The 41,493-nt window shown below is 60.7% G+C and carries 48 protein-coding genes and 5 pseudogenes; 24 read left to right on the top strand and 29 right to left on the bottom strand.

Annotated features, from left to right (window positions below; translation table 11 throughout):
* Positions 1–173 precede the first annotated feature (173 nt).
* Entirely contained in the window at positions 174–728 is a 555-nt protein-coding gene (locus tag CP49_RS00730) for a hypothetical protein (RefSeq protein WP_057848382.1), read from the top strand.
* A gap of 65 nt (positions 729–793) precedes the next feature.
* Here the strand turns inward: CP49_RS00730 and CP49_RS00725 are convergent, their stop codons facing one another.
* Both CP49_RS00725 and CP49_RS44215 read right to left on the bottom strand, forming a co-directional pair.
* Positions 794–1,276: a hypothetical protein gene (locus CP49_RS00725; RefSeq protein ID WP_057848381.1), complete on the bottom strand. Its 483-nt coding sequence runs from the start codon at positions 1,274–1,276 to the stop codon at positions 794–796.
* Between the two features lie 71 nt (positions 1,277–1,347).
* Positions 1,348–1,506, bottom strand: a complete 159-nt coding sequence (locus CP49_RS44215; protein ID WP_156437920.1) for a hypothetical protein — start codon at positions 1,504–1,506, stop codon at positions 1,348–1,350.
* Positions 1,507–1,715: 209 nt separating this feature from the next.
* Here CP49_RS44215 and CP49_RS00720 point away from each other — a divergent pair, with 209 nt between their 5' ends.
* The 7 genes and pseudogenes from CP49_RS00720 (at position 1,716) to CP49_RS00700 (ending at position 5,445) form a co-directional block, all read left to right on the top strand.
* On the top strand, positions 1,716–2,747 hold the full coding sequence (locus CP49_RS00720; protein WP_057848380.1) for a DUF2806 domain-containing protein: 1,032 nt from the start codon (positions 1,716–1,718) through the stop codon (positions 2,745–2,747).
* A gap of 88 nt (positions 2,748–2,835) precedes the next feature.
* Entirely contained in the window at positions 2,836–3,258 is a 423-nt protein-coding gene (locus tag CP49_RS00715; RefSeq protein WP_057848379.1) for a hypothetical protein, read from the top strand.
* Between the two features lie 8 nt (positions 3,259–3,266).
* A pseudogene (locus CP49_RS00710) lies at positions 3,267–3,490 on the top strand (SOS response-associated peptidase); the annotation flags it as partial.
* 241 nt (positions 3,491–3,731) lie between these two features.
* Positions 3,732–3,905 carry a hypothetical protein gene (locus CP49_RS45695; protein WP_197422987.1) on the top strand — a complete coding sequence of 58 codons (174 nt, stop codon included), beginning with the start codon at positions 3,732–3,734 and terminating at the stop codon, positions 3,903–3,905.
* Positions 3,906–4,125: 220 nt separating this feature from the next.
* Entirely contained in the window at positions 4,126–4,296 is a 171-nt protein-coding gene (locus CP49_RS44210) for a hypothetical protein (protein ID WP_156437918.1), read from the top strand.
* A pseudogene (locus CP49_RS00705) lies at positions 4,296–4,505 on the top strand (SOS response-associated peptidase); the annotation flags it as partial. The gene CP49_RS44210 and the pseudogene CP49_RS00705, both read left to right, overlap by 1 nt.
* A gap of 379 nt (positions 4,506–4,884) precedes the next feature.
* Positions 4,885–5,445: a hypothetical protein gene (locus tag CP49_RS00700; protein WP_057848377.1), complete on the top strand. Its 561-nt coding sequence runs from the start codon at positions 4,885–4,887 to the stop codon at positions 5,443–5,445.
* Between the two features lie 115 nt (positions 5,446–5,560).
* Here CP49_RS00700 and ftsZ read toward each other — a convergent pair whose 3' ends face one another.
* The 12 genes and pseudogenes from ftsZ to CP49_RS49115 all read right to left on the bottom strand — a co-directional run bounded on the left by ftsZ (position 5,561) and on the right by CP49_RS49115 (position 15,450).
* The gene (gene ftsZ / locus CP49_RS00695) at positions 5,561–6,718 is read right to left on the bottom strand and encodes a cell division protein FtsZ (protein WP_057848376.1); all 1,158 of its coding nucleotides are present in this window, start codon (positions 6,716–6,718) and stop codon (positions 5,561–5,563) included.
* A gap of 234 nt (positions 6,719–6,952) precedes the next feature.
* Positions 6,953–7,246, bottom strand: coding sequence for a hypothetical protein (locus CP49_RS46850; protein ID WP_245310425.1), 294 nt, complete (start codon positions 7,244–7,246; stop codon positions 6,953–6,955).
* 577 nt (positions 7,247–7,823) lie between these two features.
* Positions 7,824–8,309, bottom strand: coding sequence for a hypothetical protein (locus tag CP49_RS00690; RefSeq protein ID WP_338060319.1), 486 nt, complete (start codon positions 8,307–8,309; stop codon positions 7,824–7,826).
* Between the two features lie 99 nt (positions 8,310–8,408).
* Positions 8,409–9,074, bottom strand: a pseudogene (locus CP49_RS00685) (nitroreductase).
* A gap of 82 nt (positions 9,075–9,156) precedes the next feature.
* A complete protein-coding gene (locus tag CP49_RS00680) occupies positions 9,157–10,074 on the bottom strand; it encodes an MBL fold metallo-hydrolase (RefSeq protein ID WP_057848374.1) in 918 nt (305 codons plus the stop codon).
* 85 nt (positions 10,075–10,159) lie between these two features.
* The gene (locus CP49_RS00675; protein ID WP_057848373.1) at positions 10,160–10,549 is read right to left on the bottom strand and encodes a cupin domain-containing protein; all 390 of its coding nucleotides are present in this window, start codon (positions 10,547–10,549) and stop codon (positions 10,160–10,162) included.
* 65 nt (positions 10,550–10,614) lie between these two features.
* A complete protein-coding gene (locus tag CP49_RS00670; protein WP_057848372.1) occupies positions 10,615–11,367 on the bottom strand; it encodes an SDR family oxidoreductase in 753 nt (250 codons plus the stop codon).
* 100 nt (positions 11,368–11,467) lie between these two features.
* Positions 11,468–12,310, bottom strand: a complete 843-nt coding sequence (locus CP49_RS00665) for an alpha/beta fold hydrolase (RefSeq protein ID WP_057848371.1) — start codon at positions 12,308–12,310, stop codon at positions 11,468–11,470.
* A gap of 1,467 nt (positions 12,311–13,777) precedes the next feature.
* Positions 13,778–14,014 carry a hypothetical protein gene (locus tag CP49_RS00655; RefSeq protein ID WP_156437917.1) on the bottom strand — a complete coding sequence of 79 codons (237 nt, stop codon included), beginning with the start codon at positions 14,012–14,014 and terminating at the stop codon, positions 13,778–13,780.
* A 3-nt stretch (positions 14,015–14,017) separates the two neighbouring features.
* Positions 14,018–14,614 (bottom strand): response regulator transcription factor, encoded by a 597-nt coding sequence (locus CP49_RS42150; protein ID WP_082645812.1) that lies wholly within the window; start codon positions 14,612–14,614, stop codon positions 14,018–14,020.
* Positions 14,615–14,915: 301 nt separating this feature from the next.
* Entirely contained in the window at positions 14,916–15,101 is a 186-nt protein-coding gene (locus CP49_RS00645) for a hypothetical protein (RefSeq protein ID WP_057848368.1), read from the bottom strand.
* On the bottom strand, positions 15,061–15,450 hold the full coding sequence (locus CP49_RS49115; protein WP_420807580.1) for a nuclear transport factor 2 family protein: 390 nt from the start codon (positions 15,448–15,450) through the stop codon (positions 15,061–15,063). Before CP49_RS49115 ends, CP49_RS00645 begins: the two co-directional genes overlap by 41 nt.
* An 831-nt stretch (positions 15,451–16,281) precedes the next feature.
* Here CP49_RS49115 and CP49_RS00630 point away from each other — a divergent pair.
* Complete coding sequence (locus tag CP49_RS00630; protein ID WP_057848385.1) at positions 16,282–16,626, top strand: response regulator; 345 nt, start codon at positions 16,282–16,284, stop codon at positions 16,624–16,626.
* A 54-nt stretch (positions 16,627–16,680) separates the two neighbouring features.
* Here the strand turns inward: CP49_RS00630 and CP49_RS42145 are convergent, their stop codons facing one another.
* Entirely contained in the window at positions 16,681–16,854 is a 174-nt protein-coding gene (locus tag CP49_RS42145) for a DUF3606 domain-containing protein (protein ID WP_082645811.1), read from the bottom strand.
* A gap of 1,162 nt (positions 16,855–18,016) precedes the next feature.
* Between CP49_RS42145 and CP49_RS00625 the strand changes: the two genes are divergently transcribed.
* Both CP49_RS00625 and CP49_RS00620 read left to right on the top strand, forming a co-directional pair.
* Positions 18,017–18,673 carry a response regulator transcription factor gene (locus tag CP49_RS00625; RefSeq protein WP_057848384.1) on the top strand — a complete coding sequence of 219 codons (657 nt, stop codon included), beginning with the start codon at positions 18,017–18,019 and terminating at the stop codon, positions 18,671–18,673.
* Positions 18,674–18,762: 89 nt separating this feature from the next.
* Positions 18,763–19,506, top strand: coding sequence for a Crp/Fnr family transcriptional regulator (locus CP49_RS00620; RefSeq protein WP_057848365.1), 744 nt, complete (start codon positions 18,763–18,765; stop codon positions 19,504–19,506).
* A 450-nt stretch (positions 19,507–19,956) separates the two neighbouring features.
* Here CP49_RS00620 and CP49_RS00615 read toward each other — a convergent pair whose 3' ends face one another.
* Positions 19,957–20,232, bottom strand: coding sequence for a hypothetical protein (locus CP49_RS00615; RefSeq protein ID WP_057848364.1), 276 nt, complete (start codon positions 20,230–20,232; stop codon positions 19,957–19,959).
* Positions 20,233–20,675: 443 nt separating this feature from the next.
* Here CP49_RS00615 and CP49_RS00610 point away from each other — a divergent pair, with 443 nt between their 5' ends.
* Positions 20,676–20,951, top strand: a complete 276-nt coding sequence (locus tag CP49_RS00610) for a site-specific integrase (RefSeq protein WP_057848363.1) — start codon at positions 20,676–20,678, stop codon at positions 20,949–20,951.
* Between the two features lie 127 nt (positions 20,952–21,078).
* On the opposite strand, the gene CP49_RS46630 is transcribed toward CP49_RS00610, so the two are convergent.
* On the bottom strand, positions 21,079–21,276 hold the full coding sequence (locus CP49_RS46630) for a hypothetical protein (protein WP_057848362.1): 198 nt from the start codon (positions 21,274–21,276) through the stop codon (positions 21,079–21,081).
* Between the two features lie 645 nt (positions 21,277–21,921).
* Here CP49_RS46630 and CP49_RS00600 point away from each other — a divergent pair.
* A complete protein-coding gene (locus CP49_RS00600; RefSeq protein ID WP_057848361.1) occupies positions 21,922–22,215 on the top strand; it encodes an ABC transporter substrate binding protein in 294 nt (97 codons plus the stop codon).
* Positions 22,216–22,227: 12 nt separating this feature from the next.
* Here CP49_RS00600 and CP49_RS00595 read toward each other — a convergent pair whose 3' ends face one another.
* Together CP49_RS00595 and CP49_RS00590 are read right to left on the bottom strand one after the other, a co-directional pair.
* Positions 22,228–22,536 carry a hypothetical protein gene (locus CP49_RS00595; RefSeq protein ID WP_057848360.1) on the bottom strand — a complete coding sequence of 103 codons (309 nt, stop codon included), beginning with the start codon at positions 22,534–22,536 and terminating at the stop codon, positions 22,228–22,230.
* Positions 22,537–22,614: 78 nt separating this feature from the next.
* Positions 22,615–22,800 (bottom strand): annotated as a pseudogene (locus CP49_RS00590) (amidohydrolase family protein); the annotation flags it as partial.
* 400 nt (positions 22,801–23,200) lie between these two features.
* Here CP49_RS00590 and CP49_RS00585 point away from each other — a divergent pair.
* Positions 23,201–24,532 (top strand): S41 family peptidase, encoded by a 1,332-nt coding sequence (locus CP49_RS00585; protein ID WP_057848358.1) that lies wholly within the window; start codon positions 23,201–23,203, stop codon positions 24,530–24,532.
* Positions 24,533–25,040: 508 nt separating this feature from the next.
* Here CP49_RS00585 and CP49_RS49110 read toward each other — a convergent pair.
* A complete protein-coding gene (locus tag CP49_RS49110) occupies positions 25,041–25,514 on the bottom strand; it encodes a helix-turn-helix domain-containing protein (RefSeq protein ID WP_420807579.1) in 474 nt (157 codons plus the stop codon).
* Positions 25,515–25,531: 17 nt separating this feature from the next.
* On the opposite strand from CP49_RS49110, the gene CP49_RS00580 reads away from it, so the two are divergent.
* The 5 genes from CP49_RS00580 (at position 25,532) to CP49_RS00570 (ending at position 27,886) form a co-directional block, all read left to right on the top strand.
* Positions 25,532–25,783, top strand: a complete 252-nt coding sequence (locus CP49_RS00580) for a hypothetical protein (RefSeq protein WP_057848357.1) — start codon at positions 25,532–25,534, stop codon at positions 25,781–25,783.
* 813 nt (positions 25,784–26,596) lie between these two features.
* Entirely contained in the window at positions 26,597–26,827 is a 231-nt protein-coding gene (locus CP49_RS49105) for a recombinase family protein (RefSeq protein WP_082645809.1), read from the top strand.
* Positions 26,828–27,210: 383 nt separating this feature from the next.
* Positions 27,211–27,372, top strand: coding sequence for a hypothetical protein (locus CP49_RS44205; RefSeq protein WP_156437915.1), 162 nt, complete (start codon positions 27,211–27,213; stop codon positions 27,370–27,372).
* Positions 27,369–27,593 (top strand): hypothetical protein, encoded by a 225-nt coding sequence (locus CP49_RS44200; RefSeq protein ID WP_156437913.1) that lies wholly within the window; start codon positions 27,369–27,371, stop codon positions 27,591–27,593. The genes CP49_RS44205 and CP49_RS44200 overlap by 4 nt, the downstream gene beginning before the upstream one ends.
* A 74-nt stretch (positions 27,594–27,667) precedes the next feature.
* Entirely contained in the window at positions 27,668–27,886 is a 219-nt protein-coding gene (locus CP49_RS00570; protein WP_057848355.1) for a helix-turn-helix domain-containing protein, read from the top strand.
* 27 nt (positions 27,887–27,913) lie between these two features.
* Here CP49_RS00570 and CP49_RS00565 read toward each other — a convergent pair whose 3' ends face one another.
* Positions 27,914–28,594 carry a response regulator transcription factor gene (locus CP49_RS00565; RefSeq protein ID WP_057848354.1) on the bottom strand — a complete coding sequence of 227 codons (681 nt, stop codon included), beginning with the start codon at positions 28,592–28,594 and terminating at the stop codon, positions 27,914–27,916.
* A gap of 274 nt (positions 28,595–28,868) precedes the next feature.
* Positions 28,869–30,464, bottom strand: coding sequence for a Do family serine endopeptidase (locus CP49_RS00560; protein ID WP_057848353.1), 1,596 nt, complete (start codon positions 30,462–30,464; stop codon positions 28,869–28,871).
* Positions 30,465–30,835: 371 nt separating this feature from the next.
* On the opposite strand from CP49_RS00560, the gene CP49_RS00555 reads away from it, so the two are divergent.
* On the top strand, positions 30,836–31,549 hold the full coding sequence (locus CP49_RS00555; protein WP_156437911.1) for a hypothetical protein: 714 nt from the start codon (positions 30,836–30,838) through the stop codon (positions 31,547–31,549).
* A gap of 22 nt (positions 31,550–31,571) precedes the next feature.
* Here CP49_RS00555 and CP49_RS48535 read toward each other — a convergent pair whose 3' ends face one another.
* From CP49_RS48535 to ccmI, 6 genes and pseudogenes are all read right to left on the bottom strand, one after another.
* A complete protein-coding gene (locus tag CP49_RS48535) occupies positions 31,572–31,883 on the bottom strand; it encodes a DUF1993 family protein (protein WP_276326827.1) in 312 nt (103 codons plus the stop codon).
* 82 nt (positions 31,884–31,965) lie between these two features.
* A pseudogene (locus CP49_RS49100) lies at positions 31,966–32,094 on the bottom strand (hypothetical protein); the annotation flags it as partial.
* A gap of 79 nt (positions 32,095–32,173) precedes the next feature.
* Entirely contained in the window at positions 32,174–32,671 is a 498-nt protein-coding gene (locus CP49_RS00545) for a cytochrome c-type biogenesis protein (protein WP_057848351.1), read from the bottom strand.
* A gap of 4 nt (positions 32,672–32,675) precedes the next feature.
* A complete protein-coding gene (locus CP49_RS00540; RefSeq protein ID WP_057848350.1) occupies positions 32,676–34,658 on the bottom strand; it encodes a heme lyase CcmF/NrfE family subunit in 1,983 nt (660 codons plus the stop codon).
* Positions 34,655–35,146, bottom strand: coding sequence for a cytochrome c maturation protein CcmE (ccmE, locus tag CP49_RS00535; RefSeq protein WP_057848349.1), 492 nt, complete (start codon positions 35,144–35,146; stop codon positions 34,655–34,657). Before ccmE ends, CP49_RS00540 begins: the two co-directional genes overlap by 4 nt.
* Before the next feature lie 41 nt (positions 35,147–35,187).
* Complete coding sequence (gene ccmI / locus CP49_RS00530; RefSeq protein WP_057848348.1) at positions 35,188–36,291, bottom strand: c-type cytochrome biogenesis protein CcmI; 1,104 nt, start codon at positions 36,289–36,291, stop codon at positions 35,188–35,190.
* Positions 36,292–36,704: 413 nt separating this feature from the next.
* On the opposite strand from ccmI, the gene exbB reads away from it, so the two are divergent.
* Genes exbB through CP49_RS00515 form a run of 3 tightly spaced genes read left to right on the top strand, consistent with a single transcriptional unit; the run spans position 36,705 to position 38,580 of the window.
* Entirely contained in the window at positions 36,705–37,400 is a 696-nt protein-coding gene (exbB, locus tag CP49_RS00525) for a tonB-system energizer ExbB (protein WP_057848383.1), read from the top strand.
* Between the two features lie 5 nt (positions 37,401–37,405).
* Entirely contained in the window at positions 37,406–37,831 is a 426-nt protein-coding gene (gene exbD / locus CP49_RS00520) for a TonB system transport protein ExbD (RefSeq protein ID WP_057848347.1), read from the top strand.
* A complete protein-coding gene (locus CP49_RS00515; protein ID WP_057848346.1) occupies positions 37,828–38,580 on the top strand; it encodes an energy transducer TonB in 753 nt (250 codons plus the stop codon). Before exbD ends, CP49_RS00515 begins: the two co-directional genes overlap by 4 nt.
* 40 nt (positions 38,581–38,620) lie before the next feature.
* On the opposite strand, the gene CP49_RS00510 is transcribed toward CP49_RS00515, so the two are convergent.
* A complete protein-coding gene (locus CP49_RS00510) occupies positions 38,621–41,383 on the bottom strand; it encodes a TonB-dependent receptor domain-containing protein (protein ID WP_057901985.1) in 2,763 nt (920 codons plus the stop codon).
* Here CP49_RS00510 and CP49_RS46835 point away from each other — a divergent pair.
* Positions 41,280–41,493: hypothetical protein (locus CP49_RS46835; protein ID WP_245310428.1), on the top strand; the 214-nt coding region annotated here is incomplete at its 3' end. The genes CP49_RS00510 and CP49_RS46835 overlap by 104 nt on opposite strands.

Genomic DNA, 41,493 nt, shown 5'->3' with positions numbered 1-41,493 from the left:
GATCATAGGATGCGTGGCATCTAGTTCGCCGCGGCTCCCGACATCTGGGATTTCGCTCATCGAATGCTATGGAACTCTTCTATTTATTCAGATATTTGCAGCTGGCCCGTGATAGTAAATACCATCTAGGCCTAACGGCGCTCGCCGAGTCTGGCGCAACTCCACACGAGATCATGGCGATTAGCAGCGCGAGCGTGTCCTGCATCGACTTCCGGCTCGACCACGGCATCGCACGCAAGTCGGTGTCGCCCTCGCTGAAGCTGCTCGACCATCTCGGCCTGATCGAGATCGAGCCGGGACCGCGCCTCGTCAACGTGTTCAGGTTCAGTAACCGCTGGCGCACGGTTGATGAGGTCGAGGCCAAGCGGTTGGCGGCACTGGCGCGGGAACTGAAGCCGCATCGGACCTTTGAGCGGCGGCGGGAACATCTCGTGAAATCACGAGATCTGGAGCCGAAGCCGCGCAATGGAGCGAAGGTTCGCTCCAGCCCGCCGAAGCCCATGACGCTCGCACGATCCGTGCGACCTTCCATGCAACGCCGGGTGCCGTCACTGCCGACGATGCCGTGGCAGGACCGGGCGGTGATGCTGCATTCACCAAACGGAGTACATGACGATGGCGACCGCAGCGAGGCTGAGAACCACAGTCGCGATCCCGGCCATGTCGATGATGGAAATCCGACCATATGCCATGCGCCATCGTCGGCGGCAGTCGGACGACGGCCTTGATCCACGTCAAATGTCAGTGCCAATGACCCTGTCGTCGCATGAGAACGCCGAAGCGCATGTCCGGCTTACTTGCTCCGCTGCTTTAGCGCCCAAAGCCTGTAGGCTTCCTCGACGTACAGGTCGGGTTCGGTCGGCTCCGGCACGAGCTTCGCACCTTCCTTGCGGAAATGGTCGAGGCCACGGCCCAGCTTGCGACCGGCCAGTGTGTGCTGGTCGTTGGCCCAGTCCGGTATCGTCGGTGCAAAGCCCTCCAGCAGCGACCGAAGCCCGACAGCCGCAGCGAAGTGATCGCCCTCACGGCTCTTTCTGGCGCGACACATGAGCCGGATCGCATTGCCGATCGCCAGCCGCGATGTGCCCAACTTCTCCTGGTCATACCATCGCATCGCCTGCGCGACGGCGGTGGCGACGAACGGCACGATCCACGGCTGCGCCATTGCATCGATGTCCTCGTGAGAGATGATCTCAAGGCGTTTGCAGACCATCGAATGGAATGCTTTGGACGTGCGGATGAGTTCAACGGCGAACTCCATCGCCTCGCGCTCCATGCCTCGACGGATGCACTTCTGCATCGCAGAGACGCAGGCCATGGCGGGAAGGCCGTTGCGGGTATCGGGGATCATCGCAGCGAACCCTTGCGCGGCGCGACGATGAGAACGCCGGTCGTGTCGGCGAGGCGGGCTGCGACCAGTGTGCGGGCCTGCCGCGCGCTGTAGGCGTGAATGACGAATAAGAAGGTGCCGTTCTGGATGACGACGAAGGAGCGCAGGTTGCGCATGGCTTGCTCCGGGGTTGTGGGCGGCGGTGCCGTCCTTGTGTGTCCCGGTTCAGCCACCAGTAGCCGGTGCAGTAAAATCATGTTTTCGGTCGGGAAATCATTATCCCCGCCACTGGCGGAGGTCACTGACGAAAGCCGCGACGCTCGCAATGGTTGCACAGAGCGTAAAAGTCGATCATGCTGCGATCTGATGATCTGGGATTGCTTTAATGACAGACGACGTTCTCGATAAAGAAACCTCAGTTTCGGTTGAGTTGACTGAAAGTGGTGTAAAGGCGAAAGCAAAAAGTCGCACGGTTGCTGCTCTTGACCGCCTCGGAGGCAACCTGTCCGAACTTCTGAACGTGCGAATGGAGAGGCACGTAACGCGGGAGCGCGCGATAATCACTGGAGAGAAGAAGATGATCGAGGCGGCTGTCGAGTATGGTATTGATCGCCTGAAGAAAGATCCCGATTTCGCAGAGCGTGTAGCCGAAAAGCATCTTCGCAAGATATTCCATCGGCAAGACAACAAGGACGCTGTGCTTGTTGAAGCAATTGAAGACCTGCGGCACGATCCGCTGACTGACGCCGAAGCTGAGGCCGGCCCGGCAGAACTAAATCCTGAATTTATGGATCGGTTTGAACGGTACGCAGAAGATGCCTCGACGGAAGAGCTTCGACAGAAATGGGGACGTGTTCTTTCCGCGGAGATTAGGAAGCCCGGTACTTTCTCGCGAAAAGCGTTACGCGTTGTTGAGGAGTTAGACGCGCAGACGGCGCAGCTCTTCGAAAGATTGTGCCGATCACGGCTCGAAAATGTTTTTCCGAAATCCTTGGTCGGAGAGCTTTCGTTTGCTGAGGCAGCATCGCTGGTGACCGCTGACCTTATGGTCGACCCGGGAGCGGCAGGTCAAATTCGTCAATCTGTTTTGATGAAGGCAAGTGACGAAAGAGAATTGTGGTTCGTACCCTTAGGGGAGTACGCCATAGCATTTCAAAAGGACATAAACCTCGGCCAGCCCGGTGCGGCAGGAACTGGGCCAGCAGCCGTTCTACGGAGCAACAAAGACAACAATCCGGTACTTCCGGTTTATGTGTTGACTAGCACTGGACAGGCCGTGGCGGAAATTCTGCCTAACCATCGGCGAGAAGCATTATTGGCCTTGCTGGGCAAATTGAGGAAGTATTGGCCTCACGAAGACATTCTGGCGCTGGAATGGATGCCGTCAGTTAGCTCATATCAAGTCAGCGAAATGTAGCGGTTGTGCGAGCCGATGAATGTCGGGCTGCAGTAATCACTGCAGCCGATACGCTCGCACGAGACTTCTAGTCCCGTGACGCTATTGGATGGACGCGGACGACATGAATTTTGTCACGGATTTTTTCTCGGCTCTTTTCGGCTTTAGGAAGTCTAGCATCCTAGCGCCCGGGCGGGGGTGGATTGTTCCTGTCGTCGGCGAAGTCGCCTATCAGGAGGTACTTCGATATTTGTATCGTGAGAAGGGCGGCAACGGGCATGATCTAAAGGTGGTCGCGGTCGTCACTCCGGAAGATGGCAATGAATTCGATGTAAACGCGGTGCGCATCGATATCGATGGCCGGACTGTAGGATACTTTTCGAGGGAAATGGCAGTGGAATATCGTGCAGTGTTGGGAGCGGACGCCGGGCAATGCAGCGCGAAAATAGTCGGCGGCTTTGAACTGGAAGATGGCAACATAGCAAACTTCGGCGTGAAGCTAAATCTAGCATGGCCACCCCGGATGAAATGATCTTGGACCCTAGACCCCATCAGGTCTATGGGTTCCTCACGATCTCGCCGAAGCCATCGTCGAGCCGATCCATCCTAAGGCGATGCCGGTGATCCTGTTGACCGATGAAGAGCGCGACCTCTGGATGCGTGCGTCGTGGGATGAGGCCAAGGCATTGCAAAGGCCATTGCCGGATGAGGCACTAAAGATCGTAGCGCGCGGCGCAGACAAGGAAGATAAGGCAGCGGCGTAACGGCATCCTCCAAGCGCAAACCAATCTACCGTAATAATACGGAAGTCGTACAACGGCCGCTTGGAATACCCCAATCAGTAAGGTTGAGCAGTTAGCTTAACGCGCAACATGCGTTGCTCTATCGAGAAGTTGAGCTATCGATAGAACCGCCGGGCAATTGCCCTCGTCCGGTCCCCAAGCAAAGCCGTCAGCGAACATACTCCGCTCGGCGGCTTTGTCTTTTATAAGGAGCACTTCACCGATGGCTGGCAAGTCTTGGTCTTTTGCAGATGATCGTCGCGTTATCGAACTTGCCAAAGCGTCGAAGTCTTTAGAGGAAGCCGCTCGTATCAGGAAGCGCACTCCTGAGCGCATTCGCAAAGTTGCAATGCGGTTGGGCGTCTCATTCAAATCCGAAAGAAAGACAAAACGCTGAGACACTTGGAAACTGCGTCCATCCGAGTGCAAACTCGTGGCCGAGCGGGCGTCTTGCTCATGTCATCCAGATTTGGCATAAACGTTGCATAATATTCGCCGCCGGAGCTTTTTGGCTCCAGCCGCCAACACCACTGAGCGAACATATTCCGCTTTAGCCGGTGTTGTGTACTTAACTCTCAAGGCAAAAGGGGAATTGTTGCTGCTGAAGGGTAAGTGTAATGATTGATGATCAACAATTGGCTCGCTTGCGAGCGCATCGTAGTAATATTCAACGCTATCGAAACCTATTGCAAACCAGCCTAACAGAGCTTGAACGCCAGTTTGTCGAAAGGCGGCTGACCGAAGAGCAATCAAATCTGGAGAGCTTGGCAACTTCTACTCGTATCTAGTCTATGGCTTTCTCACCACGACGCCGAACGCAGTCGTCGAGCCGATCCATCCCAAGGCGATGCCGGTCATCCTGATGACGGATGAGGAGCGCGACGTGTGGATGCGCGCGCCGCGGGAGGAGGCCAAGGCGCTGCAAAGACCGTTGTCGGATGATGCGCTCAGGATAGTCATGCGCGGGGCGGACAAGGAAGACGAGGTCGCAGCGTGATCAGAGTATCAAGAGCCGGTAGCATGCGGTCGCCGGTCATCGTGATTGGATGGCTTGCCTTCAAGTTCGCGCGTGACGCTCGCGGACGCGCGAGTAATCTTTACGAAGCGAAACTATACCGCGGCGTGGACGAGAGCCGTCGCGCGCTGTTGTGTCCGGTCGTCTGGGCATCACGCAGGGGGGCATTGCTGATTATACGGGCCGCCGAACCGCTGACCGAAATGATGACTGAAGAAGAATATTGGGAGGCATTTGAAACCTGGGACTATATGCCCGGAGAGGATAGCTGCCCGTTTGAACCGAAGGCGTGCGACTGGGGATGGTTCGAGGGCCGGAAGGTTGCCCTCGATTACTCGAGTCGTTTGAGCATTTCGCGAGCATGGCCGACCCCATGCTCGCAGCGGCGCTGCTGCAAACGGCTACCGACGAGTACCGCAATGCCGGATTGAAGGGGGAGCGTGACCGCACCCGCATCTTGATGCAGCAGAAGATGGGTGCGGCGGGCGAGAACCTTAAATCATTCGAGCGGAAGATCGAAATACCTCGTGACGATATGGAGAAGTTTCTCGACCTGATCGTGGTCGACGACCTAGCCACGACTTTCGTGCGCATCGCGCGAGAATTCTTGTTGAACGCCACTACGGAGGTCCGTGATCGATTTCGGATGAAACGATATGGTCCGCATGTCCGCTTGGGAGCCTCAAGCGTGAGCACCATTGCCATCACTGCGGGGCGCAAATGCCCCACCTTCATCATGATTTGTGCGTACATCCGGCCGCGCCTGGGCAGGGCCACGCCAATGACAGCTCAGTTCCATGAGACAACAGAAGCGGAGTTCGAGGTGCAGGTTCGCAACCTCGCGCGCCTCGTGTCAGCCTGCACCTTGGGGCTTTGGTCCTTTTCTGCGGGCCTGCTGATCGGGAGCTTTTTTCTGTTTTGAACTGTGTCCTGTTGGACTTGCTCGGCGAAAACGACATCGAACTTCCGGTGCTGTTTTCTGGGACGTGATTGCTCCGGCCCGCTTTTAAGCGAGCCGATTTATTTCCTACGAGAATTCAGTTAGCCTTGCGGCCCAGGAAGGCCGGGATATCGCAAACAACTTGCTCGATCGAATTGCGCACAGCGGAAAAGCGGCTGTATAATTCCGGCCGCGGTGCACTACTCTCGATCCGCTCGGCGCTGCGATGATTTTCCTTGCGCAGCCTGCTAGCGAGTTCCGTAAGGGAGCCCGTTGGTTGCCTCTGGCGCATCTCACCAAGATTATCGATGCCGGTCGCTACCACCGACACGCGGACAATACCTTGCAGGCTTTCATCGAAAGTGGCGCCGACGATGACGTTGGCGTCCTTATCGACCTCTTCGCGAATGCGGGTCGCGGCTTCGTCTACCTCGAACAGCATAAGGTCCTTGCCGCCGGTGATGGAGATTATGAGGCCACTGGCGCGCTTGATCGACGGGTCATCGATCAATGGATTGGAAATTGCGGCCACAGCTGCATTGAGCACGCGCTTCGTACCGGAAGCCTCGCCCCTGCCCATCATGGCTTTGCCCTTCTCGCGCATTACGGTGAGAACGTCGGCAAAATCGAGATTGATCAGGCCTTCCTTGACTACAAGGTCGCTAATGCAGGCCACACCGGAATAAAGCACTTGATCGGCCAGCACGAAGGCATCGGCGAAGGTGGTCTTCTCGTTGGCCACCCGGAAAAGGTTCTGGTTTGGGATGACCAGCAGAGTGTCCACCGCCCTGAGCAGTTCCGCGATGCCTGCTTCGGCAAAGCGCATGCGGCGCTGGCCCTCGAAGTGGAACGGCTTGGTGACTACACCGATGGTCAGAATGCCAAGCTCACGGGCGGTCTTGGCTATAACCGGCGCTGCCCCAGTGCCGGTACCGCCGCCCATGCCGGCAGTAACGAACACCATGTGTGCGCCGGTTAAATGATCGCGGATCGAATTGATTGCCTCTTCGGCCGCCGTGCGCCCCACTTCGGGCTGCGAGCCGGCACCAAGGCCTTGGGTGACTTGGGCGCCTATCTGGATGATCCGGTTGGCCTTTGACATGGCGAGCGCCTGTGCGTCGGTATTAGCGACGATAAATTCGACGCCTTGCAGCTCAGACGCGATCATGTTGTTGACGGCATTGCCGCCAGCGCCGCCGACCCCAAACACGATAATGCGCGCCTTCATCTCGCTGATATCGGCAATGCTGGTCATTTTTCTCTCCCGATTGCTCCGCTACGCCGGGGACACGCATGCTTACCCACGAGCAGCCTTGCGGTCTGCTGCCATTAAGTCCGCAGCTAGGTGGCCCGGGCGGGGTGCAGCTAGTCCGTGGCTGTCGATCGAGCCATCATCAGCTCGGCCATCGGTCCGAAGAAAACCTTCCGAGCCGCGCCGTCGCCTCCTTAGCTGCCGTAGCCTCGGCGGTCGCCTGTAGCACTTCAACCATCAGCCGATCGGCGCGCTCACGCTCGAAATCGGCCCGGTGACCCGCTGCTGTTGCTTCGAGTCGCGCGATCTCCCCTGCAACGCTATGATCTTTGCAGCTAGGGCGACATTGCCTGCTTCACGTGATGGCCGACGCTTATGCCGTATTTCCGTGAGATCCACGCTCACCATTGCTTTGCCGTCATCTGAAAGTGAGCGCGGCAGCCGGAGCCGCCTGACAAGCGAACGAGCGGCATTAGGCGAGATTGTCAAGCGGGCGCCAAGTGCGGCATATGTCAGTGTTTCAACAGGCATCGGCTGTTCTCCTGGAACGAACCGCGCGGTCTATTAACCGAAAAGTAACCAGAAGTTAAGTTGTGATGGTTAAGAGATCGTTAACAGTGGGCGGATTCCGCCAATTGAGCGTCCCGCGACCAGAATGGATGGTTTGCCTATCCGACTTCACCTCGGAAACGCGCCGGCGTCGTGGGACACGCCGAGCCAATCTCTATTGTCCGCCCTATGTCGACCGGCTGGTAGGAATGTCCGTCCCGGGTCAGTCGCGACAGTTTGGCATGTCCGAGCGACTTCCGCTTTCGCCCTGAAAGCCGGCATCCATACCAAGCTTCGGTATGTCTCAAAGGTGCCGATTGTGTTGAAAAAGTCCTTTTTCGCTGATGACTGAAAATTCTCAGGATCGCTGGTGCGTCTCTCTCGCAGCGAAGTGAGGGACCACATCAATTACCGCAAAAACGATCGCTGGCGCTCGTATCGATTCTACAAAGCCTTGCAGCGTCTGAAATCGCCAATGCGCTACATTTGCGAGATTTTCGGAGCCCTGCAATTTTCGAGTTTTTCAACACAATCTGCCAACAACGGACATCGCAAACTGTTACATCTGCGCTTGAAGGGGGCGGAATTTAATGACGGCGATCAGCGCAATCAGGATGAAGATGGCCAGCACAGCGGCCTGCGTGACCGCGAAGGGTGGTTCGGTCTGCATCGGTGCCAACGCATTGAGAGCCGAAACCTTCACGAAGCTCTGCACGACCAAAACGAAGACGTTAAGATAAAGCGACACAACAGCGGTGATTACGTAGATCCAGCGCCATGCGCCTACCAGGTGCTCTTTGTACAAAGCAAACAGCGCGACGGCCAGGATCACACAAGCCACAAACCCGACACCCAAAGCCGGCGTGAAGCCGTGGATGGGAAAAAGAAATCCAGTCAAGCTGGTGAGCGCCGTTGTGAAGAGAAAAAGCGCGGTTGTGACCGGCAACGTGTTCGAGGCAAACATCCCGCCCACAACGATCAGTCCGCTTCCGATTGCGACAAGGGTGATAATGACGTGCAAGATTGTGAAGGCGCCCACCGACATCCCTAGGATCATGGAAAGTCCCCGTTGTTGGCGTGCTCGCTCGTACGCCGGTGCGGCGCGGGCGCGAGATGATCGACCTGCTCGCGGTAAGCGCAAGAACTAACCGCCGACGAACGTGACCGTCTCGTCGAGCGGGACGCGGCCCGTACGGGCGTAACTCACCGTGGGGTCCTCGTACCCGATCGACATGCCGCAGAAGAGGATGAGCCCGTCCGAGGGTGACAGGGCCTCCGCGACCGTCTCGCGAACCTGCGACCACGCCATCTGCGGGCAACTGTGCAGCCCTTCGGCGCGGAGCAGCAGCATGACGGTCTGCAGATACATGCCGACGTCGGCCCATTAGGGCCGGCCCAGGTCGCGGTCGATGTAGCAGAACAGGGCGGCGGGCGCGCCGAAACAGTTCCAGTTGGCGATGGCCGCCCGCTGGCGCGCCTCCCAGTCCTCGCGCGCAATGCCGAGCGCGCTGTAGCGCTCCTTGCCGAAGGCGGATCGGCGCTCCCCGTACGGGGACTTCAGCGCGGGCGGGTACATCTCGTACTGCCGCTCGTCCCAGGGGTCGCCGTGGACCACGCGCTCGACGGCGCGACACTTGAGCTCGGCCAGCGGCGCGCCGATCAGCACGTAGGTGTTCCACGGCTGGATGTTCGATCCGGACGGCGACCAAGCTGCGGCGGACAGCACGCGCTCAAGCACTTCGCTCGACACAGGCTCGTCTTTGAATCCGCGCACCGCCCGTCGACTTGTGACTGCCTCATATACGTCCATGATGATCGCCTCCCTACCGCCGGCCATCCGTTTCGTTCAAAACGCATGCCGTCGTCTCGTTCGGCCCTAACCCAACAAGCGGTCAGTACTCCCAGACCGCCGGTACACAACGAAAGACGTCGCCGGCGACCGCCACATGGCAGACGGACGGGAACGGCAGGTGAGTGGCCACCAGCGGCTCGCGGGCCGCCGCCAGCTCCCGCAAAAGACGGACCCTAACGCGAGTCGCTTCCTCGGGGTCGTGTTCGAAGCCGTTGTACCAGTCGGGATGCTCGAACCCGACCGCGAACACGGCGTCGCCTGCGAACGTCAGCCGGTCGCCGCCGGACGCCAGACGGACCACGCTATGTCCGGGGGTGTGGCCGCCGGTGCGACGGACGACCACGCCCGGCGCCACCTCGTACTCCTCCCCGAACGGCCGCAGCTGGCTCTGGTACTCGTTCAAGAACCGATTGGCGGCCGACCGAAGCGCGTCCGGGAACCCCGGCGGCATGGAGACGCGGGAGAAATCGGGCGCCGCCCAGAACTTGACCTCGGCGGCCGCCACATGGACTCGCAGGTCTTTACGCAGCCTCTCCCTCACTCCGTCGACGAGCAGCCCGCCAACGTGGTCCATGTGCATGTGGGTCAGCACCACATCGGTCACGGACGAAAGATCGATGCCAGCCTCCTCCAGCCGCTGGATCAACTTCCCGGCCCGCGGCAAGTGCAAGTCCGGGTCGGCCCCTAGTCCAGCATCGACGAGGATGGTCCGGTCGCCATTCCGCACCACGACCACGTTCAGCGCCCACTCGAGCACGTCCGGCGGCAGGAACTGCTCGTTCAGCCAGGCCGCCCGGATGGCCGGGTCGACGTTGTGGCCCAACATCGCGCCCGGCAGCGTGAGCACCCCATCGCTGACCACCAGCACGTCAATGTCGCCGACCTTCAGCGCGTAGCGCGACGGAACCAGCTCGTCGGGCCCCGGCCTACCGGGGTGTGCGGTCATGTCTAGGCTCATGATTGTCTCCTTCTGACTGCCTTACCTTTCGTGGACTTGGGTTGCCGTAGACTCGGGTTGCAGTAGATTTGGGTTGCCGTAACAGTCACTGTGCGGGCACGAGCGCCGGGGCGCCCTTGTCCTTGATCAAGAGCACCAGGAATTTCGCCGGCTGGGTGCCGCTCGCGTTCCGGTCGACGACATGAACATCATCAGGGCCTTCATAGAAGGACTGTCCTGGTGTCAGTGTCACCTGTTGTCCACCCTTCAGCTGCATCACGACGGAGCCCTCCAGCACGTAAACAAACGCATGTGCATTGTGTCGGTGGATAGCGCTCGACCCGCCGGGCGCATGCTCGACAGTGATCATCAGAGCCTCCCTGCCTGGATTCTCCGGAAGATCCTTAGACATGAGTGACGTGACCTTAGGCTCCTGAGCCACCGCCGTGCCGATCATGAGGCACAGAAGAACCAACGCAACGAGTTTGATCGTCATAGTCGCCTCTTCGCTCGTTGCCCTGGACCCGCTCGTGACAGACCGGGCGGACCTCCGATGCGGGATCAGGCTGCTGCCTGTGAGCGGCGGAGCCATTCGTCGAAACCGATGCGGCCGAGGCGCGCCTCGCCCAACGGCACCAGCGATTTCTCCTCGACCCGGCCGCCCCCGTACCGGGCCTCGGGGTCGCTCACTACCTCGCGCGGGTCGCCGACGGCCATCAGATAGCGGGCGACGATTTCGTTGAACGGTGCTCGCTCCGGGCCGGCGATCTCCACGATGCCGTTGCGCGGCGGCGCGAGCGCCACATCGGCAACGTTGGCAGCAACGTCGTCCGAAGCGATGGGCTGGAACAGGACGGGCGGGAGCTTGACCAGGTTTTCATCCGCACTCATATCGGCGATGCCGCGGAGGAATTCCATGAACTGGGTCGAGCGGACGATGGTGTATGGGATGCCGGAGGCCTTGATCAGTTTCTCCTGGGCGACCTTGGCGCGGAAATAGCCATTGTCTGTCCGGTCGATTGCGACGATGGAGAGCGCGACATGGTGTCGGACACCGGCTGCGGCCTCCGCCGCGAGAAGGTTTCGGCCGGAGGTCTCGAAGAACTCCAGCACCGCCTTGTCTTCGAATGAGGGCGAATTGGCCAGGTCGATCACCACCTGCGCGCCGGCCAGGGCCTCTTTGAGCCCCTCGCCGGTGATGGTGTTGACGCCGCTGTTGGGCGAGGCGGCCACGACCTCGTGCCCGCCCTGGCGCAGAATGGCAACGGTCTTCGAGCCGATCAGGCCGGTGCCACCGATGACGACGATCTTCATGGTTAACCTCGACATGGAGATGGGCCCGCTCCCCTCGAAGTCCAGCCGTCAGCGCGCATTTAGGGGACGACGCGCGCTGACGCCGAACACAAGTGCGCTCCTAAGCTGCTTTCCGCTCTTCTTTCTCTGCGATAAACGCAAGTAGGTCAGCATTGACCTGATCTTGAAGGGTAGCGGTAAGACCGTGAGGCGCACCGGGATAGTAGATTTCTTTCGCGCCTTTGATGAGCTTGGCCGATTTTTTTGCAGAGTCCTTCACTGGCACGATCTGATCATCTTCGCCGTGCATTACAAGCGTTGGCACATCGAACTTCTTGAGGTCCTCAGTGAAGTCGGTCTCGGAGAAGGCTTTGACGCTGTCGTAGGCGTTCTTAAGACCGGACTGCATGCTCCACAGCCAGAACTGATCTAAGATTCCTTGCGAGACCTTGGCGCCCGGTCTGTTCGCGCCATAGAAGGCAATCGCAGTGTCCTTGTAGTACTGCGAGCGGTCTTTCATGAGTCCAGCGCGGATGCCGTCAAATACTTCCATCGGCAGCCCATCCGGATTGCCTTCGGTCTTCAACATGAGCGGCGGCACCGCGGCAATGAGGACAACTTTCTTAACGCGGTCGGTACCATGCCGTCCGATGTAGCGCGTAACTTCGCCGCCGCCTGTCGAGTGACCGACGAGTGTAACGTCACACAGATCGAGCGCTTCAATGACGGCAGCTAGATCTTCGGCGTAGCCGTTCATGTCGTTGTGGGCAGAAGCTTGGCTTGAACGGCCGTGACCCCGTCTGTCGTGCGCGATGCAGCGGTAGCCGTGCTGCACGAGGAACATCATTTGACCGTCCCAGGCATCGGAACTGAGCGGCCAACCGTGCGAGAATGTGATGACCGGGCCCGCGCCCCAGTCCTTGTAGTAGATTTGAGTGCCATCTTTGGTGGTGATCGTACTCATGACATAGGCTCCTTTCCTGCCTTGAAATTCTGCAAGAATGGCTTCTATTCGCCCGGCCTTTGACAGCGTCACCTTCTCGCCGTCACGGCGAGCGCGCTCATTTCCCCATCGTTTGATTCTGCAAAGCTTGCTCTCAGCGTGGCTAGTGTCGCAGGAACTTAGATTGCGGCCAGCGTCCGTCGCCGGCGCACTAAGCCTAACGCGTCGCTCGCGCTGTCATGGGACAGCACACCTCGCGCTGTCATGGGACAGCACACATTGCATTGCTCTTCGTTCGACGCCGTGTCCTCGGCGAAGTGGCTGCCTTACGTAGGCGAACCCAATCTCAAAAGAAATTTTCAACGGGACATTAAAAACTTTTTCAACGGGAATTCCATCAGCCATGTGAACGGTTCCATCACTTTATGTTAATCGAGGGCGGCGCTCTGACAGCCGAAAACGTTCACAGCTTTCATGCCGCGAATGCTCGGAGCATTGTCGTTGAACCTACGACGCGCTGCACGGCCCATGGGGACGATCACAGCGCAGCGCGGAACAGCAAAAGGGTTGATTTCCGAGCTGGGTCAAACTCGGAAGTCGTCGTTGGCTAGAAGCACGTCCGTTTGTCCCCTAGGAGCAGACATCGAGCGCGGCCTGATCCGGCGGTGCCCTGATCTCGAGCGCGCTGGTCGGAGGGTGGGAAATCGGCGTGACGATGGACGAGACGAGGTGGAGCATTAGCTACGTCTCAACGGTGTCGGACTGGAATCCACCGCTTGCACCGCGCCCGCACCAACCTGCATGCTCGAGCGCGAGAACATGGAGCAGTAACCGGTAGCGGTACCTGCGGGCGTCCCTTCCCCCGAGACCACCCCTGGGACTTTGCCGCGAGCCCGGCGCTTCCCCGGTTCACAAGTTGTTGTGCGACGCGAACCTTCCCAAGTCGCATTTATTTCAATCGCAGGACGAATTTCAATCCAAAGAAAGGTAGACATGCGAGCGCATCGAACTTTCCTGAGCTTTGCAATAGCGATGGGTTGCGGCATCACCCTTCAAAGTAACGCGTTGTCGCAAGAGTATCGGGGAACGTGGGCACAACAACAGGCCTGCACGCCCGACGTCTGGCGGCTGTGCGGCGCGCAAATCCCCGATGTGGACAGGATCGTGGCTTGCTTACGGCGAAACACTCCGAACCTCAGCGATCGGTGCCGCGCGGTTTTTGCACAAGGCGACGCGCCGTCACGTGGTGAGGATCGCGATTACGGGCAAAGGCGTTACGATCGAGATTATAGACCGCCTCGCTACGATCGTGATTATGGGCCAAGGCCCTATGACAGAGACTACGGGCCAAGGCCTTACTACGCTCCAAGGCCTTACGATTATTACGACGAATAAGTGGAAGATAGATTTCCGCAGCAGACCTCACCAGAGGTCCGAGTTTTCGGCACAGTGGGTGATTATTTGAAATGAGGCCGCCGAACTGAGGCATTAGCGGTAGCCTTTGCACTTCGTCTCTTCTTTGTACTCGCCATGGCGCTCCCGTTTGCGCTCGATCTTGCACGGCCCCCTGTAAAATTCCTGTTTGTGCTCGCGTGCTTCGTTGTAGCTGCGGCCGTAGTAATCACCGCGATCGTAACCCCAGCGGCCCCCCAAAGTCGGGTTGGGATCAGCCAAAGCCGGGCTGGAAAAAACCATCACGCCGACCATCACCAAAGCCCGTTTCATTTGTCACCTCCGTGTAGGTTCCAGGGGCAACCACCTCAGAACAGATTTGTTCTTCGCAGGATGAGTGCACGCTTTGGCTAGCGTCGCGAAAATGTGGGGCAGTAACCGGTAAAGGTACCTGACGTGATTCAATCCCGCATGTCCGCCCCCGGGGCCCTCCCCTACCCCTCGGGTCAATGCCGCGATACGAGCGCAAACGGTATCCTGCTTGCTCCGCAAACTGCGCGTCAGTTCATGATGCGCAATCGCACGCTCGATGGCATTGATAAGAACATCTGAGGGTACAGGCTTAGTCAGAAAGTCGTCTGCACCGCCCTTGATGGTCCGCACCGTTGTTCGGATGTCAGGATAACCAGTGAGGAAGATGATAGGCAGCGTCGAGCCGAGTTCGATTAGCCGCTCTTGCAGTTCTGGACCGCTCAGTCCCGGTATCCGCACGTCAAGCAGGATGCAGCCCAAGATGGCATCGGCGGGCAAGTGGTCCAACAGATGCTGAGCCGCGGGATAGGTCGCGACTTCGTAACCGGCATGTTTCAAAAGCCGTTCCATCGCCTTGCGGAAGGACGCATCGTCATCGACAATGTGTACGAAACCCGGCACGTATTCTCCCGAAGATGGGTTGCTAGTATTGCAACGTCGTCGATCCCAAAAGATATTTCGAGTTGGACCTTGGGCCTACGGGGATGGGGACAAACTGGCGCTCAACGCCAAAAAAGTATGGCCGCGGTTATCGCGACAGAGATCACGCCCAACGCCACCACCGCCACAATGAAAAGCCATTCCCGCACCACAGGGCAAAGATACACGGATCAACGTGCCGACAGGTATGCCGGTTTTTCCCAACAGCCATCCATTTGCGCACCTAGTTCCACAGGATGCCTACCAGCGGCACAGGAGGCTGTCAGCCCCCATCCTTTTTCCCGCTCACTAGAATCACTCGTTCGACCTCGGACGCCAGCACCGTCAGGTGTGCAGCCAGCCGGTCAAATAGCTCGCGCTTCTTCGGATCAGTTGCCAAGTTTCGGATTAGTTCGCATTCCGCCGCGTCACGGCGAAGTTTCTCCAACTGGGCTAACGTGTCCTGCATCTTCGCCTACTCCTCTCGACACGTTCGCAAAGTCGCGGGTCACAGGCCCGCAGCGACAATGAGTGATTAGCCCATCGTCAGCGATGTGCAGCAGCGCCTGAACGATCCCGCTGCTGGTTCGGTAGGAGACCACCACGGCTCCGCCGTCCATCTGCAACTCTTCGAGTTCAAGCGCGGGTATTTGAAGGAAACGGTGTCGCCAGTAGGCCGATATGCCTTCCGCACCCTGGATGATCTTCCGACGGCCTCCACAGGCGCACTCGATCGCTCCGTCTGGGCTGTACATGGCGATAATCTGATCGAGTGAAGCGTCGCGGTAAGCGTCAAGCCAATCTACCGCGACGGCCATCGGGTCACAGGGATTCATTTGCCCTACCTACTTGCCTTCACAGCTAGGGTGGGTCATTCCGGCGGCGAAGTACAGATGTAAGCAGGGCCACCGATGATGTTGGCCGGGGGTAGTTGATTGCTTGCAACACAACAAATGTTAGGATTTCGTCAGCGGCAGTTCATTCTTTACACCTGGCTTACATCAGGCTCTTCGAGGCCATCAGCGCGAACGTTCCGCACGGCATTCCTGCGCCGCACCACTGACACCCGAGTTCTAATGTCCAAGCCTGCTGGGGATGGTTCTTTCACAGCCACCCGATGCCGAAACAGACCCTGTAGTCAGGGTCGATCATGAGACGAGTTTGATGGGCTGGCGTCGGTACGCATCGATTGCGTAGTTGGAAAGAACGAGCCTGCGCCGTTCCCCGCACCTGAACCGTTCGATGATTTCATCGAGCAAGAAGTTGGCAGACCAGTTCGGGTCCCCGAGTTCACCCGTTCTCTCAAGGACACTCCAGGCAATCGCGAAGGACTGCTCTATTAGGTCAGTGTCGGTCATACGGGTAGAACGGCTCCGCAATCGCTGCGTTCCTAGAGGCGGGCACGCATGTCGATTACGAAAGCACGAACTAGCACGACGAAAAACCCGACACGCAATGTCGGGCTGATCGCAAGTATACTCTAGGATCGATAATGCGGATAGCACACCAGCATTCGCCCTGCGCCGTCTGCGCACAAAGGAACACAGGAACAAAAATACTGGACCGGCACATCTTGGGAGACTGTGAACCAAAGTCCCTCCTTCCGATTGACGTGATCGGAGGTGGGATTGACGTGATTGGAGGTGCGCATGTCGAACTTCGTGACCCTGCTCGTCGAGGACGATGCGTTTCAGCGTGATGTGCTGGCTGACGTGCTAAAGGATGAAGGTTTCGAAGTGATCGAATGCACGACCGGCGAGGCTGCTGAACTGATCATCGCGTCAACTGGAACCGAATTGCAGGCGCTCATTACTGACCACAACCTAGCGGGCAAGATGTCAGGGACCGAACTCGCACACTATGCCCGCAGCCGACACCCGCATCTGAACATTGTCATCATGTCCGGCACCACCGTGCAACCTATGCCGGTCGGTACGGCGTTCTTGCGAAAGCCTTTTGCTCCCGAGCGCCTGCTCGATATGGTCCGTGAGTAAATAAAGCGTGGCAGTCCCGCTGCAAAGCCTCGAGCATGCCTCCACGCCTTCAGTCTATCCCAATTCCTTGCGGACAGCGGCGGCTGAATTTCCGACCTTTTCGACGATCTTCCGCAATTCATCCTTCGAGATGTTCAGGTGCTTGGCCCAGTAACGAACCTCATGACTTTGGTTCATATTGATTTTGCTGCGGTCGGGTTGATTTTTCTTCGTCAGGCTATCCGTCATCAGGCTTTCCCCGGTACCCGCCGTTTGGAAGCCCGATCTTGCCCTCGCAAATAGCGCATGCCTTCGACAGCGAGCGCCCTTTCGTCAGCATCCATGCCAGTGAGATGCGCCGCCAGCCGTTCGCGCGTGGCTTGAGCCTCATCTGCCGTGAGGTGGGTAATTAGCGTTATCGCGTTGTCTGCACTGCGGTAAACTTTTGGTTCCGACACCAAGCGACAGCGGACGCACCGAGTTGAAGTGCGTGTTCTGCGACCGTCTGGACCCGATGAAGATGTCAGCGGTCGCTCAGTGGTCGGACAGCCCGCTCGCCGATCCTATTTCCGAGCCCATAGCCCCTCGAACCTGACCCGCGCAGCGCCTTGGTGCAACAAATAAGACCCGCCGCACGTGGGGAGGTGGTGCGACGGGCCTGGAGATTTACGAGATCCATGTCCTCTTACTAGGGACGCATTGGAAATCGCTGGCGGCCTCATCCGTTCCTACAAATCGGAGATTTTAGGCAACGTCATATAGGCGCTACGTTTTCCACCAATGCTGTAGGCTCGTTCAGGAAGTAGTCGCGGTTGCCCAAGGGTGTGGGGTTTACTCGGACACCGGAGCAGTCAAGGAAACGGCCCCAGCTATGCGAAACTGAGGCCGTTCCTGAGGAGAACAAGATGATGCAGACATCTTGCCAAGAGCCTACCCCCCGCGCTGGCCTGAGCATGGTTCGCATGACAGCGCATGCATTCGTTGATCTAGATCAAGCATGCCCACGAACCGCGTGGCCATCGCGTGAACTTGTTGACCCGCACAACCCAGCGCGGCTGACCGTTACCTTGAGGTAGCCCTTCCACATGTGGAAACTTTCCACAACCGGAAGTATTTGTAACAACTTTTCTACAACCTTAACGTTGCCACAGTCCGATCGGAGAAGCCGCGCCGACTTGCTCGACTAGCGAGCCTGTCGATGTCGAGTTATGCCCGTTCGCGACAGTTCGTGTCTGTCTGTTAGGGCGTGGCTGCAAAACCAGTCATAGGAACGAAGATGCCACCACGCTGCAGGGTACTCGTCGGGACATCCGCATGAAGTGGCAGTGCAGTCGCAACCCCGGTAACAGTGGAGCAGCGCTCATCGATGGGAGCCGCTTGCCAGACCGCTAGTCTCGTCTTAGGAGGGCTCTTGTCGGGACGCGTGCATGTTGTTGACGACGATGCTTCTTTCCGGACAGCAATCGCGCGTCGTCTGCAGAAAGCTGGCTACGAGGTCGTGACCTATCCGTCGGCTCAGCATTTTCTGGATCGTATGCCCAGCGAGAGTGAGATGGGCTGCATTCTTCTCGACGTACGGATACCGGACCTGAGCGGTCCCGAGCTCCAGCGTCGTTTGAGTGAGCTCGGCTCGACCCTGCCTATCGTATTTCTAACGAGTTACCCCGATGTTCGGACCACGGTGCGGACCATCAAGGCGGGTGCCGAGGATTTTCTCACCAAGCCCGTATCATCGGACAAGCTTCTTCGGGCAATTGAGCGGGCTATGGCGCACCATGAAGCGACGCGTGGCCTGAAGAGCACGCTGGACATGGTTCGCGCTCATATCGGGAAACTGACGCCGCGCGAGCGGCAAGTCTTTGAGGGCATCATTCGCGGCCAAACCAACAAGCAGGTCGCGAACGCGTTGGGCGCGACCGAACGCACAATCAAAGCCCACCGCCAACGGGTGATGGAGAAAATGCAAGTTCAATCCCTGGCCGAACTTGTCTCCCTCGCCGAGCGGGTCGGCGTTTTGGACGGTACGCCCGGTGACGATACGAGAAGACAGCCGTGGTGCCCTTGGTAACGCGCGACGCCAACCGATCTCGGTCCAGGCCGTCGTGCTCTCCTTAAATCCGAAATGAATCAAAGCCACTGAAGGAAAAGCCCGCCACAATGAAGCGCCATACCAGCGTTGGTAATCGACTGTTAGCTGGGCTGCCGTCAGCGGACCTTTGTTTGCTCGCCCCTCACCTCCAGCAAATATCGCTCAAACGAGACGCCGTGCTAGTGCGATCGGGAGATCGGAATGAAAAGGTTTATTTTCCCCACAGCGGGATGATTTCGTTCATGCTCGACATGCCGAACGGACAAACAGTAGCAACCTCGGTCATCGGGCTTGAGGGCGCGGTGGGCATGCTGTCAGTGCTCGGGCCCTCGCATTCTCCTACCACGGCGGTCGTGCGCGTGCCGGGGATCGCATCGCAGATCTCTGCATCAAGATTTCATGCTGCCTTCGGTCGGAGTAGCGGCATCAAACAGGCGGTCCAGACCCACACAAGGGCAGTGTTGATGCAGCTTCAGCATGTGGCCGCCTGCAACGCGCTGCATCCTGTCGAAGCCCGCATGGCCCGGTGGTTGCTCCACGTCCACGATAGAATTGACGCTGACGCCATATTGCTAACGCAGGAGGCGCTTTCGGAGTTGCTTGGAGTACGACGAACGACAGTGACGCTGGTCATGCGCAAACTACGAGCGTCGGGCGCTGTACGATCTGGCCGGCGGGGCATGGTCGAGATTGACAGACCGCGGCTCGAAGGTGCGGCATGCGAGTGCTACAAGGTCATGAGCTGCCAGTATCACCAGATCTTTCCTGCTGGAGACAACGAAGCCTCGCAGTCAGGCCGCACCGGCAGGTAAAACTGCGGCGATCGACATTCCCTTTTTGGCCGAATTCAGATCACTCTTCGTAAAACGATGCATAGCCTTCCGAGTAGGCCCCACATGCCGCGCTCCCCGGAAGCAAGGACTATCGCCTTGTTCCGCATGGCTTCGCTCGCGGAAGCCGGATGATTTGGCAATTATCCATTGGCGACGACTCAGTCCCTAAGAGAACGACGGAAAAGCATCGATCGTTCGGCGTCCGTGTTCTGCCTTATGCCGACCTTGCCGGTCCGACTTGCGCGATCACCGAATCCAGCATCAGTCCTCTCCGTGACCCCAGCCATAGGCTGGGTTCGATTACATGAGAGACCTGAAGCGGTCTTGTTACTTCGCGCCAAACTTTTGTTCGTTGCTGCCATGATCGCGGGTGCCGACCATGGCGAGGCTCATGCACGCCCGCAGCGATAGTGGCGCCATGACCTCAACTCAGCCGTCGCCGCGGATATTCATTGCCCGATAGGCCGCGGCGAGTTGGTCTGGCGGCGTCCTGACCTTCAGCGCTTTCCAAGCCTCCCGAAACTCCGACTTGGCCGTGTTGATGTCCGGGGCTGAACCCATCGGCAGTTCGCCAGGCAGATGGACGGTGACGTTCCAGAGCCAGAGGCACGGCATCCGTTCGGTCGCCAATCGAATCCAGCCGATGCGCTGCCTGCCTTCAACCACGGCAAAGTCGCTAAGGCCAATGGAGCGGAGTTTCAGCATATTTCCCGGCCTTTAGGACCACGACTACATTCATCTGCGGCGTGACTGAGAAGAGCGTTTCCTTCTTGGCGGTGTATCAGGGATCCCGATGCAGGTCGTAAAACCCGTCGGTCCCTCGCGCGGTCAAGCTGCACGGCGCAGCCTTTACGGTCGTTGTTGAAAGCCCGTCCGGGCTCTCCCTGCTTAATCGTGGACCGGTACTTACCGGCGGTAACGGCGGTGGGCCAGTTGGCACGGGTGCCGGTTTTACCTGGAGTGCTGGAGCCTCGGTAGTAGGCGTTGTCGCCGACTGGGGCTGCTCCCTCAAGGGCGGCGGGCCAGGAAGCGGGGGGCGGCCCGGGAAGCGGTGGAGGACGTCCTATCAAGCTGCCAGGCGTCTCGGGCTGCTGTGCCAATACTGGAGACGACAGGGCCAGCAGTATTGCTGCTAGAAGCGAGCTCCTGTGGTTCGCTCCGGTCTGTCGACGTTGCGCGTCCAGCACGATATCGCGGAAGCAATCCCTGCACACCGGCCACCCGGCATCGTCGGCACCTACAACCTTCATGAGTATGAGGACGAGAAGGCCGAGGCGCTGGAGAACTGGGCGCAGCGGCTCGCGACCATCGTCTACCCGGTGCCTGCCGCGCCCGCCAAGGTCGTCAAGCTGCGGGGCTGCGGCGATGATGGCCCGGCAGATCGCGGCCTGTGCGTTGGCGAAGGGTGGCCCGGTGTCCTGTAGTCCTGCGCTTGCGGCGCGCTGTAGGGCCTTCCTGTGGCCTCGTCGCTGGCGGTGTTCGCGATCCGGCGCGGCTGCTACCGGAAAGCAATGACTCCCCGCGCAGCCGTGGCATGGGATAGGTTCGGATTTACGGCAACTGAGGTTGTCTTGCGTGCCGAAGCGCCAAGTCGGTCATGCAGTCTTTCACTTTGCCAGCTTCACTGTTTGTCCGCTGGCATTCTTCCCTAATCAGGTTCGTCTGGTTATGGTCACGGCGCAAGTCAAAGGCCGCGTAGACAATCGCGAGGAAAACAACCACGGATACTGCGATGCCAATCGCTCTCATGCGTGCCTCCCTCCCAATGTTGCGGCTTTGACGCGATGCCGGCGGCGCATGAAGAGGTGCTCACCGACGAGCAACCCCGCCGCAAAGACAACAACTTGGGCCAGTTAGAGTAGATCCGGCATTTTCTCTCATCGCCTCTGCAATGCTCGCGTTGACCAACGAGAAGAGAAACATCGCCGTTCCCACCATGAGCAGGAAAAAAGTGCAATTCCCTCGGAACTCAAGGGCGTGCTGATGACGCGCTCGCGATGCGCCTCATCTCGTGTCGGAACAGGAAGAGCCGTCAGCGGGAGTTCGGAACGGTGACGGCTCTCTTGCACAGCGACGTGTCCGGCAGAAGGAAGGAACCGATGGTCCCGCCAATAAGGGATTGCTAACGGCACCGCCTGTCGCTTGGCGATGACGCGATGACGTGATGCCATCCGCTATCGGTCGCCTGTGCTGCGGCGAACGTTCGCCGCAGCGAGGTGCGACGATGATGCGGTGACGGTGCGAGCCGTTGCCCGTGCAGGCTCCGGGGGTTCGATGCCTGCCGTGCCGCCCATCTCATGTCGGGACGGCAAGAAGCCGTCACCGGGGTCAGCGATACGGTGACGGCTCCTCATTGCAGCGCAGTGTCCCGGACAAGGACGTGTAATATTGACCATGACCGACGCTCAGGTTCTCAGGATGAGCGTCGGCCAAGGCTGGAGGCCCCGGCAGGGTGCGGCGGAGGATGCGCCGGGAACCGCCAACATCAGCTATGGCACCAACCGGCCCGATACCTGGCGGCAGGCGGGCCTCTATGCAGGCCGCATCCTGAAGGGCGCGAAACCGAAGGATTTGCCCATCATGCAGCCAACAAGGTTCGAACTTGCCATCAACCTGAAGGCAGCCAGGGAACTGAGTCTCAGGATCAAGCCCACCCTGCTCGGACTTGCCGACGAAGTGATCGAATAGGGATTTCGCCGATCAGCGGTTGGCGCAAGAACGCGAATAGGCGGCGCGCCCGGCCTGGTCGAGACCCGCGGCTGCGGCATCATCGAGACATGTGCTGATCCGGTCGCCGAATGACGTGCTCGGCGCAGGGTTGACGTAAGGCTGCGACGGCGGCGCGTCCATCTGCGGGATCGCCGGCACCTCGATCTTCGGCGGTGGAGGCGGCGGGGGCAGCGGCGGGTTGAATTGCGAGCTGCCGGGCGGAATGAACTGCGCGGAAGCTGGGCCGCTGGCAAGCAGCGCGAACATGAGTGCACCAAGGATAATAGATGCGTGTTTCATGGAGCATAGGTCGTGCTCTCCCGCGAAAACGCAAGAAAGCAAAGGTCTAAATTATTCTTCAGGCGCGTCGCCCGTGCTTCACGGCGTCTGATAGATCACCTGCCCGTCGCGGATGGTGGTGGCATCCCTGGCGAGATTGCGGACATCTGTGATGGGATCGCCGTCGAGGATCACGAGATCGGCATCAAGGCCCTGCTCTACCCGGTCCTTCTTCGCGGTCTTGAAATAGCTCGCGGGGTTGGTGGTGAGCGAGGCGAGCACCTGACGCTCCGAAAGGGCGGGGCATCAGCTCGTATTCGAGCGTGTGTCGTAGAGCTGGGTGTAGCCGAAGTCGGTGCCAAACAGGACTGTTGCACCACTGTCCGAAAAGACCTTGAGCTGATTGACGACATGTCCCCACCCGCGCGGCTATCTCGGGCGGGATGGGCAGCTTCGCAATGAGCGATAATGTCGGCGTTAGCGCAAGGATGCCCGACAGCTTCAGACCGAGCAAATCGCAACGTTCCGCCGCAATCGGCTATTGGCTCGGAACCAGGGCCAAGCGCGAACTCGGCACCCAGCCCTCGACCTGGCACTCGACGATAGCAGAAAAGTGCTTTGAGTTTATCGCGCGAGTTCGGCACGTAGGGGTAGGCGTTAACGGCAGCGAGAAGGTTCGCGAACAATGCGTAAGACCTCCGTCTTTTTCCTAGGTGCAGTGGCAGGCACGTGTCTAACGCTTCTCGTCAACGAGCCCCACGGCGGGCTATTGATCGCGGCAGCCAAAGCGGCCGCCAGCGCCGACACCTATTCGCAGCTCAATCTATTAGGCGACGTGTTCGAGCGTATACGGACCGATTACGTTGAAAAGCCGGACGACTCCAAGCTGGTCGAGGCAGCGATCAGCGGCATGGTCACCTCCCTCGATCCCCATTCGCGGTACATGAATGACAAAGCCTGGCGTGAGATGCAGGAGACGACCCATGGCGAGTTCGGCGGGCTCGGTATCGAGGTTACGATGGAGGATGGCGTGATGGAGGTCGTGGCGCCGATGGCCGACACGCCCGCGGCAAAGGCCGGAATCATGTCGGGCGACCTGATTACGCATATCAATGACGAAGCGGTCCAGGGGCTTACCCTGGAGCAGGCCGTGAACAAGATGAAGGGACCGGTCAATACCACGACCCGGTTGAAAATTTTCCGCAACGGCACTGAGCAGCCAATCGATTTGTCGATCACGCGCGAAATCATTCAGGTGCGACCGGTCCGCTACCACACCGATGGCGGCGATATCGGCTATATCCGGATCACCGATTTCAACGAACAGACGACCGAAGGCTTGAGAAAGGCGATAACCGATATATCGAAGCAGATCCCGCCGGAGAAACTGGCCGGCTACGTCGTCGACATCCGCAACAACCCGGGCGGATTGCTCGATCAGGCCGTCTCGGTATCGGCTGCGTTCATGGCGCGCGGCGAGGTCGTCTCGACACGGGGCCGTACCCCCGAAGAGACCCAGCGTTTCACGGCGCGGACCGGCGACCTGACCAAGGGCAAGCCGCTCGTCGTCTTGATCAATGGCGGATCGGCATCCGCTTCGGAGATCGTGGCCGGTGCGTTGCACGATCACAAGCGCGCGACCTTGATCGGAACCCGCTCGTTCGGCAAGGGCTCCGTGCAGACCATTATCCCGCTCGGCGCGGGCAAAGGCGCATTGGCGCTTACTACGGCACGCTATTTTACGCCGTCCGGCCGATCGATCCAGGCCATGGGCATTACGCCCGACATCCCGATGCTCCAGGATGTGCCTGATGAATTGAAGGCCCGCTCTGAAATCAAGGGCGAGGCATCCATCCGTGGCCATCTTTCAGCCGAGGGCGCGGAACAGACGGGCTCGCAATCCTACGTTCCGCCGAACGAGAAGGACGATAAGGCGCTTGGCGCGGCGTATAACCTTCTGCGCGGCGTCACCGTCAATGCGGAGGTGCCGTCTCCGAAGACGGCAGTTGCGAACTGAGCCTTAAGCGCTGCCTGGAACACGCTGGCATCGCGTCGTCGGGAGCAGAATGGCTCGCAAGACATGGAGGGACCTAGCGTCCAGAGATGACTCCAGACCATCGATCTGCGCGTGCGAAAGCCGCCTGACTCGCCATCCGTATAATTGCCAGCTGGCTTCAACCATTCCTGGTAAATCGGCTGCCGCTCAAGCCATTCTCGACTGAACAGGTGAGATTCCCGCACGACCTGTCCCGGCGCGCTGCACCGTAGCAAGTCAGGAAACGGATTCAGCTTATAAAATGAGCGAAGTATTGCCTGATCCACTCGGGGTCCCAGCCCGCTGTGGTTGACAGCGGATCATGCCCGACGCCGTCCAGACTGATGAACAGACTGAACGCCGTCCCTGGAAACAGGCTCTGGCAGCGCGCGACCACCTCCGGCCAGCACGCAGGATCGCAGCCCGCCTGGTAGATCCGATCGACTGTTTCAAGCAGAGCTCTGGTGGAAACAATGATCCCCCCGCTCCATCATCGACGATTCAAAAAAGAGCACTGACCAGAACCCACGTTGAGCCCACCGGTTGCGGGGCCTGATGTCATCTCAAGCCTATGCCGCAGGGCTGCATCCGCACTTTCACGCCGATCTGGCTCAGAATCGTGAGCATGTCGACAACCGGCTATCTGCTCGGGTGACCAATCCAATCTGAGCTTCCCTGCCACCGCCTGCCAAAGCCGCGGATTGGTCGCTAACTTACAACATTTTGGACGACGAGATCGCGCCCAGGCATTGTCGTCCGCAAGTGTCGCTCGGTAGCGATCATAGCCGCCATTGCGACTCATTTCCCGGCTCACCGTCGAGGGTGAGCGGCCTAGCAGTTTGGCGATCGACCGGGCCGATCGATGTGCCGTAACACCTCTGGAAATCACCTCGCGTTCCGCAAGCGTCAATGCCAACCGGGAGCGGCGCCGCTCCGCAGGACGAATCCCACCATGCGGAGCCACCAGAAAATAGATCGACGATGACTGCTTACCAAAAGCTCGTCCAATCGCCTTCAGCGACTCCCCACGCTTCCAGCGATCCCATAACTCCGTCTTCGTCGGGGCAGGACCGCATCGAACGCCGGCTTGCTGCCATACTGGCTGCCGACGTGGCCGGCTACAGCCGGCTGACCGGTGTGGACGAAGAGGGCACGCACGTCCGGCTGCAGGCCCATCTGCGCGCCGTGAGCCTCCCGGAATCGTTCGAGGATCGCTCGGCGCATTCGCTGTGAACTCTCCGACTCTGAGACCGATGTGAATTCCCGGTTGTCAACGGGACATGCGCGAAATCCATTCCCTTTCGTTGGGCCTGGGTTTCGCGAATTTTCCGAGCCACGTGCGCTTGATGGCTTGGCAGGCCGAGCGCCCAATGGAGACTGGACGACTGATGTCTCGAGGCGCCCACAATTTCAAGCAAGGCGATGTCACTAAGGCTCTCAAGGGCGCGGTGAATGCCGGCTTGGCTGTAAGGCGTTTCGGTAAGCCCCGTTTCTACTTGCGAGCGCCGGGCCGTACGCGGGTCCCGCTTACTGGCCTGCCTTGGTCCCCAGAATTCATGGAAGCCCGCCAGAAGGCGCTAGACGGCGATTGGAAGGCACCTGAACTGGGCGTCAGCCGAACGAAGGCCGGGACCGTCAACGCTGCTCTTGTCTCGTTTACCAATCCAGCGCCTTCAAGGATGGTCCGGCGAAGCGATTGCCTGAGCATGAGCTGGTAATGAGAGCTGAACCAGCAAAAGCGTGAATACGAACCAGCGTAAGAAACTCGGCATGAACTGTCCTCCGGTTCAAGATTCTGCACATCCACCGGCTGACACTCAAGCCTTTTGAATCCCGCCAGCGCGTCTGCATGTCGACCGGACTCTACGCGCAAGCGCGCCGGCCCACGTGCCGGCCTCCGGTAACGATCCCGCGCGGGGCTTTGCCCCCGGCGCAGGCAAGGGACGCAAGTTCTCGCCGCTGCCGTCTCCCCAGCCCTCCGCGCTGCGCTTGTGCAGGTCGGGTGATCCCCTCGGAAGCGGCACCCCTGCCTGAGCCACCCACGTTCTGTACGCGCGCGTAAGTTCGGCCGGCCAGGACCTGGAGATTCAGCTCGGTCAGCTCAAGGCCGCCGGATGCGAACGGCTGTTTTTCGAAAAGGTAAGCGGCATGAAGGAAAGCTGCGCGGTCTTTGACAAAATGCTAAAGTCATTAGCCCCTGGCGATGTTGTAGTCGTTGCGGCGCTTGACCGGCTTACCCGAGTTGGTCCGTTCAGAATACTTGTTCGCCCTCCATGAGATCAGCGTACGTCGAGTGGAACGGAAGGAAGGAGCTCGCGACCGGCCAGGTCGGCGATCTGGTGCAGGCCATCCCTTCCATCGACGCTCAGCGTATCGCTGCCGCGAGCTGATCTAACACCTCGAAGTGACTTGCACGGGCCCATCACTGACGGGCCCTTTTGGTTGTTCGATATGTTCGCCACCCATCCCCGACGGGATCAACCCGTCCCCAACGGGGAAAGCACGACTTCAACTCATCGGTGATGGGTGCGCTCGCACTTAGGAAGCGCTTCAATTAAATCGAATTAGTCATGACTTTCGAACTCTGTTGCCCTTGTGTCGCCTTAAGTCATCAATCATTTTCCGCATATCGATGAAAACATTTCTTTAGGAGACTCGATGTGAACAAAGCTCGGGACGTGAAGATACTGACCGCGAAGGTGCCGGCCGACGTGCATCAGAAGCTTGGAGAATGGGCACAGCGCAACATCACTTCGTTGAATGCTGAGTTGATCCGCTCCGCTCGCGAGCGCGCGGAGCGCGGGCAGGACGCGCGGCAATGAAGCGACCTAAGACAGGAAAACTGAGGATCACTGAATTTGATGCAATCCTATTAACGGCACGAATGAACGCCGAGGCTGCGAAAGGCAAGAAGTCGCGGCTTCTCGATATTGTCCTGCCGAACGGTAAGAAGTTGCGGGATTGCACTGGTGCAGAGGTAGCGGAGATCGCGGAGGCTCTGGAATTGATTGGTCGGCGTCATATGTCGAGCGCGGCTGGCTGATGCACAAGTTCGGTCAGAAGAGCGTGGCCCCGGACAGCGGATCGACCGCAGGATCAACACGGAGATCGGCGACGGTGACCGTCCCCCTCGCCGACCGGCTCTCGTTGTCACCAGAGGAGGCCAGCGCCCTCACCGGCATCGGACAGACCTCTATCCGCGCAGCCGTGGCGAGCGGCGCGCTGACAGCGCGCAAGCTCGGGACCAGGACCATCATCTTGCGGGAGGACCTTTACGCTTGGTTGAAGACGTTGCCGTTGACCGGTAAGAAAACGGTAATGGCAGAGCACGTGTGAACAGAAACGCCCTACTTCTAAAGTGTCTTATCGCAGGCCGTCACGGATCATGTACCCGGCGCCGCGGATCGTGTGCAGCAAGGGCCGCTCGAAACCCTTGTCGATCTTGGAGCGCAGCCGCGAAATATGCACGTCGATAACGTTGGTCTGCGGATCGAAATGATAATCCCAGACGTTTTCCAAAAGCATGGTGCGGGTCACGACCTGTCCCGCATGCTTCATCAGATATTCGAGCAGGCGAAACTCGCGCGGCTGCAGCGTCAACTCGTCCTTGCCGCGGGCGACACGGTGAGAAAGACGGTCGAGCTCGAGATCGCCGACGCGGTAGGTGGTCTCTTCGGCGGGGCCCACATTGCGGCGCGACAGCACTTCGACGCGCGCCTGCAGTTCGGCGAACGAATAGGGCTTTGGCAGATAATCGTCGCCGCCGGCGCGCAGGCCCTTGATGCGATCGTCGACCTGGCCGAGCGCGGAGAGGATCAGCACCGGCGTGCGGTTGCCCTTCTCGCGCAGCGCGCCGATCACGGACAGGCCGTCGCGCTTGGGCAGCATGCGATCTACCACGAGCACGTCGTAATCGCCGCCATCGGCCATCGACAGGCCCTCCTCGCCATCGCTGGCGAGATCGGCGACATGGCCGACTTCGCGGAACGCCTTGACCAGATAGTCGGCGGACTCGCGATCGTCTTCGATGATCAGCAGGCGCATTTGGGGGGCAGTTGCGGTCACGGGAACAGGCTTTCTCTCACCATGGCGCGGCCGCCCTGCACATGCAAGGCGGCCGGCCGTTCTCTCGATCAAGTGAAAAAAGCGGGCGGTGAAGCTGGGGGACCTCACCGCCCTTAGGCCCTTCCGACGGAGGGGGGCGTGTTCCGAAGGAAGGTTGCCTGAGGGAGCGAGTTTTGCACCCGCTCCCCGGAAGGAGACGTCGGCGGGGGCGACGAATGCCGGCGAAACCCTCCATCTGATATCTAGTCCTCGTTTAGCCCTTCGCCAGCGGCACTGCGACGAAGCGCGACGAACCGCCGCTCTTCACGCGCATGAGAACGCTGTTCTTGTTCTCGGTGCGCGCCGCGTCGATCGCATCGCGAACCTCGCCGGCGCTGGCCACGCTCTTTCCGGCAACCTCAAGAATGACGTCGCCTTCCTTGAAGCCGCGCTCGGCTGCCGCGCTCTTCGGGTCGACCTCGGTGACCACGACGCCTTCCCTGCCGGCGCCAGCCACGCTGTTGGCGGGGGCAACCGTCAGGCCGAGCTTCGGCACGCCGGTTCCCTTGGTGGGGCCGCCCTTGTCTTCCTTGTCAGTGTCGGCCTTGCTCTCGATCGTGTTCGGCAACTGGCCGAGCGTGAGGTTGATGACCTTTTCCTGGCCCTTCTGCAGCACTGTGAGCTTCACCGCGGCGCCCGGCGCGAGGCCACCGATGGTGCGGGCGAGTTCCTTGGCATCCTTGACCGGCTCACCATTGACGGCGGTGATGACGTCACCGGACTGGATGCCGGCCTTGGAGGCCGGACCATTCGGCTGCGGTTCCGCCACCAGCGCGCCTTCCGCCTTCTTCATGCCGAGGCTGTCGGCAATGTCTGATGTCACCGGCTGGATCTGGACGCCGATCCACCCGCGGCTGACGGAGCCCTTGTCCTTGAGCTGATCGATCACGTTCTTGACCGTCGAAGCCGGGATCGAGAACGCAATGCCGACGCTGCCGCCGGACGGCGAATAGATCGCGGTGTTGACGCCCATCACTTCGCCATTGGTGTCGAACGCCGGACCGCCGGAGTTGCCCTTGTTCACAGGCGCATCGATCTGGATGAAATCGTCATACGGGCCGTTGCCGATGTCGCGGCCGGAGGCCGAGACGATGCCGGCAGTCACGGTGCCGCCGAGGCCGAACGGGTTACCGACCGCCAGCACCCAGTCGCCGATCCGCGGCTTGGAATCGGAGAGCTTGGCGAACGGGAAATCGGTGCGGCCGGCGACCTTGATCAGCGCGAGGTCGGTGCGCTGATCGGTGCCAATCACCTTCGCGGTGTAAGTCTTGCCGTCGTCCATCGTGATCTCGACCTTGTCGGCGCCGTCGACCACGTGGTTGTTGGTCACGGCATAGCCGTCAGGCGAGATGAAGAAGCCGGAACCCTGACCCGTGACCGGGCCACGGCCGCCACGCGGTCCGCCACGCAGGCCCGGAGGCAAGCCATCCGGACCGCCAAAGCGGCGGAAGAAGCGCTCCATCGGCGAGCCCGGCGGGAACGGCGAGTCCTCGTCCTTGTTGGCGCTGTCGTCCTTGGAGCTCTTGTCGGCGATGTTGATCTTGACCGAAATCACCGACGGCTTCACGCGCTCGACGACGTCGGCAAATCCGATCGGACGCTCGACCTTGCGGACCTCGTTGTTGACCTGCGCATGCGCCGCGCTGGTGAAGACATCAACCGGACCCTGCTGCGGCGAGAAGCCATACACCGCGGCGCCGAGGCCGGCGACGACGGAAGCCATCAGCGCGAACTTGCGCGCGGAGAACAGCGAGCGGCGCGGCGCGCCGTTGGTCGGTAGCGAGGAAAGATCGATGGGACGTTCGGTCATGTTTCAAAAATCTCCAGAGCCTGAATTTCGACGGTACGGGGTGCGGGGGCTGGGCACCTGACAGGGCCTGAAGATGGGGTATGCCGCCTTACCGTGCGCTGGCTAGGGAATTAAAGTTTTGTAATGCGCAGGCCTATGGCTGCGGCGGAATAACGCAGGCAATCAATGGCTTAGCGCTGGCGGAAAGACGGCTTTCAGAGGGCACAGAGTCGCTGCCGTACCTGACAAGGAGCTCGCCGTCGAAGCTCCCCTAAATCTTACGTTAAGCCTATCCGTGTCACAACCTCTGCACGAACAAATAGAGCGAGGTTGCGGGTCGCCGAAGGCGAACTTCATCATCGCCGTCAACGACAAGGATCAGGAAGAAAACCATGGTCAGCGCCGTTTCCAGCCAAGCCGCCACATTGAATCCCCTCGCCTATACGGCTCTCGACGGGGACGTCAGTTCCAAACAGCCCGCATCGAACGCGACGCCGAACGACAGCGACCGTGGCCCGGCCACGCAGGTGTCGTTGTCGCAGGACGCGCTGGACCGTCTGACGGCCGTCTTCAAGCAAGGTCCCAACGCCGCGCAGCAAGCCGTGGATGCTTGGTCGCAAGCAGGCAGGGATCGTTTTGCTGCAGACATACAGGCCGTGCATCGCCGGGGCGAATTGGCCAAAATCAACAGTCAACTCACTTTGCTCGACTTGCAGGACGCAAGGCAGGCCACGAACAAAGCTGGGCTCAGAGCGCTTCAAGAAGGCTACGACAAGATGCTGAACTCTCCGATATCTCCCGAAGTAACGCTCAATGCTGCGGACGCCGCCAAGGCATTGCAGATGTTAAAGGACGCCGGCCGGACATTGCCTCCTCTAGGCCCAAACGTTACCTATGGCTTCGTGAAAGACGGTATCCAGTACAATTTCCGGGGCGACGGCACCGTGACGACCCGGAAAGAAGGTATCGCAACATCAGTCGAGGATCAGCAGAAGTCTTTGGCGTCTACACGTAGCATGATGGATTTCATCTCGAGCGACATCCGGGACAACAGCGCCGCCCGCGCGAACCTCATTGCCCAGCGCGACGTGCTGATGGGTCAATAGCAGCAACCATCTGATACCGCGCTCAACTCTTCAATTTGAGCCGGCCTATGAAATCCCGTTTGCCGAGCGGCACGCCGTTGGTGCGCAGGATGTCGTAGGCGGTGGTGGCGTGGAAGTAGAAATTGGGCAGCGAGAACGACATCAGGAAATCCTCCGCCGTGAACGGCAATTGGCGCTCGCCGACGTGAAAGACGACATCGCGGCCACCGAGCGCGTTGACCGCTTCCGGCGTCCATACCGACAGCGCCTCGCGGGTTTGCGCGATCAGCGCCTGCAACCCCGCATAATCGTACGGCGTCTTTGACGCGGGCGGACGAAATTCTCCGCTCTGCACGGCTTCGATGGCGCCGCGGGAAATGTTGGGCGACGGAGATGATCTGGAAACGCAACGGCAGCATATCCTGCGCCAGCCGCGCCTCGACCATGGTTTCCGGATCGATGTTGTTATCGCGAAAATGCTTGAGGCTGCGATCGAGGAAGCCGCCGACCGCGCCAAGCGTCTGCAGATAATTCGCGACGGTGGCGTCGTAGAGTGAAAGAGCCATGTCCGGTTCCCCTGAGTTTTGTTTGTTTTTGAACTGAGGGAGTCATAGCGGAAACCTGTCCGCTTGCAATGGCGCGGGCTTAGGGTTGCTTGTCCGGCGCATCGGCCGCGAGCAGGCGCTCCAGCCTCGCCTCTTCCTCTTCCGTCAGGTGCAGCCGCGCGGGATCGGCCGCGCTGCCTGCATTCACTCGGCGGCGGCTGTAGAGCCAGAGCGCCACTCCGCCGCCGGCCAATGCGAGCGGCGGCAGCAGCCACAGCAATAACGTGTGCGGCGTGAAGCGCGGCTTCAACAGCACGAACTCACCATAGCGCGCCACCAGAAAATCGATCACCTGGTTGTCGCTGTCGCCGGATGCGATGCGCTCGCGCACCAGAAGCCGCAAGTCGCGCGCCAGCGGCGCATCGGAATCGTCGATCGACTGGTTCTGACACACCATGCAACGCAGCTCACGCGACAGATCGCGCGCGCGGGCTTCCTTCGCAGGGTCCGACATGATCTCGTCAGGCTGCACGGCGTAAGCGGCCGGCGCGCCCGACATCACGGCGGCAACGAAGATGCTGGCGAGGAGCTTCTTCAACGGCTCACTCCGCCGGCTGCAGCGCGCGAGCAGCCTTGGCAGGCTTCGGCGCGCCGACGCGCAGGCGGCGGTCAGACAGCGACAGCAGGCCGCCGAACGCCATCAGGACCGGACCCCACCAGATCAGCAGCACCAGCGGCTTGTGATAGATGCGCACCGCGATGGCGCCCTCGGCATTGGTCTCGCCGAGCGAAACGTAAAGCTGGCTGGCGCCGCGGGTCAGCAACGCGGCTTCCGTAGTCGACGATCCCCGCGTGGTGAAGTCGCGCTTCGACGGCGTCATCACCTCCAGCGTTTCGCCGTCACGGCTGACCGTGAACTGCGCGATCATCTCGCGGAAATTCGGCCCCTGCCGCTGCGTGACGCCGTCGAGCTTCAACTGATAGCCGGCGACCTTGGCGACATGGTCGGGCTTCATCGAGCCGATATATTCGGTATTCCAGGTGGTTTCGCAGACGATCCCGATCAGAGCGATGCCGATGCCGGCATGCGCGAACGCCGTGCCCCAGGTAGCCCGCGGCAATCCGCGCGCGCGAGCCACCGCGATCGTCAAGGGAATGCGGAACAGGCCCACGCGTTCGGCGAGATCGCTCACGGCGCCGGCGACGACGAATACCGCAAGCCCGATCGCGAGCGGCGCGAACGTAGCTCCGCCAAAGGTCCACGCCCACAGCACCGCAATCACGATCAGCGCTGCGATGCCCGCCGCCGTCAGCCGCTGTGCCGCGCCGAGCAGGTCGCCGCGCTTCCACGCCAGCATCGGCCCGAACGGCATCGCGGCCAATAGCGGCACGAACAGAGGCCCGAAGGTCAGGTTGAAGAATGGCGCACCGACCGAAATCTTGTCGCCAGTCACAACCTCCAGCGCCAGCGGATACAGCGTTCCAATGAACACGGTCGCGCATGCGGTGGTGAGAAAGAGATTGTTGAGCACCAGCGCGCCTTCGCGCGAGATCGGCGCGAACAGTCCGCCCTGCTTCAGCGTCGACGCGCGCCAGGCGTACAGCAAAAGACTGCCGCCGATGAACAGGCAGAGGATCAACAGGATGAACACGCCGCGCGCCGGGTCGGTCGCGAATGCATGTACGGAGGTCAGGACGCCCGATCGCACCAGGAAGGTGCCGAGCAGCGACAGCGAGAAAGTCAGGATCGACAACAGGATGGTCCAGACCTTCAGCGCATTGCGCTTTTCCATCACCACCGCGGAATGCAGCAGCGCGGTGCCGGCCAGCCAGGGCATCAGCGAGGCGTTCTCCACCGGGTCCCAGAACCACCAGCCGCCCCAGCCGAGTTCGTAATAGGCCCAGTATGAACCCATGGCGATGCCGAGGGTAAGGAAGATCCACGCAACCAATGTCCACGGCCGCACCCAGCGCGCCCAGGCGGCGTCGATGCGGCCTTCGATGAGGGCGGCAACCGCAAAGGAAAACGAGATCGAGAACCCGACATAGCCGAGATAGAGCATCGGCGGATGCACGGCGAGGCCGATGTCCTGCAGCACCGGATTGAGGTCGCGGCCCTCGATCGGGGGGCTCGCGATGCGCAGGAACGGATTCGAGGTGACCAGGATGAACAGATAGAACGCTGCCGCGATCCAGCCCTGCACCGCCAGCACATGCGCGCGCAGCGACAGCGGCAAGTTGTTGCCGAAGGCGGCGACGAGGCCGCCGAACAGCGCCAGGATCAATACCCACAGCAGCATCGATCCTTCGTGATTGCCCCACACGCCGGTGATCTTGTAGAGCAGCGGCTTCATCGAGTGCGAATTCTCGAATACGTTGACGACGGAGAAATCCGATGTGACGTGCAGCATCGTCAGCGCCGTGAACGACGCGCCAGCGAACAGCAATTGCGCGAGCGCGGTGGAGCGCGCGACATTCATCAAGGCCTGATCGCCCCAGCGCGCGCCCAGCATCGGCACGGTGGACTGGATCAGCGCCAGCGCGAGCGCCAGCACCAGCGCATAATGCCCGGCTTCCGCGATCACTTCGAAGTCCCCTGGACCGGCGCAGACGCCGCTGTGGCGCCCGGCTTGGCGCCGTAATCATCCTTCCAGTGCCCCTGCTTCTTCAGGGCGTCGGCGACATCCTTGGGCATATAGGTCTCGTCATGTTTGGCGAGCACCGTGTCGGCCTTGAACACGCCGGACGCATCCAGCGCGCCTTCGGCGACGACGCCCTGCCCTTCGCGGAACAGGTCCGGCAAAATTCCCTTGTAGGTCACCGGCAGCGTGGCGCTGCCGTCGGCGACGCTGAAATTGACCGCGAGATTGTCGCCGCGCACCAGCGAGCCCGGCTGCACCAGGCCGCCGAGGCGGAACCGCTGGCCGGGCGGGAACTGCTTCTCGGCCGCCATGGTCGGCGTGGAAAAGAACACGATGGAATCGCGCATGGCGTTCAAGACCAGCGCCGCGGCAATGGCCAGCACCGCGAGCGAACCGCCGATCATGGTCAAACGCCGTTGCTTGCGCGTCATTTCTATCCTCTGTCTTCGCCTTGGGGTTCCGGCATCATGCCTCACCCACCAAGCCCGAGATTCTTCACGCCCTCATTGAGCTGGCGCAAGCGCTCGGTATCGTTGGCGACCGCCTGGCGCGCCTCAGTCAGCGCGCTCGCCGCCTTGTCGCGTTCGCCCATCACCATATAGGCCCGCATCAGCCGCAACCATCCCTCGACATCGTCGCCGTTCTGCTTCAGCCGGGTCGCGAGCCGGTCGACCATACCGCGGATCATGGCGCCGCGGTCGGCCTCGTTCATGTCCTTGGCTGCGGCCATCGCATCGTTGGAAAGCGCAGGCGCGGCAGGATCGCCGACCCTCGCCAGCGCCGCCTCGATCAGCGGGCGCCATGGCGCGTCGGCCGGCGCCTTGGCGAGCAAGCCACGCCAGATCGCAGCGGCATCGGCCCGGCGGCCGTCCTGTTCGGCGGCGAGCCCAAGGAAATAATTTGCCTTGGGGCCATCGGCATTTTGCGCCACCGCGCGCTCGAATTCGGCCTTGGCCTCCGCCGTCACGACGCCGCCCGCCGCGGCCGCCAGCGCTTCGCCGAGATCGGAACGGTGATCGGCGCTATCGCCGGCATAGTTGATGGCGTTGCGGTAGGCCCGGACCGCATCGTCGTAACGGCCAAGCCGCGCCAGCACCGGCGCCAGCACGGTCCAGCCGCGGCCGTCGGTCGGGTTCTTTTCCAGATGTGCTTCGACCTGCGCCACCATGTTGTCGATCGGCTGATTGGCATCGGCCGTACGCGTGCGCGAGACAAGCGGAAAATCGCCGAGCTGAGGCGATCCGAGCGACAAGTAGAACGTCACCGCCGCGATCGGCAGACCCACCAGCGCCACGATGGCCGAGGCGCGGCGCAGCCCAAGGCTCGACCGCGCCGGCAGATTGTGCTGGCTGTCCGCGGCGGCAAGCAGGCGGCGGCTGATTTCGACACGCGCGGCCTCGGCCTCGGACACGCCGATCAGCCCGGCGGCGACATCGCGGTCGATTTCGGCGAGCTGGTCCTTGTAGACCGCGGCCTCACTGCCGCCGGCCTGCGCAGAAGAGTTGCGGCTCAACGGCCAGAGCACGGCGAAGATCGCCGCGACCGTCATCAGCGCGAACACAAACCACAGTGTCATCAAGCGGTTCCCGGGGGGCGGAACGGCGCATCCAGCGAGCGCCGCTGCGCCGCTTTACACCACCGGCGGCAAGCCCGGCAATTGACAATTGCGGCAGAAAAACCGGCGGAACAAAGATCCCCAGTCGGGCCCGCTTCGCCGCAGGTCCCCATGGTAAACGATCGCTTAAATTGCACCGGAACCAGCATACACGGAGGAACGGCACGCCCGTTAGTATTTACACCAAGACGTAGGTGATGCTACAAAATGAGGTCCAGACATTAATTCCCCTCAGAGGTTAACCGATGCAAGCCTGGAAAGCATTTCGACGTGAATTTCGTCCCGGCGCTCCGCTTCTTTCATTTCCGTTATGGCTGTTGTGCTTTCCAGCCTTGGCCCAGGACGCAACGGAACGAACCGCAGTCGCCGCCGCGATGCTCCCCCGTGATCTCAGTCCCTGGGGCATGTTCATGCAGGCCGATATCGTCGTCAAAGCGGTGATGATCGGCCTGGTGTTTGCGACCGCCGTGACATGGACGGTGTGGCTGGCAAAGACGATCGAGTTGATCAAGGCGCGGCGGAATGCCCGAAGCGCCTTGCGCGAGCTTGCCAGCGCCCGCGGCGTCGACGACGCCGTGCGGCAAGTCCGCGACGGCACGGTTGCCCAGTTGATCGAGGGCGCCATGACCGAACTCAGATTGAGCACCGACCGCATGGACAAGGAAGGGATTAAAGTGAGGATCGCCTCCCGGCTGCAGCAGATCGAGGCGGCGGCAAGCAGGCGGGTGGCTCTCGGCACCGGCGTGCTTGCCACCATCGGATCGACCGGCCCCTTCGTCGGGCTGTTCGGGACGGTCTGGGGAATCATGAACAGCTTTATCGGCATCTCGAAGTCGCAAACCACCAATCTCGCCGTGGTCGCGCCCGGCATAGCCGAGGCGTTGCTGGCGACGGCGCTGGGACTGGTAGCTGCGATCCCCGCGGTCGTGATCTACAATCTGTTCGCGCGCCAGATCGCCTCCTACCGGGCGCTGCTCGGAGACGGCTCCGCGGAAATCATGCGGCTGGTCGGGCGCGACCTCGACAGCGGCACCATGCTGGTACGGCGACATCTGGCAGCAGCGGAGTAGCAGCCATGGCCGCCAGTCTGAACCAGGGCAATAGCGATCTCACCGAAGTCCATGAGATCAATGTGACGCCGTTCATCGACGTCATTCTCGTTCTGCTCATCATCTTCATGGTCGCTGCCCCGCTTGCGACCGTCGATATCGCCGTTGATCTTCCAGCGTCGAACGCGCAGCCGCAGCCGCGACCCGACAAGCCGGTCTATCTGACCGTCAAGCCGGACCTGTCGCTTTCGGTCGGCAACGAGACCGTGGGCCGGGCCGCACTGCCCGGCGCGCTCGATGCGAGCACCAACGGCCAGAAGGATACCCGTATTTTCCTGCGCGCCGACAAGCTCGTCCCGTATGGCGAGGTGATGCAGGTCATGAACATGCTGCGCACCGCCGGCTACCTCAAGGTCGCCCTGGTCGGAATGGAGCAAGCCTCACCGCTATGATCGAGCTTGCGGCCGAAGATCGTTCCGACCTGCGACGCTGGATGTTCAGTAGCCTTGCGGTGCTGTCCGTCTACGCCGGATTGACCGCCACGCTCGCCACCTGGCGCTCTCAGGACGACACCGTGGCTGCCGAACCTTCGGGCGCGATCGTGGTCGATCTGGCGCCGTTGGCCGCAGCGCCCTCGACCACGCCGACCGACATCGCGCCCGGTCCGGAACAGATGATGTCGGAGGCGCAGCCGGTGGCGAAGCCCGACGAGACGCCGCCCGACGAAACACCCGAGTTGCCGGCCGCTCCCGATCCGGACGCCGCCGTGGCGCTGCAGACCAAACCGCAGCCTGACGTGCCGCAGCAGCAGGCGGCAGCAACCACCACCTCCGCACCTCACGCGATCAACGAACGTATCGCACCGGTAGCCGTAGCGCCGACCCAGGGCGTGCCGAATGACAAAAATTCGGAGGCCGTGGTGACATGGCGAACCCAGGTCCTCGCCTTGGTTGAAAAGAACAAGCGATATCCGGAGGCCGCGCGGTCGCGGCGCGAGCAAGGGACCGCGCAGGTATCGTTCACGCTTGATCGCAAGGGTATGGTGATCAATGCCCGCGTGACTCAAAGTTCGGGCTCCAACGCCCTTGACGAGGAAGCCATTGCGCTCCTCAAGCGCGCCCAGCCCTTCCCTGCGCCACCCGCAACATTCTCCGGCGATTTCGTTGTCGTGCGGCAGCCGATCCGCTTCACCGTCAAATAGAACCCACTGGTGATCTGGTCGCGGAGTATCGCTTCGACGGTTAGTCGACGATGATGCTGCCGACGAACTTGTAGTTCACTCCGATCCTGACCCCGTCGCTGGTCACCCGCGTGTTGGCATCAAATGCAACTGCTGTATTGGCAGCCGTAGACGGCGTCGAACGCACCGAACCGAAATCCATGTGAAGGTATTCGAGCTTTCCGGTCCAATTGCCGGTCAGCCGCGCCTCGAAACCGGCGCCCACGGCCCAGCCGAATCGATACAGGTGCCGATCCAAAGACGCCGTCGTAGCCGCACCTGCGTTGTCGAAGCCCGCGACGGAAGTCGACGTCGTGATCTTGCCGAACGGAACGCCCGCGGTGGCGTAGGCAAGCAGGTCCGGCGTCACAAGCGTTCCGACGCGGCCGCGAACCGAGGCCACCCACCCCAAGCGATAGTCCAGGCTTGCCCTCACGGTTGCGTCCAGCGGAGCCAACGCGGCGTTGCAGACATTGCCGGGGCATGCGGTGGCGCCGTGTCCGCGCTGGTTGCGATACTCAAAATCTCCCTCGATGCCGGCCAGAATCGGGCCCGATGTCCAGTTATAGCCGGACTGAACGCCAAAGCTCGCGGTGTCGTGCGTGGACGACAGGCGGGCTCCGGCAAGCGAGGCACCGGTTGCAACATCGTTGAACGCAGCGTTGGTAACGCCCTCGCCCCTCAGATATCCGACATTGCCGCCGGCATAGATGCCCGCCCAGTTCCAGGCCGTGGCCTCCAGCGCCGGGCTCTTGTAGTAGCCGTTGCCGGCCGGCCGTCTCGCCGTGCCGATCCAGGTGCCGGGCGGGCCGCTTGGCCGGTCGACACCGTATTTGACGTTGAGAAACAGCTTGAAGCCCCGCCCGGGCTGCAGGATCTCGTCCTTGTGGAATTGGACGGAGTTGCGAATGTTGGCGTTGAGCAGATTGTCGCCGACCAGGCCGGTCGCGACCTCGACCGCGCCCCACGGCGAATCCTTCCAGAACTTTCGATGTTCGAGCTGCACCTTGACCAGATCGTATCCGGCGGTAGTCGTGTCGAACTGCGGAATGTCATTCTGCGCAAACGCATGCAGCAAGCCGACGCGCGCAAACCAGTTGTCGTTGCGCCAGTAGACCCCGCCGCCGAGGCGCATCGGGGGGATGCGCGGCACGTTGCTCCCGTCGGTGAAAGTCGCCCGCACGATATCATATTGACCGTCAAGGCCGAGGGTGCCGTTGGCGAGTTGTGCGGCGTCCCACTGCCAGGCCAGTTCGCCGCCGCGGAAGGTGGCGTCGCGCTGATCGTAATTGACCTGGATGTAATCGGTGCCGGCTCCGCACGAAGCAAACGTTTCCTGGCAAAGGATGCCGGTGGCGCGCGAGAAAATGAACTTGTCGTAGGCCGTGTAGTAAGCATTCGCGACAAACCGGAAATCGCCATCCGTGCGCTTCAGGCCGATTTCCGCCGTCTGCGCGGTTTCAATTCCGAGGTTTGGGTTGCCGATCTTGAACGTCTTTTCCGAACCGTCGGGACCTTGCGCGAACAGCTCCAGAGGACGCGGCGCACGCTCGATACGCTGGAGCGTCAGGCTCGCGACCAGCGAGGATGGAAGATCCTTGATGATTCCGAAACTGATGCTCTTCGGCATGAAGTCGAGCTTGGCGGAAGCCCTGCCCGGCTCATCCGGAGGCGGAAGAAAATTCGGAGGGAAAGTGAATGCCGTTCCCGCAACATTGACTCCCTCGATGCGTCCCGCCAACTGCGTGCGCAGCGTATCCGTGTGCCTGACCTCATTGAGGAAGTACGCCGCCGCCGTTCTTGTCTGGGCCGGAAGCAAGATCGCCTGACCAGCCGTATCCAGTTGCTGGTAGGCGCCCTGCGCGCCGACAATGCTGGTCAGCGGACCTAGCGGCGTAGCGAACGGCGCCAACTCGAACTCGAGCTTGCCCTCAGTCTGCTTGTTCTTGAAGGTGGCAGTAATCTCCTGAAATCCGGTCGTGGCGAGCACCGTCTCGTCGTGCCGGTACTCCGAATATCCGGTCCAGTACCTGACGGCCGCCAGCGCGCTGGCGTCCGGACGATACTCGCCCTTTGAGCTGATCTTGGTTTGCTCGAGGTCGTTGTGCTGGCGGGCTTCCGCGGTCGCAATACCGGGGACGTAGTAGTCGCTGGTGAAACGGGAGACGGCGATGCCGGCATAACCGCCGTCGAAAAGCCAGGAGCCACCGATCGCCGCGCCTGCGCTTTGCGAAGCGGAATTCGGCTGCTTGCCGTTAAACGCAGGCGCAGGGATTGGCGGAACGAGATAGGGATAACTCGGGATGCTGTAATCGCCGGAGGATCGTCCGTAGATGTCGGCGTGAACGGCGGCGTTGCGGCCACCAGCATCCAGCAAGAGCCCGCTCTCCCACCCTCTGTTGACGCTGGTCACGCCCGACCTCAGTTCCGCGGCCACTCCCCCGAGCGGCGCGGCGGTCGGAATCCGGTTGTTGTTGACGTCGACGACGCCGCCAACGGCTTGCGAACCGAAGCGGAGCGCGCCCGGTCCGCGAACGATATCGACCTTCTGGATTGCGAGAGGGTCGATCGGCACCGCGTGGTCCTGCGCGATGTCGGACACGTCGACCGCGCCGACGCCGTTCTCCTGGATGCGGACCTTTGCATCCGTCAAACCGCGCAGAACGGGCCGTGACGATTCCGTGGCAAGGCCCGCGGACGTCGCGCCGGGCGTGTTGGTGAACAGGCTGCCGAATCCGCCGTTGCTGCTGCCGGTCTGGATCTGGCTGCTCCCGATCGTCGACAACGGCGCAAATGGCGGGTTGAAGGGCGACGGCGGCGCGCTCGTTGGCGCAGGACCCGGCAACGGCGCGGCGACGGCCCTCGAAGGCCGACCGGGCTCGCCGCGAGTGGCCC

The sequence above is a fragment of the Bradyrhizobium valentinum genome, assembly GCF_001440405.1.
GTDB classification, from domain to species: Bacteria; Pseudomonadota; Alphaproteobacteria; order Rhizobiales; family Xanthobacteraceae; genus Bradyrhizobium; species Bradyrhizobium valentinum.
The sequence above is the reverse complement of the archived record's forward strand: the minus strand, read 5'-3'. Positions and strand labels throughout refer to the sequence as shown.

Excerpts from the sequence above, each read along its gene's own strand:
- CP49_RS42145 (WP_082645811.1), bottom strand. The coding sequence starts at position 16,854 with ATGACGGATAGCCTGACGAAGAAAAATCAACCCGACCGCAGCAAAATC.
- CP49_RS45695 (WP_197422987.1), top strand. The coding sequence starts at position 3,732 with ATGGCTGGCAAGTCTTGGTCTTTTGCAGATGATCGTCGCGTTATCGAA.
- CP49_RS00725 (WP_057848381.1), bottom strand. The coding sequence starts at position 1,276 with ATGGAGCGCGAGGCGATGGAGTTCGCCGTTGAACTCATCCGCACGTCC.
- CP49_RS00700 (WP_057848377.1), top strand. The coding sequence starts at position 4,885 with ATGGCCGACCCCATGCTCGCAGCGGCGCTGCTGCAAACGGCTACCGAC.
- CP49_RS00620 (WP_057848365.1), top strand. The coding sequence starts at position 18,763 with ATGAAGCGCCATACCAGCGTTGGTAATCGACTGTTAGCTGGGCTGCCG.
- CP49_RS49115 (WP_420807580.1), bottom strand. The coding sequence starts at position 15,450 with ATGGCCGTCGCGGTAGATTGGCTTGACGCTTACCGCGACGCTTCACTC.
- CP49_RS00665 (WP_057848371.1), bottom strand. The coding sequence starts at position 12,310 with ATGAGTACGATCACCACCAAAGATGGCACTCAAATCTACTACAAGGAC.
- CP49_RS00630 (WP_057848385.1), top strand. The coding sequence starts at position 16,282 with ATGTCGAACTTCGTGACCCTGCTCGTCGAGGACGATGCGTTTCAGCGT.
- CP49_RS00670 (WP_057848372.1), bottom strand. The coding sequence starts at position 11,367 with ATGAAGATCGTCGTCATCGGTGGCACCGGCCTGATCGGCTCGAAGACC.
- CP49_RS00730 (WP_057848382.1), top strand. The coding sequence starts at position 174 with ATGGCGATTAGCAGCGCGAGCGTGTCCTGCATCGACTTCCGGCTCGAC.
- CP49_RS00555 (WP_156437911.1), top strand. The coding sequence starts at position 30,836 with ATGGTCAGCGCCGTTTCCAGCCAAGCCGCCACATTGAATCCCCTCGCC.
- CP49_RS00655 (WP_156437917.1), bottom strand. The coding sequence starts at position 14,014 with ATGAAACGGGCTTTGGTGATGGTCGGCGTGATGGTTTTTTCCAGCCCG.
- CP49_RS00715 (WP_057848379.1), top strand. The coding sequence starts at position 2,836 with ATGGACGCGGACGACATGAATTTTGTCACGGATTTTTTCTCGGCTCTT.
- ccmI (WP_057848348.1), bottom strand. The coding sequence starts at position 36,291 with ATGACACTGTGGTTTGTGTTCGCGCTGATGACGGTCGCGGCGATCTTC.
- CP49_RS44200 (WP_156437913.1), top strand. The coding sequence starts at position 27,369 with ATGAAGCGACCTAAGACAGGAAAACTGAGGATCACTGAATTTGATGCA.
- CP49_RS00675 (WP_057848373.1), bottom strand. The coding sequence starts at position 10,549 with ATGACGATCAAACTCGTTGCGTTGGTTCTTCTGTGCCTCATGATCGGC.
- CP49_RS00615 (WP_057848364.1), bottom strand. The coding sequence starts at position 20,232 with ATGCTGAAACTCCGCTCCATTGGCCTTAGCGACTTTGCCGTGGTTGAA.
- exbD (WP_057848347.1), top strand. The coding sequence starts at position 37,406 with ATGGCCGCCAGTCTGAACCAGGGCAATAGCGATCTCACCGAAGTCCAT.
- CP49_RS00515 (WP_057848346.1), top strand. The coding sequence starts at position 37,828 with ATGATCGAGCTTGCGGCCGAAGATCGTTCCGACCTGCGACGCTGGATG.
- CP49_RS00595 (WP_057848360.1), bottom strand. The coding sequence starts at position 22,536 with ATGAAACACGCATCTATTATCCTTGGTGCACTCATGTTCGCGCTGCTT.
- CP49_RS00560 (WP_057848353.1), bottom strand. The coding sequence starts at position 30,464 with ATGACCGAACGTCCCATCGATCTTTCCTCGCTACCGACCAACGGCGCG.
- CP49_RS44210 (WP_156437918.1), top strand. The coding sequence starts at position 4,126 with ATGATTGATGATCAACAATTGGCTCGCTTGCGAGCGCATCGTAGTAAT.
- exbB (WP_057848383.1), top strand. The coding sequence starts at position 36,705 with ATGCTCCCCCGTGATCTCAGTCCCTGGGGCATGTTCATGCAGGCCGAT.
- CP49_RS00645 (WP_057848368.1), bottom strand. The coding sequence starts at position 15,101 with ATGCAGGACACGTTAGCCCAGTTGGAGAAACTTCGCCGTGACGCGGCG.
- CP49_RS00580 (WP_057848357.1), top strand. The coding sequence starts at position 25,532 with ATGACTGCTTACCAAAAGCTCGTCCAATCGCCTTCAGCGACTCCCCAC.
- ccmE (WP_057848349.1), bottom strand. The coding sequence starts at position 35,146 with ATGACGCGCAAGCAACGGCGTTTGACCATGATCGGCGGTTCGCTCGCG.
- CP49_RS00720 (WP_057848380.1), top strand. The coding sequence starts at position 1,716 with ATGACAGACGACGTTCTCGATAAAGAAACCTCAGTTTCGGTTGAGTTG.
- CP49_RS00600 (WP_057848361.1), top strand. The coding sequence starts at position 21,922 with ATGACCGACGCTCAGGTTCTCAGGATGAGCGTCGGCCAAGGCTGGAGG.
- CP49_RS46850 (WP_245310425.1), bottom strand. The coding sequence starts at position 7,246 with ATGCCTGTTGAAACACTGACATATGCCGCACTTGGCGCCCGCTTGACA.
- CP49_RS00585 (WP_057848358.1), top strand. The coding sequence starts at position 23,201 with ATGCGTAAGACCTCCGTCTTTTTCCTAGGTGCAGTGGCAGGCACGTGT.
- CP49_RS46630 (WP_057848362.1), bottom strand. The coding sequence starts at position 21,276 with ATGAGAGCGATTGGCATCGCAGTATCCGTGGTTGTTTTCCTCGCGATT.
- CP49_RS44215 (WP_156437920.1), bottom strand. The coding sequence starts at position 1,506 with ATGCGCAACCTGCGCTCCTTCGTCGTCATCCAGAACGGCACCTTCTTA.
- CP49_RS00690 (WP_338060319.1), bottom strand. The coding sequence starts at position 8,309 with ATGTCGGTGGGCGCCTTCACAATCTTGCACGTCATTATCACCCTTGTC.
- CP49_RS00680 (WP_057848374.1), bottom strand. The coding sequence starts at position 10,074 with ATGAGCCTAGACATGACCGCACACCCCGGTAGGCCGGGGCCCGACGAG.
- ftsZ (WP_057848376.1), bottom strand. The coding sequence starts at position 6,718 with ATGACCAGCATTGCCGATATCAGCGAGATGAAGGCGCGCATTATCGTG.
- CP49_RS00565 (WP_057848354.1), bottom strand. The coding sequence starts at position 28,594 with ATGCGCCTGCTGATCATCGAAGACGATCGCGAGTCCGCCGACTATCTG.